This window comes from Streptomyces albicerus (assembly GCF_008905045.1).
Classification (GTDB): Bacteria; Actinomycetota; Actinomycetes; order Streptomycetales; family Streptomycetaceae; genus Streptomyces; species Streptomyces albicerus.
Genome location: NZ_VWMY01000034.1, coordinates 1 through 44,755, shown reverse-complemented (window position 1 = coordinate 44,755; position 44,755 = coordinate 1). Strand labels below are relative to the sequence as shown.

Below are 44,755 nucleotides of genomic sequence, written 5' to 3'. Positions count from 1 at the left end.
CCAGCGCGAGCGCGGTTTCCTTCCCGATGCCGGATGACGCACCTGTCACCAGTGCCACCGGCCGATTTGTCGTCATCATGCACTCCCGAACTCAAGAGAAACCGATCGGTTTCTTCGCCTCGCCTCACTGTAAACCGATCGGTTTCCATCCACAAGCTCAAGCAGGGAACTGGTGCCGGGCACACGTCACCGGCTGTCTTCGGGCTGAGCTGACCGATGCCCGCCAACATGGCGGCACGGGCCGGATGAGCAGGCAGGAGAGACGCGAGAGTGTCATCCCCGCGCTGTGATCGCCGAGTTCGCGCTCAAGGGCTACTACGGCACCTCTACCGAGGCGATTGCCAAGCAGGGATGCGTCATCGCGGCAGCCATCGACGCACGGGGCGATGATCAGATCGGTGAGCGTCCGTGCCGGTTGCCCGAGACCGGCATCAGCTCGGAGGGCACATCAGGCACCGAAGGTGCCCGGAACGGCGATGCGTCAGCGCATGCCTGCCGCGTCGAGCAGGGTGGCCACCGTGGGTGCGATGAGCCCCGTCAGGTTGTCGGCTCCGATCCCCGCACGGGCGCTGGCGCCGTCGAAGACCAGGCTGAGCTGCCGGGCCAGCAGATCGGGGTCGCTCGCGCCACCCTGTTCGGCCTCGGAACGGAAGAAAGCTGTCAGCCCTCCCTTGATCCGGTGTGCCACCTGGCTCGCAGGGTGGCTCTGGTCCTTCAGCTCGATCTGCACAGCCAGGTACCGACAGCCTTGGAACTCGGGCGCAGCCGCCTGCAGTTCCACCCGCTCGAAGACGTGCAGGATCCGCTCGCGGGGTGAACGGTCGTCGTCCGCCGGGGGCAGGGCCCTCGCCACGTAGGCGGAGGCGCGTTCCTCCAGGCTCGCCGCGAGAAGTTCGTCCTTGCTCTCGAACAGCTGGTACATGGAGCGCTTGGACACCCCCGCCGCCTTGCAGAGCGCCTCGACGCCGATGCCGACACCGTCTCGGTAGGTGAGCGTGGCCGCCGCGTCCAGCAGCCGCTCCCGGGGACTTTGCTTCGCCTTGGTGGTCACACTGCGAGGTTAACTCGATTCCATCGGAATGAAAACCGATCGGTTTACAAAGGTGTGCCCGGGGTGGTATCCGGCGCCGCCCACAGCCGAGCGGACGCCTGAAGCCCGACCTGAGGCTCGGCGACGTCCCTGAGGGGAACACCTCCGGCCGTCACGCGCTGCTCACGTGGTCAGAGGGTGGCGCGCAGATGGCTGACAGTGACGAAGTGGTAGCCCTGGGCGGTCAGCGTGCGCAGGATCTGCGGGACCGCGGCGACCGAGGTGGAGTGGATGTCGTGCATCAGGACGACGTCGCTCCGCTGCGCCTTGTCGATGACGGTCTGGGCGACCTTGGCCGCGTCGCGGTACTTCCAGTCCTCGGTGTCCACGTCCCACATCACCGGCGAGAGCGTGGTCGCGGCCTTCACCTGGGCGTTGATCGCGCCGTAGGGCGGGCGGAAGAGCGTGGGGGCCTTGCCGGTGGCGGCCTTGATGGCGTCGCTGGTGCGGTTCAGCTGGGAGGCGATCTGCTCGGGGGTGAGGTTGGTGAGGTCGGGGTGGTTCCAGGAGTGGTTTCCGACCTCGTGGCCGGCTTTCGTTTCGGCGCGGACCAGGTCGGGGTGGGCTGCGACGTTCTGGCCGGTGGTGAAGAAGGTGGCGCGTGCCTTGTACTGCGCCAGGTAGGTCAGCAGGGTCCCGGTCTCCGGCGCCGCCGGACCGTCGTCGAAGGTCAGCGCGAGGCACTTGACCTGCTTGCAGTCGGTGTCGTCGTCGCCGGAAGCGGTGTGGGTGGGGACGGCGGGCTCGGAGACGTCTGCCGCGCCCAGGTCGATCGAACGGCTGGGCGTCACGGTCTGCCGCTGGACACGCTTTCCGAACCCGGACAGCCAGGGGGTGATCGTCTCCTTGGACAGGGACACGACGTAGGTCCCGGCGGGCGGGACGCCGACCTCGCCGCGGTCGAAGGTCACCCGCAGTCCGCCGTCGGCGGTGAAGACCATGTCGTCCATGAGGGCGGTGCGGGAGTCCGGGGCGGAGAGCGTGTCGTCGAAGAGGGCGGCGTCGAAGCCTTCGCGCCCCTTGAGCTGATCCTTCAAGGCAGCGACGAAGGCGTCCCGTGAACCTTCCGCGACGAGTCCGAGGGCCGTGCGGTACGCGCCGGCCTTGCCGTCGTACCAGTACGTCCTGGTCGACAGCCCTGACCCGGTGCCGCTGTGGTCCTGCGTGCTGAGCCGTACGCCGAGCACGTCACCGGAGGCGACCAGGAAGTAATGGCTGATGTTGAGCTCGCGGCCCTCCGCGTCCCCCGATCCGTCCTCGCACACCCCCGAGCGGAAGCCGGCCAGGCGCTCCTCCACGTCCTTCTTCATCGCGGCCGTCATCGCCTCCGCACCAGGCACGTCCGGATAACTCGTCGCGAAGGGGCAGGAACTCTGCTCGCTGCTGTCGCTGACGATCTGCAGACCTTTGATCTTCGACGGATCGACGCTGCGGACCGGCGAGGGACCGGGGGTGGATCCGGGGGTGGATCCGGGCCGCCCGTCGGCGGATCCGGTACCCGAGGAGCCGTCCGATCCGGACGAGCAGGCCGCCGTGAAGGAGAGGGCGCCGAGCAGTAGAAGAGAAGGGAGCAGAGTGCGAGTGCGCATGAGACCAGAACCTGACTGAGGAGATGGGCGGACGTCGCCGACGGGACGTCGCGGTCGTTCTGGTCATCGATCGTTCAGGGCAGAGGCGTTTTTCAGCGACACGCAGAGCCACCCTGAACAATCAGTTCAAGGTCGTTTTCTGCTGTTTCCAAACACTTCAGTTGCGTTTGGCGCACACCTGCTCGTACGGCGCGTCAGGGACGTAGGTCCGCCACTGTGCCTCGGTCAGTCCGCCACCGGTGCGCGCACAGATGGTGCGGACGGCCCGGTCCGGGGCGACGGGGAGACGCTGCAGTGGTACTTGGGGACCGCTGGCGTAGACCGTGCCGCCGTCCTCGGCGAAGGCGAGGGAGCGGATGGTGTCGCCGGGCGTGGGCAGGTCCGTCCCGAGGAGTTGCTGGCCCTCGGTGTCCCACAGCCGCAGGGTCCCGCCCGCGCCGCCCACGGCCAGCGTGCCGTCGTCGGAGGAGAAGGCGAGCGCCCCCACCCCTTCCGGCTCGCCCTGGGTGGCCGTGTCGGAGGTACCGGTCAGTGCACCCGTACGGTGCCGGATGTCGCCGTCCCACAGGGTGACGTGCCCGGTGGAGTCGCCGACGGCGAGCCGGGTGCCGTCGGGGCTGAACGTCAGCGCGGTGACCTGGCGGCCGTCGGCGAGCGCGCGCCCGGTCACGTCTCCGGTTCCTGGATCGGCGTACTGGTCGTCGGAGCCCACGAGCAGATCTCCGTCCGGCCGCGCGGCCAGTGCCTCCCCGGAAAAGCCCTGCATGGTCCCCGACCGCCGGTGGTTCTCGGTGTCCCAGATCTCCGTCCCGTAGCTGTCGCTGTGGGTGGCGGAGCGGACGGCCAGCAGTGTCCGGCCGGTGGGCCCCAGGGTGAGGGAGGTGACCGGACGGTCGGCAGCGCCCGAGGTCTCGAAGACCGTACGCACCTTATGTTCCCGTACGTCCCACACGGTGAAGCGCAGCCGCAGCGAGCCGCCCGAGGACGCGGTGTCGGCGACGGCCAGTGCACGGCCGTCCGGGCTGAAGGCCAGCCGGGGGATCTCCTCGTCGGAAAGGCTCGGCAACGCGCCGAGCTTCGCGCGGGCGAGGACCGCGCCCGTCCGCGAGGAACGCAGCTCGAAACGGTAGCCGCCGCCGGACCGGGTGACGGTGGCCAGGGCGGCGCCGTCCGGACTGAGCACGCTCGCGTCGGCCGGAGTGCTCTGCCACCGCGGGCTGAGACGGTCGGTCAGGTCGAAGGTGTGGACCGTGGCGCTGTCGAGGTAGCGCAGGAGCCGAGGCTTGCCCGGGTCCCAGGTCAGCCCGGTGGCCGCATCCTTCGAGAGCGGTCGGTCAAAGACCTGTGTGCCGCCGTTGGCCAGTCGCCATACGGAGAGTTCGTGATCGTCCGCGGTGGCCAGGAACTCGCCGTCGGGGGAGAGAGCGGCCTGGGTGAAGCCGGTGATCCCGCCACTGGCGAACTCGGCGAGCGCGCGTCCACTGCGGACGTCCCAGATCCGGGCGTCCGTGCTGTAGGCGGCGGCCAGCCGTCGGCCGTCCGCGCTGAACCGCAGCAGGCGCGGGCCGTTGTCCGCGCCGGAGCCGGTGCCGCACAGGGTCTTGTCCGCTTTCTCCCAGTCTCCCGGCAGTTGCTTGCCGTCCGCGGTGTCCCACAGCTCGAGCGGCCCTTCGGCGGGACACAGCGCGAGCAGACGCCCGCCGGGGCCGACGGCCGCCGTGGAGAGCGTGCGCGTGAGGCCGGTGGTGAAGAGGGCCTTGCCGTCCTCCGTACGGTGCAGCCGGACCGTACCCGGGCCGTCCGGGGGCCCGGTGAGGTACGTGCTCCCGTCGGACGCGCTGGCCTCCAGCGAAGCGTCGCCCAACTCGGCGGCGGACCTGCCCTGCGGAAGGTTCCACAGCTCTTCGGCCCCGTCCGGCCCGATGACGTCGAGGAACCGGGAGTCGGGCCCGACATCGCCCACCTCCGTACCGCTCGGCAGGCGGTGGGCGGCGGTGACCTTGTGGTCGGCCACGTTCCGGGCGGTCACCGTGGTGCCGTCGACACTGAGCAGGGTCCGGCCACCATCGGCGAGGAAACGCCGGACGCCCTTCCCGGCCAGGGGGTCGGTGAAGGCATCGCGCTCCGGTTGCGCCAGAGCTCCCAGCAGTGCCGAGCGGGACTCGGTGAGCGGGGCGATCTTCCACGCCGCGACGCCGAGCAAGGCGGCGGTACGGGGGTCGGTGGTGCGCAGGCTGTCGGCCACGTTGGCCAGGCGGCGGGCGGCGGCCTTGGCGGCTTCTTCCTCACTCACCCGGTCACGCTGCCAGGCGATCAGGCCGGCGGCCAGCGCCAGGACGAGGAACACGGACAGACCTACGGCCAGGGACCGCGTCCGTCGTGCGGTGCGGGTCTCGGCCTCCCGCTCGGCGTCCCGGGCTGCGAGGGAAGCGGTGAGGAAGGCCCGCTCCAGCGGAGTGAGGTCGTCGTCGGGCTGCCGGGTGAACTCTTGGTTCTGCACCCTGATGAGGCCTTGGTTCGGCTCGCGGGCGAGATCGTCGTTCCGGTGCCCGTGTCGGGTGGCGTCGTCGTTCGGCTGCTCCGGCCGCGTGAGGCCGTCGTCCGGCTGCCACGCGAACAGCTCCTCGGCCCGGGCCAGCCGTGTACCTCGGTAGAGCGCCCCGGGGTCGCGTTCCAGCTCCTCCCAGACGCGAGCCGCCTCGCCGAGCCGACGCTGCGCGCGCAGTCGGTCCCGGCCCTCCTCGATCCAGCCGGCGAGGCGCGGCCAGCCGGTGATCAGCGCCTCGTGCGCAAGCTCCACCGTGTCGCCGTCCAGGGTGACCAGACGGGAGACGACGAGACGTTCCAGCACATCCCGCGCATCGCTGCCGAGTTCGGCCCGGGACGCCGGGCGACGGGTGTCGGCCGTGCCTCCCCCACTCTCGACCTCGCCCGAGCGGGTGTACCCCCATCCGGGAGCGATCAGCCGCAGCAGGATGCGCCGGGCGATACGCCCCTGCTCCGCCGACAGCCCGCCGTACACCTGCTCCGCGGTGCCGGCGATCGCGCCACGTACACCGCCTGTCTCCTTGTACGCAGCCAGAGTCAGCAACCGGCCGCGGCGGCGGCGCCAGGTCTCCAGCAGTGCGTGGGAGAGCATGGGCAGCGCGCCCGGCTGGTCGACGACCTCGCCGATGATCTCGGCGGTGAGAGCACGTTCCACGTTCAGACCGGCGGAGGTGGCCGGGCCGGTGATCACCTCGCGCAGCTCGTCCGGAGTCATCGGCCCGACCAGCAGATTGGCCCGGGAGACGGCCTCGGCCAGCTCACGGTGGCCGGCGCAGTGCCCGTAGAAGTCGCCACGGACCGCGATCACCACGCGCAGTCGGCTCTCCGGCCGCCGGGCGGCGAGCAGCAGGTCCAGGAACCGGTCGCGTTCCTTGCGGTCGTGGCACAGGGTGAACAGTTCCTCGAACTGATCGATGATCACCCAGGTTTCCCCGTCGCCGTCCCGCGGGACGAGCGCCTTCTCGTGCGTACGCGCGGGCCGCTCACCCGGGGTGAGCACACGGATCACCGCCGGCCGCTCCGCCCCGGCCGCCTGCCGCAGCCTCGGAATCAGTCCCGCCCGCAGCAGCGACGACTTGCCGCTGCCGGACGGCCCGAACACCGCCGCGAAGCGGTGCTCACGCACCAACTCCACCAGTTCGGTGACGAGCGTCTCCCGGCCGAAGAACAGATCGCTGTCGTCCGGTTCGAAACGGGCCAGCCCCCGGTACGGCGGCCTCTCGTCCGGCGCGGGCGCCCGGACCTGGGCGTCCGCCTCCCGCCAGCGCCGTTCCCACTCGTCCGGGTCGGCATCCAGCGCCTCGGCGTACGCCCGCACCACCGCAAGGGAAGGCAGCTGATCACCGGCCGCCGCCTGGGACATCGCGGTGATGGAGTAGCCCGCCCGCTCGGCCATCTCCCGGTACGGCGGCTTACCGGCCTTCTCCCTGAGGACGCGCAGATCGTGTGCGAGCCGCTGTATGGGACCGGCGCCGGGGTCGACCGGCTTCTCACGTCGTCCCACCGGGAGCACCTTTCACATGCATCGACCCGAACGGCCAGGCGTTCAAGCTACGTTTTCACCCGATCCCCCCGCAATCGTGGCCAGCGTGAGGCTGCCCACGACACCCCGTTCCTGAGAGTCAGCCGCGGTCCCTGGCGGTGAGGGAGGCGGCGGCGAGGTCGGCGGGGACCCTGGTCCGTGTGCGGCAGGGCGCGTCGGAGCCGGCAGCGGTGGCCGTGTCGGGGTACGTGCGGATGGTCCGCTCGACGCCCGCGGCGGCGTCCCTCTGGCGACGGTGTTCCCGAGCCACCACGGCGGCTTCCTCGGGGGCGAATTCGGCTGTGCCGGGCAGCCTGAGGCCTTCGCGCGCAAGCTGCGCAAGGTCCTCGACGATGCCGACTGACGGTCGCGCGCCACCGTCCTGCACGCCCTACCGGCGCCCGGCTGGGGCCGTACGCACCGAGCCCTGAGCGGGACGTGTGTACCCGGCCGGGATGGTCACGGCCGGGTACTGTCGCGACTTGCCGGGGTTCATCTCTCCCTGCTCAGCCGGCGGCTCGTCATCGGCCTGGTCGCCCATTCATGCGGTGCGCGGCGGTGGAAAGGCGCCCGGCTTGACTTGGCCGTACGCAGGAGCTGGCGGGCACACCTCGCTCCGTCAACGTTCCCGTCCCCCCCACGGCCCACCGGCCCTGGATAACGGGAAAGGCCGGTTCGACACCGTCGGCGCCGAGCCGGCCCTTTCTGTGCTGCATCCACTCAGGGGTGCGCCGAGTCTTCCGCCCGGCGGAGCCGGTCAGTCCGTGCCGAACTCCATCGCGGCGCGGTCCAGCATCTCGTCGTCGTCGGAGACCTCGCCGCGGGAGGCGATGGCCTCGGCGCCGCCCTCCGGCATGGTGCCGATCAGCCCGGTCGCGGCCGCCTGGGCGGCACCGATGGCGGGATGGGCGGTGCCGATCAGGCCGAGCCCGGCGTACTGCTCCAGCTTGGCGCGCGAGTCGGCGATGTCGAGGTTGCGCATGGTGAGCTGGCCGATCCGGTCCACCGGGCCGAACGCGGAGTCCTCGGTGCGCTCCATGGACAGCTTGTCCGGGTGGTAGCTGAACGCCGGGCCCGTGGTGTCGAGGATCGAGTAGTCCTCGCCGCGCCGCAGCCGCAGCGTCACCTCGCCGGTGACGGCCGCGCCGACCCAGCGCTGCAGCGCCTCACGCACCATCAGCGCCTGCGGGTCGAGCCAGCGGCCCTCGTACATCAGCCGGCCCAGGCGCCGTCCCTCGTTGTGGTACTGGGCGAGGGTGTCCTCGTTGTGGATCGCGTTGACGAGGCGCTCGTACGCCGCGTGCAGCAGGGCCATGCCGGGCGCCTCGTAGATGCCGCGGCTCTTGGCCTCGATGATCCGGTTCTCGATCTGGTCCGACATGCCCATGCCGTGGCGGCCGCCGATGGCGTTGGCCTCCATCACCAGGTCGACGGGGGAGGCGAACTCTTTGCCGTTGATCGTCACCGGGCGGCCCTGGTCGAACCCGATCGTCACGTCCTCGGTGAGGATCTCGACCGACGGGTCCCAGAACCGCACGCCCATGATCGGCTCCACGGTCTCCACACCGGTGTCCAGGTGCTCCAGGGTCTTGGCCTCGTGGGTGGCGCCCCAGATATTGGCGTCCGTGGAGTACGCCTTCTCCGCGCTGTCGCGGTAGGGCAGGCCGTGGGCGAGCAGCCACTCCGACATTTCCTTGCGGCCACCGAGCTCGGTCACGAAGTCCGCGTCCAGCCAGGGCTTGTAGATCCGCAGGTGCGGGTTGGCGAGCAGGCCGTAGCGGTAGAACCGCTCGATGTCGTTGCCCTTGAAGGTCGAGCCGTCGCCCCAGATCTGTACGTTGTCCTCGAGCATCGCCCGGACCAGCAGGGTGCCGGTGACGGCGCGGCCGAGCGGCGTGGTGTTGAAGTAGGCGCGCCCGCCCGAGCGGATGTGGAACGCCCCGCAGGTGAGCGCGGCCAGGCCCTCTTCGACCAGCGCCGCGCGGCAGTCGACCAGGCGCGCGATCTCGGCGCCGTAGGTCTTCGCGCGGCCGGGCACCGAGGCGATGTCCGGCTCGTCGTACTGGCCGATGTCGGCGGTGTAGGTGCACGGGACGGCGCCCTTGTCGCGCATCCACGCGACCGCGACCGAGGTGTCGAGGCCGCCCGAGAAGGCGATGCCGACGCGCTCGCCGACGGGAAGGGAGGTGAGGACCTTAGACATAGGAAGAGTATGCATCTTCACGCATGATCATGCAATGGTCGTTCGGGGTCTCTGTCGTCGGGTCCTCCCGGGGGCGGTGCAGTCGTGCCGAGTTGGTCCGCCGACTGTGCGATGAGTTCCGGTGGTGGCTGGGGGAGTGCAATGGCCTGATGGACGGTCAGTCGGCCGCTCCGGCGGGCAAGCCCTCGAATATCGGGACCGTGTACGCCTCCCTGTGCTTCTGCTCACACCGTCATCACCTCCTGCAATTTACTAGGACGTCCTAGTATCTCTGGAGCCAGCATTCCCCTGATCTGCCTGGGAAGGCCCCCATGAGCGATCTGCACCGTCCCGTGCACCCTGTCCGTCTGGTCACCGCGTCGGCCCTGTTCGACGGGCACGACGCATCGATCAACATCATGCGACGGATCTTCCAGTCCCAGGGTGCCGAGGTGATCCACCTCGGACACAACCGGTCGGTGCAGGAGGTCGTGGACGCGGCGCTCGAGGAGGACGCACACGGTGTGGCGGTCTCCTCCTACCAGGGCGGACACGTCGAGTACTTCGAGTACCTGGTCGAGTCGCTGCGACAGCAGGGAGCCGAGCACATTCGTGTGGTGGGCGGCGGAGGCGGCGTCATCGTGCCCGAGGAGATAGCCAGGCTGCGCAACAGCGGAGTGACCATCTTCTCCCCGGAGGACGGCCAGCGGATGGGCCTCGCCGGGATGGTCAACTCCGTGGTGCAGGACTGCGACTTCGACCTCTGGGACGGCAAGCCGACCGACGCGGCCGCCGTCCTCGCCGGCGACCGGTTCGCGATCGCCCGCGCCATCACCGGTGCGGAACTCGGCAAGCTGCCCGCGGACCTCGGGGCACAGCTGCGCGCCGCCGCTACGGCCCGGGCCACGCCGGTGCTCGGCATCACCGGCACCGGCGGCTCGGGGAAGTCGTCACTGACCGACGAGTTGGTGCGCCGGTTCCGCATGGACCAGCAGGACAAGCTGCGCATCGCGGTGATCGCGGTCGACCCGACCCGCCGCCGCGGTGGCGGTGCGCTGCTCGGTGACCGGATCCGCATGAACTCCCTCGACGGGAACCGGGTGTTCTTCCGGAGCCTGGCCACCCGCGGCAGCCGCGAGCTGCCCGAGCACCTGTCCGACGTTATCGACGTGGTGAAGGCCGCCGGATTCGACCTGGTGATCGTGGAGACGCCGGGCATCGGCCAGGGCGACGCGGCGATCGTGCCGTTCGTCGACACCTCGTTGTACGTGATGACGCCGGAGTTCGGCGCCGCCTCGCAGCTGGAGAAGATCGACATGCTCGACTTCGCCGACGTCGTGGCGATCAACAAGTTCGAGCGGCGCGGCGCCAAGGACGCGCTGCGCGACGTGGGCCGCCAACTGGTCCGCAACCGCGAGGCGTTCGGTATGAAACCCGAGGACATGCCCGTATTCGGCACCTCGGCGGCCACGTTCAACGACGACGGTGTCACCGCGCTCTACCAGTACGTGCAGACGGCCCTGGGCGAAAAGGGGCTGACGCTTTCCGAGGGCACGTTGGCGCCCGTCGATGTACGCCACTCCTCCGGTATCCGGCAGGTGGTGCCCGCGGACCGGGTGCGCTACCTCGCAGAGATCACCGAGACGATCCGCACCTACCACACCGAGACCGAGCGGCTGGCCGAGGCGGCCCGGCGGGTGCAGCGGCTGGACGCGGTCCAGGGCGAGCTCGTCGCGGCCGGCTCCGACGCCGGGAACGTGTCGTCGCTGCTGGAGGACGCCCGTACGCAGCTCCCGCACGACGTCAGGCAGCAGATCGAGAACTGGCCCGCCGTCGTGGCCTCGTACTCCGGCGACGAGCAGGTCGTGAAGGTCCGGGACAGGGAGATCCGTACCAAGCTGACTCGCGAGTCGCTGTCGGGCAACAAGGTGCCCCGCGTGGCGCTGCCGGCGTTCAGTGAGCACGGGGAGTTGGTGCGGTTCTGGCGTCGGGAGAACCTGCCCGGCTACTTCCCGTTCACGGCCGGGGTGTTCCCCTTCAAGCGCGACGGCGAGGACCCGGCGCGGATGTTCGCCGGTGAGGGCGATCCGTTCCGCACCAACCGGCGGTTCAAGCTGCTCTCCGAAGGCCAGCCGGCCACCCGTCTGTCCACCGCCTTCGACTCGGTCACCCTCTACGGCCGTGACCCGGACGAGCGTCCCGACATCTACGGGAAGGTCGGCACCTCGGGAGTGTCCGTGGCGACGCTGGGGGACATGAAGGCGCTCTACGACGGCTTCGACCTGGTCGCGCCGACGACGTCGGTCTCCATGACGATCAACGGGCCCGCGCCGGCCATCCTGGCGTTCTTCCTCAACACCGTCGTCGACCAGCAGGTCGAAAGGTTCCGCGCCGCCGACGGCCGCGACCCGTCGCCCGACGAGGTGGCCGAGCTGCGGGCGTACGCGCTGGCGAACGTGCGCGGCACGGTGCAGGCCGACATCCTCAAGGAGGACCAGGGCCAGAACACCTGCCTGTTCTCCACCGAGTTCTCCCTGCGGATGATGGCGGACATCCAGGAGTGGTTCATCGCGCACAAGGTCCGCAACTTCTACTCGGTGTCCATCTCCGGCTACCACATCGCCGAGGCCGGGGCGAACCCCATCAGCCAGCTCGCCTTCACCCTGGCCAACGGCTTCACCTACGTCGAGGCCTACCTGGCCCGCGGCATGGACATCGACGACTTCGCCCCGAACCTGTCGTTCTTCTTCTCCAACGGCATGGACCCCGAGTACTCCGTGCTCGGCCGGGTCGCCCGCCGCATCTGGGCCGTGGCGATGAAGGAGAAGTACGGCGCCAATGAGCGGTCCCAGAAGCTGAAGTACCACGTCCAGACCTCCGGACGCTCCCTGCACGCCCAGGAGATGGACTTCAACGACATCCGTACGTCGCTCCAGGCGCTGATCGCGATCTACGACAACTGCAACAGCCTGCACACCAACGCCTACGACGAAGCGGTGACCACCCCCACCGAGGAGTCGGTGCGCCGGGCCCTGGCCATCCAGCTGATCATCAACCGGGAGTGGGGCCTGGCCATGAACGAGAACCCGCTGCAGGGCTCGTTCATCATCGACCAACTCACCGACCTTGTGGAGGAGGCCGTGCTCAGCGAGTTCGAGCGGATCAGCGAACGCGGCGGCGTGCTCGGCGCCATGGAGACCGGCTACCAACGCGGCCGTATCCAGGACGAGTCGATGCTCTACGAGCAGCGCAAGCACGACGGCACCCTGCCGATCATCGGCGTCAACACCTTCCGCAACCCGCACGCGGACACCGCCGAGCCCGGCGTCATCGAGCTGGCCCGCGCCACCGAGGAGGAGAAGCAGTCGCAGCTGGAGCGCGTGCGGGACTACCAGACCGGCCACCGGGACGAGGCGCACACCGCCCTGGCCGCCCTCAAGGACGCGGCGGTCAACGGCCACAACGTCTTCGCCGTCCTCATGGACGCCGCCCGGGTCTGCTCGCTCGAGCAGATCACCGAGGCCTTCTTCGAGGTCGGTGGCCAGTACCGCCGCAACGTCTGACCCGCCCCCGGAAACCACCCGGCAGCTACTCATCAGATAGGACCTCAGATGGATCCCGTCACCCGTCTCGGTGTCGTCGGCTGCGGCCTCATGGGCTCCGGCATCGCCGAAGTCGCCGTCCGCAGCGGCATCGACGTCCGTGTCGCCGAAGCCACCCACGACGCCGTCGAGGCGGGCCGCCGCCGTCTCACCGCCTCCCTCGACCGGGGCGTACGGCGCGGCAAGCTCAGCGAAGAACAGCGAGACCGGGCCCTGGCCCGGCTCTCCTTCACCCATGACCTCAGCGATATGGCCGACCGCCAGTTCGTCGTCGAGGCCGTCGCCGAGAACCGCGACATCAAGACCGACGTCCTTCGGGCCCTGGACAAGTCCGTCGAAGACCCCGCGGCGATCCTGGCCACCAACACCTCCTCGATCCCCATCGTCGATCTCGCCGTCGTCACCGAGCGGCCCGGGCAGCTCATCGGCATGCACTTCTTCAACCCCGTGCCCGTGCAACAGCTGGTCGAGGTCATCCCCGCGCTCACCACCAGCGCGCAGACGCTGCAGCGCACCCGCGACTTCGCCGGGCAACTGGGCAAACAGGCCATCCAGGCACCCGACCGCTCCGGCTTCGTCGTCAACGCCCTGCTCGTGCCCTACCTGCTCAGCGCCGTACGCATGGTGGAGACCGGCGCCGCCCGGCCCGACGACATCGACCAGGGCATGGAACTCGGCTGCGCCCACCCCATGGGCCCGCTCCGCCTGCTCGACCTCATCGGCCTCGACACCGCCCAAGCGGTCGCCGAGTCCATGTACGAGGAGTTCAAGGAACCGCTGTACGCCCCGCCCGCCCTGCTGCGCCGCATGGTCGCAGCGGGCCACCTCGGCCGCAAGAGCGGCCGCGGCTTCTACACCTATGACGACGCCTGACGTTCCGCTCCGCGGGCCGGCCCGGTCGTCTTGCGGCCCGGAGGACTTCGGCGGGCTGCGCGTGGCGCTGGACAGTACGACACGGTCGTGCCGGGTGAGAGCGCATTTTGCTGTTGGTGCGAGTGTGCCCCCGAGCAGGTCCTCCTTGGAGCCGAAGTGCAGGAAGACCGTGCCGTTGGCGAGGCCTGCTCGCTGGGCGATCTCACCCATCGACGCCTCCAGCTCGCGCCGTGGTGCGTGGTGATCGCCGTGTCAACCGATGCAGAACTGTGCGGACTTGCCGAGGTCGGGAACCCGCCGCGGTCACCGTGCACCGAACCGGCCACGGTGACGTAGCCATGAGGGCTTCCTGCGCTCACAACGTTGTGCCGGACCGGATGCGGCAAGGGGCGGTTGCGTCAGGTCTGGACGTCCCGGTTCCACGGACGGAGTTTGTCCGGGTTGAGGATGACCCAGATCTGTGTCACACGTCGGTCGGAGATGCCAAGCATGATGATGGCGGCGACGTGTGAGTGGTAGCGGGCGACCAGGCCGGTCCGGGCGTTGATGGAGTGGGGGGTCAGCGTGGTGTGCGGGTGCCGGCGCAGGAGATGCACCAGGCTGCGGGCCGCCCGGCGGCTGCCGCGGATCGCAGCGGTGGGAGCCCTCACCTTGCCGCCGCCGTCGAAGTACGCCGTGGCATCCGGTGAGAGCAGGGATTCCAGACCGGCGCCGTCCTCGGATTCCCATGCGCGAAGGACGGAGTGCACCACGGCATCGTGATCCTGGCGTGCGGCGGGCTGCGACCGCCGCTCCCGCATCCTCTGGCGCGCCTGGCCGGTGGCCTCGGAGTGCTCCCGACCAGTCCGTTCCGCACTGTCGGCCACTGTGCCGCGGAGGGCCGCGCGACCGTCGTTGACCGCGAACGCCGTGCGCTCGGCCGGGGACAGGGAATCCAACGCCTCCAGCAGCGTGTGCCTCGTCGACTTCGCGTCCTCGGTCGCTGCCTCAGCCGCGGCGACCGGCTTCCCGTCTGTTCGCGCCTGCTCCTCGTCGGTTTCCGCGTCGGGGCCGGTGTCTCCGGCGACGCGTGCCGGGGGCAGGCGGGTGAGGCAGACGTCGCTGGCAACCCTCGCCAGCCAAGTTCTCGGCGACTGAATACCGCCGCGCTGCGCCTCGGACAGCCCATACCACAGCCGGTACGTCTCATCCACGGCGCTCTCCGCGTCACCACGGTTGCCCAGCAGCCGGAGCGCGACCTCCAGCAGATGCCGACGCTCATCAACCAGCTCCGCGATCGGCACCACCCCATCATCATCCATACGGCAACCTCCCTTTCGTGCGGCTCCACACCGTGCGGCCGCCGTAGTCTTCCAGGAAGCGAGGGCATGCACAGAGTGGGACTCCCATGTCCCTCCACGGCGCCCATAGTGTGGTCACGTGAGCCGTCTGGTGTGAGGGGACGCCGATACGCTTTCCCCTTTCGGCCATCGCATGCCTGCGGCCATCCGGTCACGCCCGCGCCGGGCCAGGTGACGGGCGGGGGAGCCGAGGAAGGAATACGGGCAGCGGAGCCGTCGGCACGAGCCGCCGGACCTCCGTGTGTCCCGCCTGAGCGGGGCGCCACCGGGGAGCCTTCGTCCTCGCCGACGGCGGGCGTCACGCTATCTCACACGTTCATTGCCTCGATGACCGAACAGTGCAACCAGCGTTCCGACACGGCGAACCCCTCAGGCCGTGCTCAACCCGGCGGGCATGAACGGTGCCATCGTCGACCAGGCATCGGCCCGCAAACGGAATCTGCCCCCAGGCCATCAGCTCCTGTGGGGCATACCGACCGCGCTCGCCGACGGCGTGGACGACCATGGCGCGGCCCCCGGCTACTCGGCGATGCTGTTCCTGCTGCCGGAGCGGAACACTGCTCTCGTGCTCGAGCAGAACTTGTACGGTCTCCTCCACGACGAAGCGGTCATGCAGGTCGGCCTCGGCGCCGTCCGCATACTCGCGGCCGGCCGGCCCCGCCCGCAGTCACCGCGTCCGGCTACTACCCGACCGTCTGGGGCGTCACGGCCCTGGCCATAGCCCTGATCCTGGCGGCCGGACGCTCGGCACTGCTCCTGCGTCGCCCACCCACGCCCGCCTCAACGCTGTGCCGCACCACCCGGACCGCCCTCTGGTGCCTGGCGGGCGTGTTGCCCTGGATCGCCCTGACGCAGCTCGCGGGCCGCATGGGCCTGGGCCAGGTGATGACCTGGGTCCCTGACGCGTTCATCGCCGTGTGCCTCGGGGCGGCCGCCGGCGCCGCGATCATCGTCCTCCGACTGGTCCTCACGAACCGCTCGGCTCGCGTCGGCGGCACGCAACCGCAGTCCGGTCAGTCCGGAGTCGACGGGCAGTCCGTGCCGCATCCGCTACTCCGGACTCGCCAATGAGTCGAGCGGTACGGCAACAAGACCGCTGTCGACCACCTGTCCTTGACGGTCCGGCCCGGCCGGGTGACCGGCTCTCTCGGCCCCAACGGGGCTGGAAGGCCGACGACCATGCGGCTGATCCTCGGCTTGGCGGTCGGCGCGCTCTTACGCCACTCCGCAGGCGCCGTCACCACCGTCATCGGCCTGCACCCGCGCGGATCTGGTGGCACTTCGGCCGGTGACCGACTCGCGACCACAGCCGTCCCACCGGTGATGAGACCGATCCACCAACTGTTGTCGACCACAGCGGAATAGTGGCAGCCGACCGCGCGTCCGCAGGGAGTCGCTTACGCGCGGCCCGAAGCGGCCGTGCGGTGAGGCGCTTCCTCCTTCCCGCCGTCCGCCGACGAGGAGCCCTCTGCAGACTCTGCCGTTGCCCTCTCTCCGGACTTCTGCTCTCGCAACCGGCTGACGCGCGTGACGAGGCCTGTGCTGGAGCTGCTGCTCCGGTGTCCCTGGACGCGGGGGTCGTCTGTGACGTCGTACCGCTTCACGTACGCCCCCAGGAAGGCCTGCAGCGTGGCGACCGCGGGGATGGCGATCAGGGCGCCGACGGCACCGAGCAGGGCCGTGCCGGCGATGACCGAGCCGAAGGCGACCGCGGGGTGGATGTCCACGGTCTTCGCGGTCAGCTTGGGCTGCAGCACGTAGTTCTCGAACTGCTGGTAGACCACGACGAAGATCAGCACCCACAGCGCGTACCAGGGGTCGACGGTGAAGGCGATCAGCATCGGCAGGGCGCCCGCGAGATACGTACCGATGGTGGGGATGAACTGCGAGACCAGGCCCACCCAGACGGCGAGCACGGGCGCGTAAGACACGCCCAGTGCTTGCAGCAGGATGTAGTGCGCGATGCCGGAGACGAGCGCCATCAGTCCGCGCGAGTAGATGTAGCCGCCGGTCTTGTTGACAGCGATCTCCCACGCGCGCAGTACCTCGGCCTGCTTGGCGGGCGGCAGTACGGAGCACAGCGCGCGGCGCAGCCGGGGGCCGTCGGCGGCGAAGTAGAACGAGAACAGCGTGATCGTCAGCAGCTGGAAGAGACCGCCGAGGACCTGGGTGGAGACGTCCAGGACGCCGGTGGCGCTGTTCTGGACGTAGTCGCGCAGCCAGTCGGAGCGGAGGAGGCCCTCCTGGACGTCCACGCGCTCCAGCTTGGTGTCGAAGTGTGTGTTGATCCAGTTGATGACGGAGTCGAGGTAGGCCGGGAAGTCCTCGACGATCTTGATGATCTGCTCGGCGAGCAGGGAGCCGAGCAGCGTGACGAAGCCGGCGGTCACGATCACGAGGCCGAGGAAGACCAGGAAGGCGGCCAGCCCCCTGCGCATGCCGCGGGAGGCCATCCAGCTCACTGCGGGCTCGATCGCGAGGGCGAGGAAGAACGCGATGAGGACGTTGATCAGCAGGCCGAGGAGCTGGTGGAAGGCCCAACCGGCCAGCTGGAACACGGCGACGAGCGCGAGCGCCAGAACCAGGGCACGCGGCAGCCAGCGCGGCATGCGCGCACCGGGCCCGGGGGCTGGCTCGGGCGGGGGCTGAGGGCTCGGCGGCGTGTCGATTTCAGACGCGTGCGGGGCGGCCTGGCTGGTCTCGTCTGTGCTTGCCACCGGGCAAGTCTCGCCCACGCCGCTTTGGGGCTGGACGCCGCCCCTGCTTCTTCGTGGATCGGCCCTGCGTGACGCGTCGGGGCGCGTGCGGGTACTCCCGCTGTCGTACGCGCTCGGGCATCCCCGCTCATACGGTGGGGAGGTGATGTCCTTCGATCGCCTGAGTGCCTGGCTGCGGGACCTTTCGCCGAGGTCCGTGGATCTCCTCGTGGTGGCCGTGGTCGCGTGGTTCACCGGGCTGGACGCGGCGTCGAACCAACCGGAGTACCGGCAGGCGGACTGGTTCACCTGGCTGCTGCTGGCGGTGTCGCTGCTTGCGCTGTTCTGGCGGCGGAGGTGGCCGGTGGCGGTCGCGGTGGTGACGGGGGCGGCGTGTGCGGGTTGGGCGTTGTACGGGCACATCGGGGAGCTGTTGAACCTGCCGGTGATCGTGGCGCTGTACACGGTCGCGGTGCAGGGCGACCGTCGCCGCACCCTGCGGACCGGGCTGATCGCCTCCCTGACGTCGGGTGCAGTTGCGCTGTGGGTGGGCAACGACGTGGTGAACCCGCAGGGGCTGGCTGTGCTGGAGATGCTGTGGCCGCTGGTGCCGCTGCTGCTGGGTGAAGTGGTGCGTACGCGGCGGCAGTTGCAGGCCGAGTACGCCGCCCGGGCCGTCCGTGCGGAGGAGGACCGGGAGCGGGAGGCGGCGCGCCGGGTGCATGAGGAGCGGGTGCGGATCGCCCGCGAGCTGCACGACGTCGTCGCGCACACTGTCGCGGCGATGACTGTGCAGGCGGGCGTGGCGCTGGACGCGTTCGACGTGAAGCCCGAGGTGGCCCGGGCGGCGATGCGGCAGGTGCGGGAGGCGGGTAAGGAAGCGGTACGGGAGCTGCGCGCCACCGTCACCGTGCTGCGCGAGCCGGAGGGCGATCCGGTGGAACCGGCGCCGGGGATCGCGCGACTCGCAGAGCTGGTCGACCGGTTCGCGGGCGGCGATGTGGAGATCACGCTCCGGCGGGAGGGAGAGCCGGACGGTGTGTCGCCGGTGGTGGGGCTGGCCGCGTACCGGGTCGTGCAGGAAGCACTGACCAACGTCGTAAAGCACTCCGGGGCCCGGCACGCGGCGGTGTCCGTCGTCCGGGGCGACGGCCGGCTGACGGTGGAGGTCGTCGACGACGGCCCGCCGTCACCGTCACCGGCAACAGGCGGCTTCGGGCTGGTCGGGATGCGGGAGCGGGCAGCGGCGGCCGGGGGCACGATCGACTACGGGCCGGTACCCGGCGGCGGTTTCCGGGTGCGGGCCGAACTCCCGGCCCGCGGCGACAACGGAGGGCAGCGATCATGACGGTGCGCGTGGTCCTCGCGGACGACCAGACCGTCGTACGGGCGGGCTTCCGCGCCCTGCTGGACCTGACGGACGACCTGGTCGTGGTCGCGGAGGCGGCCGACGGGACCCAGGCCGTGGAGGCGGTGCGGCTGACCCGGCCCGACGTCGTCCTCATGGACATCCGCATGCCCGCCGTCGACGGCATCGAGGCCACCCGCCGCATCGCAGCCGACCCTGCCCTGGACGCCGTACGCGTGGTCATGCTCACCACGTACCAGGTCGACGCGTACGTCTTCGAGGCGCTGCGGCACGGCGCGGCGGGGTTCCTGCTGAAGGACATCGAGCCGGACGAGCTGCGGGCGGCGATCCGCACGGTCGCGGCCGGGCAGGGTCTCCTCGCTCCCGCCGTCACGCGCTCGGTGGTGGAGGAGTTCGCCCGGCTGAGGCGCCCGGAAGCTGCGGGTGCCGAGCGGCTGGCGGTGCTTACAGAACGGGAGCGCGAGGTGATGGCGCTGGTCGCAGCCGGGCTGAGCAACGAGCAGATCGGTCGGGAACTGCTCATGAGCCCGCTCACCGCGAAGACCCACGTGAGCCGGGCGATGACCAAGCTCGGGGCACGGGACCGGGCACAGCTGGTAGTGCTTGCGTACGAGACGGGACTGGTAAGGGCAGGGGAAGGCTGAGGGAGTGATACCGGTGTGGTTCCGCCGGCGAACGGAATGTGCTGCGGCGTCGCCCGGGCCGTGCCCGGCAGGGGCGCGGCAGCGGTCCGGCTCCTGCCGTGTCAGGCCCCTGGCTCCGGTATGAGCGCTGGTCGGCTGTGCTCGACGAGCAGGCTGTGTACCCGCGGTCGCCGAGTCCTCCGGGCTGTCCTGCCCGGCGACGCACAGTCGGCTCCTGGAATCGCCTTGGTCCGGGAATGAGAATCCCATGAGACAAACGCGATGACGGAAATGGCCTGGCACCGGAAATTCCCGGGGAAATTTGAATTGTTGCCTGATATGCCTCGACGGGAGCTACTCCCGAGGGAGTAGCCGCCGACTCCCCGTGGCGGATGTCCGGATCGTCCGGGCTTCCTACCGTCGTCGGCATGATTGAAGCACGCGACCTCACGAAACGTTACGGGGACAGGACCGCCGTCGACGGGCTGACGTTCACCGTTCGCCCCGGACGGGTGACCGGCTTCCTCGGCCCGAACGGCGCCGGCAAGTCCACCACCCTGCGCCTCGTCCTCGGCCTGGACGCCCCCACCTCGGGCACGGCCACGGTCGGCGGCCGACGGTACGCCGAACTGGCCGCGCCCCTGGGCACGGTCGGCTCGCTGCTGGACGCCAAGGGCGTGCACGGCGGCCGCACCGCCCGCCAGCACCTGACCGGACTGGCAGCCGGCAACCGCATCCCGCGCCACCGGGTCGAGGACGTCCTCGACCTGACCGGCCTGACCGAGGTCGCCGGGCGACGGGTGAAGGGCTTCTCGCTCGGCATGAGCCAGCGGCTCGGCATGGCCGCCGCGTTGCTCGGCGACCCGGAGGTGCTGATCCTCGACGAGCCGGTCAACGGTCTGGACACCGAGGGCATCCGCTGGATCCGCACGCTGCTGAAGTCCCTTGCCGCGCAAGGCCGTACGGTCTTCCTCTCCAGCCATCTGATGAGCGAGATGGAGCTGACCGCCGACCACCTGATCGTGATCGGCTGCGGCAGGCTGCTGGCCGATACGACCATGCGGGACTTCATCGAGACCAACTCCCGCGCCCATACGCTCGTCCGCTCGCCGGAGCCGGAGAAGCTGCGCGACCTGCTGGAGGCCAAGGGGGCGAGCGTACGACTGGACGCCCGGGGCGGCTGGCGGGTGGACGGACTCGACGCGAACGCCATCGGCGACCTGGCCCGCGACCAGGGCCTGACCCTGCACGAACTCACCCCGGCCCACTCCTCGTTGGAGGAGGTCTACACGGCTCTCTCCCGTGACTCGGCCGAGTACCGGACCCGGCAGGAGGCCCTGCGATGACGGCCCTCGCCGACGCACGGGCTGGCTTCCCGCAGGCGCTCGCCCATGAGTGGATCAAGTTCCGCAGCGTGCGCTCCCTGGTCTTGACGACCGTCGCAACCGCCGCCGTGCCCGTGCTGGGTGCGGTGTTCGTCGCGGCGACGGGTAGCCTGCAGCCGGACGACACGGTGCTCGGCGGCAGCCTGAGCCTGTCCGTCGTGGCCCAGATACTCGCCGCGGTCGTCGGCGCCCTGGTGATCACCGGCGAGTACGGCAGTGGCACCATCCGTTCCACGTTCGCCGCCACCCCGCGCCGTGCCACCGTGCTGGCCGCGAAGGCGGCGCTGCTCGCCGGCCTGACGTACGCCCTGGCCCTGGTCTCCTGCGCGCTCGCCTACCTCGTCGGCGACGCACTGCTCGAAGAAGGCAGGTACGCCCAAGGCAAGCTGCTGCCCGCCCTGTTCGGCATCGCCGCCTCCTTCGCCGTGGCCGCGCTGCTCGGCCTGGCGGTCGGCACCCTCGTACGCCACTCCGCGGGCGCCGTCACCGCCGTCATCGGCGTCCTGCTCCTGCCGTCCCTCCTCGGCCCGCTCTTCGGAGACGCCCAGCGCTGGGTCGCGGGCATCTCGCCGACGGCCGCCCTGCAGAAGCTCACCCAGACCTCGGACGCGACTGCGGAAACGGTCGGCAGCCTCGGCCCCTGGCCGTCCCTGCTGCTGGTCGCGGGCTACACGGCGGCGCTGCTCCTGCTCGCAGCCGGAGCGCTGCGCGGCCGAGATGCGTGACAACTGCCCTGACGCGAAAGGAAATCAGCCATGCCATGGAGCCACGGACGCTTACGCCTGCTCCTCACCCTGGCCATCGCCGACCTCCTGCTGCTGGTAGGGGTCTCCTGTACGGACGCCGAGGCGACCGCTCCCGCGGCGCGCGGTGCCCGAGTCATCGCCGAGGAAGGGCGGGGAGCGCGTCTGGTCGACCTCACCGTCGACTCACCGGCCCTGGGCCGCACCGCGAAGGTCCGTCTGCTGACTCCGGACGGCTGGCAGGACCGGCGGCCGGGTGAGAGCTGGCCGACGCTGTATCTGCTGGTCGGCGGCGACGGCAACTACAAAGCCTGGACCGAGGACTACGACGCCCGCCTCCGGGACCTGCCCCAGCTGCGCGACGTACTGGTGGTGATGCCGGAGATGCCGCTGTTCGGCTTCTACAGCGACTGGTTCAACGCGGGCCGGGGCGGCCCTCCCGCTGTGGAGACCTTCCACCTGAAGGAGATGCGCCCGCTGTTGGAACGCCACTACGGAGCGGGTATCCGTCGTGCGGCCGCGGGGGAGTCGCAGGGCGGGTTCGGCGCCCTCTCCTACGCCGCACGCCATCCGGGGCTGTTCCGGGCCGCGGCGAGCTACAGCGGCTTCGTGCACCCGAGCCGGCACCCGCACGCCATCCGGGCCGCGATGACCTACCTGGGCCTGGACTGGACGGCGCTGTGGGGCGACCCGATGGCCCAGCGCGCCAACTGGCAGGCCCACGACCCTTATTACCTGGCTGACCGGCTGCGCACCACGCCCGTCCACCTCTCCGGCGGCGACGGCACAGCAGGCGTCCTGGACCCGCCGGGCACGGAACCGGACCCGGAGATCCCCGGACTGGAGGACCCGTCCGACCCGTTCCCGAAGGACGTGATCTCCCCGACCGAGACGCTCATGGAGCGCGAGTCCCGGGCACTGGCCACCCGCCTGACCTCGGTCGGGACGCCGGTGACGACGCACTTCTACGCGGGCACGCACTCCCCGCCGTACTGGGCACGCGAGTTCCACCGCTCACTGCCCATGCTCCTGAACGCTTTGCATCCAGCTGACGGCGACCGTCCTGATGTTGTCGCGGAAGAGCGCGTCGGCCCGCGCCAGGTCGACCTCACCGTCCGCTCGCCCGCGCTGGGCGGCACGGCCAAGGTCCGGCTGCTGACCCCGGACGGCTGGGAACGGCGGCGGCCCGGACAGACCTGGCCCGTCCTGTACCTCCTGCACGGCGGCTTCGAACCGGAGACGTACAAGACCTGGACCCGCGAGTCCGACGTCGAGGACCTGCCCGAGCTGCGCGATGTCCTGGTAGTGATGCCGGAGGGCGGCCAGGTCGGCTTCTACAGCAACTGGTGGAACCACGGCGCCGGCGGCCCGCCCGCCTGGGAGACCTTCCATCTGGACGAGGCGCGCCCGTTGCTCGAACGCCACTACGGCGCCGGAACGCGCCGTGCGATGGCCGGCCTGTCGATGGGCGGTTTCGGCGCGGTGTCCTACGCCGCCCGCCGCCCGGACCTGTTCCGTGCGGCCGCGAGCTACAGCGGGCCCGTGCACCTGCTCCACCCGCGGATGCGCGAGGTCTGGCCGCAGATGGAGGAGGCGTACGGCCGCGATCTGGGCGCCCTGTGGGGGGACCAGGACGCCCAGCGCGCCATCTGGCAGGCGCACGACCCGCACCACCTGGCCGAGCGCCTGCGCCGCACCCCCGTCTACCTCTCGACCGGAGACGGCACCCCGGGCCCGCTGGACCCGCCAGGCAGCGCGTACGACCCGGCGGAATCCGTCATCCACGACCTGACCCGATCCCTGGATGCCCGGCTGCGGCGGCTCCGTGCCCCCGTGACCAGCCACTTTCACACCGGCACTCACCATCCAGCGTACGGGGAACGGGAGTTGCACCACTCCCTGCCTCTGCTGCTGCGTGCCCTGGGCGCGTGATCCGGCGCGCGTCAGCTCTGGTCGCGGGAGTCTCCGGCGCCCGGCGGCGTGGCCGGCCGGGGCGCATCGGCGGGCGCGGTGGTGGGGCTGGGCGTCACGGTCTCTCCCTCGATCACGCGGGGCGTCGTCGGCTCCCGGGTTGACGCCTGCTCCTCCTTCGCTGCCCTGGCCTCGGCCTTGAGGATGCGGGCCGACTTGCCTGCGGAGCGGGCGAGGTCGGGAAGCTTCTTGGCGGCGAGGACGGCTATGACGACGATGAGGATGACGGCGAGTTCGCTCAGTCCGAACATGCGGGTCCTGTCTTCTGTTTGGCTCGGGCCGAGACGGCCGAGACGGCCGAGCGTATCGGGGACGTGGGGGCGGCGGTGTTCGCCGTCTGAGTCTCTGATCGGTTGCCGTGCCCGGCACGTGGCCGCTGGAGCTGCGGTCTGTCCTCGGTCTACAGGTGGGGTGTGATGGACGGCAGCAGGTCCTGGAAGGTGCGGCCGGCGGCGGGTTCACCGATGGCTTTCATCTGCCAGTTGCCGCCGGTGCGGTGGACCTTGGCCATGATCTGGGCGGTGTGGTTGCCGCCTCCGGTGAGGGTGTAGCGGGCCAGTTCGGCTCCGGTGGTCTCGTCGACCAGGCGGCAGAAGGCGTTCTGTACTTGGGCGAAGGTCTGGCCGGTGAAGGAGTTGACGGTGAAGACGATCTGGTCGATCTGCGCGGGGACGCGGGCCAGGTCGACGAGGATGGCTTCGTCGTCGCCTCCGCTGCCGGCTCCGCCGGTGAGGTTGTCGCCGGTGTGCCGGACGGAGCCGTCGTCGCTGACCAGGTGCTGGAAGAAGACGACGTCCGTGGGTTGGCCGGCGGCGAAGAGGACGGCTGAGGCGTCCAGGTCGATGTCGCCGCCTCCGGTGAGCTTGGCGAGGAAGCCCTTGCGGGGTGCGGCTTGCCAGCCCAGGCCCATCCGGACGGAGGTCAGGGCGCTGCCGTCGGCCTTGCTCAGGCTGATCTGCTGGCCCTTGGTCATGTTGACCGACATGGGGATTGGTTCTCCTTCGGGTTTTGGCACTGTTGAGGGAACTATCCGGGACCGTCTGCTCGGTCGCACGGACCGGCACGGCGGCAAGCCGGTGAGCATGGGCCGCTCTTGGAGTCGGTGGTGGGGGTGGCGGGGAATGGAGGCGTGGGCGGCGCGGGTCGGAGGGCCGGATCGCCTCCGACGCGCCGGCCCAGGTGCGGCGGCACGCTGCGCTCCAGCAGGGCCTGCTGCCAGTCCAGCCGTGCCTGCTCCAGCCGGGCGGGGTACGCGGGGGTGCCGCGCCCGCGTATCGCCGCGCCCAGCAGTGCGGCGACGGCGATGAGAGTGCTCAAGGCCGCGACGAGAGTGAGGATCCAGCCGGCGGTGATGAGCGAGCCAGGCAGTGAGCCCTGCAACGCCGAAGCCCTCTACCCGTCAGGAGACCATGTGGCCCCCGGGCCTGATCCCCGGGGGCGGGCCCGGCACACCCTCGTCGGGCTGCCTGTGTCAGACGTTCACGCCGAAGTCGGCGGCGATCCCGGCCAGGCCGGACGCGTAACCCTGGCCCACCGCGCGGAACTTCCACTCGGCGCCGTGGCGGTAGAGCTCGTCGAAGACCATCGCGGTCTCGGTGGCGGCGTCCTCGGACAGGTCGTAGCGGGCGATCTCGGCGCCGCCGGCCTGGTTGACGACGCGAATGAAGGCGCCCCGGACCTGGCCGAAGCTCTGTCCACGGTTCTCGGCGTCGTGGATGGAGACGGGGAAGACGATCCGGTCGACCTCGGCGGGCACAGCCGCGAGATTCACCTTGACGGACTCGTCGTCGCCCTCGCCCTCGCCAGTGAGGTTGTCGCCGGTGGCGGACGCGGATGCAGCCGCTGCTCCGGGCGGCGAGATGGGCTGTTGGCCGTTCTGTCGTCGCCCGAGCGTGTGGGTCCCTGCTAATCAGCGAGCAAGGGTGAGTCTTGGGCGAGATGCAGGCGGGATCAACTGCCACGATCGACAAGCCATCTCAGCGACCAGGGAGACGAGCCGGCCTTGAGCTTCGCTGTGGGGATACCGGAGATGAAAGGCTGTAACGCACACTAAAGTTCGCTCAGCCTAGAGCGGTTCGTCACCCCACTGGCTGTCGGGGAGGGGACCGCCCCGCCGCCCCGGCAGCCGTACGGCACATGGCCCCTCGGGGGGCGTACCGGAATTCCGGCGCGAGAGGACGGCATGCCACATCAGGACGCCGGACGCCGCGGGGTCGCGCCCCGCAACGGCCCGGGAGACACTTCCCTCACCATGGGCATTGTCGCCCTTGTGGGTTCCTTCATCCCCGTCATCGGTGACTTCGTCGCCGGGCCCCTCGGGCTCCTCGCTCTCCTCCTAGGAGGGCTGGGGGTCTGGAACAACGAGCGGGGCCTCGCCACGAACTTCGGCCCATCCCTCATCGGCGCCACCCTCGGCGCCCTGGCGCTCCTCATCGTCCTGCTCATGTTCGCCGTCACCCGCTGAACGGTGCTCTGAGTACGCGAGCACCAAGTGCGTGCGGACAGTTGCGGCGACCTGGGGGAGACACTCGTTGAGGATGCTCCTGGCCGGGCCGAGGCAGGACCACCATTACGTGTCGGGGGCAGCCATGGCAGGCCCGCAGACGGTCCCTGTATATGTCGCCGGGGATGAAGCCGCCGCAGAAGGCGCTGATCTCACAGCCGGGAACGAACTCATCGGGTGACTCCTTCGGGGAAGTACACACCTGATTCATGACACTCCCGCCTCATCGCCAGCTGGACCTCGGCATCTGGAGACGATCCCCTGGACAGCTCGGCTCCCTGACTGTGTTTCAGCTGGTGAAACGGGGCTTCTTGGTTGATGTGTCGGCGCCTTAAGATCCAATCTCATGCACAGGTGGACGGTTTCCGCACATAGTGCGCGGTTTGTTCTTGGGTTGATACGAATATCCGGCTTGGGGGTGGAACGGTTTCAGCGGATGCCGGGTCTGGCGCCAGGCGATCTCGCCGACGACCTCGCGCGGATTCCGACGACAGCGGTGTTGGCGATGTGGGAACGACTCGCGACCACCGAGCAAGGGCCGGCGATCGCACTGGATGCCATGGGGACCGCCCGGGTCGGTACCTTCGGGCTGTGGGACTACCTGTGCACCAGTGGTCCGGACTTCCGGACCTCGCTTGAGACCGCGCTGGAGTACATGCCTCTCGTGGGCGACGCCGACAACTCCATCCAGACGTCTGAGAACGGCCGCCTGTTCACCCTCCAAGAGGCCGTCGCGCCTGGCCTTCCCGAGGTCGCCGGGACCGTCAACCTGTCGGCGCTCGCGCTGTTCCTGCGGCGCGCGCAGGAGGCCACTGGGAGGCCGATCGTTCCCTTGTCGGTCCGTCTCGCGCACAGCCCGCCCAGGTGCTACCGCCGCTACGGTGACTTCTTCGGCACCTCCAATATCGACTTCGATGCCGGGCGCAATGCGATGACTTTCCTCATCGATGACATGGTCGCTCCCCTGCCCGGCGTCCAGCCGGGACTTGCCGCGCCGCTCCGCGAGTACGCCGACCTGCGGCTGGCGGCTTCCCGCCCCCTCCTCACCCGGCACGACCGATTCAGACAGGCGCTGGCGGCGGCACTCCAGTGCGACAGCCTGTCCCTTGCCGGTGTCGCACGGCGCCTCTCGATGAGCCCGCGCAGCCTGCAACGGCATCTCACCGAACACGGTACGACCTGGAGAGAAGAGGTCGACAGGCTCCGCCACGAGCAAGCGCTCGCCTTGCTGCACGACACCGATCTCCCACTCCAAACGATCGCCGTCCGACTCGGCTACAGCGACGCACGCACACTTCGCCGGGCCGCTCATCGCTGGCAGGGCAAAGCACCTCGAGACCTGAGTGCCGCCCCCGCCGCACACTGCCCGAACACACCAGCGCCGGGCTCCGGGGCGCCCACCTCCCGGTCGAAGGCGTCGTAGCCCTGGATTCGGACTCCGACCAGCAGGGACGGGGCGGCCGGCATGTCCCGCAGGTGGTCGGCAGCGTGGACCAGGTCCTGGATGTTCGAAGGAAATCGGTGCTGCCGAAGTCGCCTCCGGACTGGCCGAGCCCGGTGAAGCCGAATCTGAACACCGCGATCCCGAGCGCGGCCGGCCGACGGGCGATGTGCGCGGCGGCGTGGACGTCCTTGCCGCAGGTGAAGCAGTGGATGAACAGGGCACCCGCACGCGGCCGTCCCTCGGGCAGCTCCAGCAGTCCAGCCAGCACAACCCCGTCCGGCCTGGGACAGGCCATCCGCTCGGTACGTATCCCGACTTCCGCTCCTCATACGCAGCCGCCGGGACAGCGGCGCAACGTCCCCGACGCTACGGCCTGGCGACGGCCCGGTCGCGGGACGCGAACCACCGCCTTGCGGACCGAACGCGCCGCTGCTGCCCGTTGGCGTGAACAGTCCGGTTGCTGGCGCGGGCAGCCCCGCCGAGTGAGGTGATCCGCTCCCTAGCCTTGGAGACGTGCCCCACCGAACGGGCCGAAAGAAAACTTCCCCGAGCGGGAATCGTCGCTCGAATCTAATGGTTGTGACCGCTCGTAAGCGTTAGGAATCCTTGGTGGGAGACCCGGCGCCCCTGTCAGCACGCTCTGAAAGGCTTCTTCATGTCTCGTCTTCCCCTGGTCCAGCCCGAGACCGCGACCGGTGCGGCCGCCGACCTGCTTGCCGGCGTGCAGAAGGCGTTGGGTGTGACGCCGAACATGACCAAGGTGATGGCCAACAGCCCGTCGGTTCTGAAGGCCTACCTCGACTTCTCCGGTGCGCTGGGCGGCGGCGCCCTGTCCGCCCCGGTCCGGGAGCGGATCGCGATCCTGGTCGCTGAGGAGAACGGCTGCGACTACTGCCTGTCCGCGCACACCTACATCGCCACCAACATCGCCAAGCTCGATGCCGACGAGGTCGCCCGCGCCCGCACCGGCCATGCCTCCGACGCCAAGACCGAAGCGATCCTGGCCTTCGCCACCGCGGTCGTCCGCAGCAAGGGGGGAGTCGAGGACTCCGACCTGAAGGCCGCCCGCGAGGCCGGCCTGACCGACGGTGAGATCACCGAGGTCGTCGCGGGCGTCGCCCTCAACGTCTTCACCAACTACCTGAACAAGGCCGCCGACACCGATATCGACTGGCCCGTCGTCCGCACCAACGCCTGATCCATTCCACGTCCGGTGCGGTCCTCGGCCGCACCGGGCACCCCGGAAGGGGACACCATGAGCAACCGCTTCGCGCAGCTCACGTTCACTCCCGACGTCCAACGACACCAGCGCGAGCACGGCAGCGACCGCGCCTACCGCAGGATGACCGAAGGGCCCGCGGAGGCCGATCGGCTCGGCCCCGACGAGACGCTGTTCCTCGGCGAACGCGACAGCTTCTACCTCGCGACGGTCGGCGCGACCGGCTGGCCGTACATCCAGCACCGCGGCGGCCCACGAGGCTTCCTGAAGGTGCTCGACGAACACACGATCGGGTTCGGCGACCTGCGGGGCAACCGCCAGTACATCACCCGCGGCAACCTCGACCACGACGATCGGGTGTCGCTGTTCCTCATGGACTACGCCCACCGGGCCCGACTGAAGATCCTCGGCAGGGCCCGGGCCGTCGAGGACGACCCGGACCTGATCGAAAGGCTGTCCGTCGAGGGCTACCCTGCCAAGGTGGAACGAGCGATCGTCATCGACGTCGAAGGCCTCGACTGGAACTGCCGGCAGCACATCCCGCAACTGTTCCCGGCCGACGCGGTCCATGAGGCGCTGGATTCACTGCGCGAGCGGATCGCCGAGCTCGAACGCGAGAACGCAGAACTGCGCGGGACCCGGCCGTGACCGTGACGACCGGTCCCGTGATGGGCGAACCACTGCCGATCGAGCTGGCCAACGCCACCTACGCGATCCGAGGCCACCCCCAGGACGGGCTGCGAACGGTCGAGCAACTCGCCTTCTGGCTGGAGCAGGTACGCCCCCGGCTGCCGCTCCCGCCGTCCGACGCCGACCTGCGCGACATCGGCCCGCAGGACCTGGTCATGGCCCGGGAACTCCGCGACGCCATCAGAACGCTGGCAGCGGCGGCCGTGGAGCGGACTCCGCCCCCGGCCGCCGCCCTCGACTCCCTCAACCGATGCGTCCGCACCGCCCTGTCCTGGCGGGAACTGCGCTGGGACGACGGCACGTCGGCCGAACCACGCAACGACGCACGCCCCATCACCGCGACCCTGTCAGGCATCGCCGAGCTCGCGGTCGACCTGTTCGCCGGTCCGGCACTGGCCGACCTGCGCGCCTGCCACGCACCCGGCTGCGTCCTGTTCTTCATCAAGGACCACCCCCGCCGCGCATGGTGTTCCCCGGGCTGCGGCAACAGAGCCCGCGCCGCCCGCCACTACCGCCGCACCAAAGCCTGACCGGCACCCGCCGACCACACCGCCGACCACACGGCGAACGGCATCCCGCCGCGTCCCGGCACGGGTGGACTTCTGGGCCGACCGGTGCGGTCCCTGCCACCTGCTCGCCCCGGTGCCGGAACAGCTTGGCGCCCTCAAGTACCTCACCAAGGAGAACGATCGTGATAGCCGACCTGCGCCGTCAGTTCCTCGGCCTGGATGAGGGAACCATCCGCCTCGACGGACCCGCGGGTGCCCAGATGCACCGATCGGTGATCGAGGCCATGGCTGAGCACCTGGACACGGCCAACGCCAACCTGGGCGGCGCCCACGCGGCCAGCCTCGCCGCAGAAGACCTCGTGACCCGAGCCAGACGGCGTACCGCCGACTTCCTCGGCGCGCATCCCGACGAGGTCGGCTTCGGGCTCAACGCCACGGCCATCAACTTCCACCTGAGCAGGAGCGCGGCCAGGGATTTCAAGCCCGGTGACGAGATCGTGGTCACCCGCCTCGACCACGACGCCGCCATCGCCCCGTGGACCGAAGTGGCGGCCGACCGCGGCCTCATCATCCGCATGGTCGGCACCGGCCCGGACAGCCGCCTCGACATGACCGCCCTGGCGAACGCGCTCAACGAGCGGACCCGCGTGGTCGCCTTTCCCTGGGCGAACAACGCCGTCGGCACCATCGTCGACGCCACCGAAGTGGCACGCCTCGCGCACGACGCCGGAGCCATCGCCTGGGCCGATGCCACCCACTACCTGCCGCACGGCCCCGTGAACGCCCTCGCGACGGGCGTGGACGTCGTGATCGGGTCGGCCTACAAGTTCTTCGGACCCCACGTCGGCGTCTTCTACGCCCGCCGGGAACTTCTCGAACAATGGCGGCCCTACCAGATCGGCCACGCCGCCCACGGACATCCCGCCGCCAGATTCGAGCCCGGCACACCGCCCTTCGAATCCCTGGCAGGTCTGACCGCCGCACTCGACTACATCCACACGCTCGGCTGGCAACCCATCCAGGAACAAGAGCAGGCACTCGCCCGCCGCTTCCTCGACGGCCTGCCCGAACGATGGCAACTCCACGGCCTGCCCCACATTGAAGGCCGCACCGCCACCTTCGCCCTGACACTCCCCGACACCGACCCCCACGACCTCGCCAAGACGCTGGCCGAACAAGGAATCGCCGTCGGCTCCGGCGACTTCCACGCACCCCAGATCATGAACCGGCTGGGCCTGCCCCACGGAGCACTACGAGCAGGCTTCCTGCACTACAACACCACCCAGGAAGTCGACCGACTCCTCCAACTACTCGACGAGATCTGACCGCTTCACCAGCCCGCTGACACCTGACCCGCATGGGAGCCCACGATGTACGTCGTCCACGACCACGCCCTGTCCGCCCCGGCCCAAGACGCCCAAGCAGTCGCCCAGGAGCTGAGGGATCGCGCGGAGATCATCGACGCGCTGTACCGGTTCGGTCTCGGTCAGGACCTGAAGGACAGGGACCTCTTCGCCTCGTCCTTCGCCGCCGACGCCGAACTGGACTTCCGCCCGGCGGCGGCCAAATGGGGTGCCGAGCCGCCGCTGATGTCCGGCAGGGACACGATCGTCACCACCATCCTGAGCATGTTCACCGGCCGTGTCGACACCACCCACCAGGTCACCAACCCGCGCGTCGCCATCGACGGCGACACCGCCCGGCTCACCGCGCTGGTCGAAGCCCAGCATCTGCTCACCGCCGACCGGACCGTTCACGCCCTCCTGAAGAACCCCTACGACGTCGATCTCGTTCGCGACGGCGACCGCTGGGTCATACGCCGCATTCACATCGACAACGCCTGGTACACCGGCGACCCCAACGCCTTCTTCGGCGCGTAACCACCACAACACCTCATCGGGTCAGCCCACCCTCGGCGTGAGCTTGTGGTACGGCCTCCCGTCTACCGATGACGCAATCGGATTCAGACCAAACCACTGGGCGCCCTCCAGCATGACCGCTGGCGGGCACTCAGTCGTGCGCTGTGGCCGGCCGGCCGGTCCCGGCACGGGCGGTCGTTCGGCGAAGCGTCCTTGACGTCCGAAGGCGACGGGAAGGCCCGGCTCGGCCCGGCAACCAGGCCGCCGGCCCGGGGGAGCGGACCGGCGTCCTGGTGGACTGCGAGGTGCCCGGAGGGCTATTGCGGAGGGCTATTTCTCCGTCAGCGGGGTGATGGCGATCCGGTCGATCACCGGTGCGTACGGGGATCGTTGGTCGTACTGGTTGTAGGTGGTGCCGTCGAAGTCGGGCAGTTCCTCGGCCGTGAAGCTGATCCGGTTCGTTCCCTTCTTCAGGGTCACCGGGACCGTCAGTTCCCGGAAGTCGTTGAAGTGGAAGGTGGTCGGGAACAGCACCCTGCGCGCCGCCTCGCCGTTCACCGAGAGGTCGGCGTGGCGGGCGATCGGGTCGGGGTTGTAGTGGGTGGCGGGTGCCTGTTCGGCGTTGGAGTAGCGGATGGTCACCGCGTGCCGCCCGGCCTGCTTGGCGTCGACGTCGACGGTGAGGGCGTTCGCCTTTCCGTTGCCGATGTCGGTGACCGCCTTGCCGCCCGTGGCGAAGGTGTACGCCTCCGTGACCTTGGCGGCGCCGCTCAGCGTGCCGTCCTCGGCCTGGTACGCCTTCGTCACCAGGTTGCCGCTCGACGGGGTGACCCGCAGCCGGTCGACGACCAGTTCCTTCTTGGTGCCGGTGACGGTGATCTTGTTGATGCCGCCGGACAGGAACATCCGCGTGACGTCCGTGCCCTTCTTGCCGGCTCCCACCCTGGGGATGTCGAGCTTCTCGCCGTTGAGGGCCACCTTCGCCCTGCCGCCGCCGAGGTGGTCGAGGGACACCGTCGCCTCGCCGTCGGCGGGGGAGTGGACCCAGAAGGTCGCGGAGGCTCCCTTGGGCAGCGGCACCGCGCCCGGCCCCGAGGCGCCGGGGTGGGCGTAGCCGGGCAGGGTGCCCGTGAGGGTGGCGTACTCGGCTTCGTAGATTGCCGGCCGGGTCACGTTCTCGTCGCGCAGTGACAGGTCGACCTTGTCGATGATCGCGTCGCCCTTGGTGACGCCGAGGTCCGGGTCCTGCGCGGCGAGCGTGATCTTGTGCTTGCCTGCGGTGAGCTTCACCGTGGTGTCGGTGTGGCCCCACACCACCCACTTGTAGCCGAGCGGCAGACGCAGTTCCTGCGGGTCCTTGCCGTCGACGCGCAGGAAGACGTTGGTCGGGCCCTGCTCCTTCACCCGGTCGAACAGGTTGTAGGAGTTGGCGAAGACACTCAGGTCGTACGTGCCGTCCTTCGGCACCTCCACGTCGAAGGCGAGCACCCCGTCGGAACCGGTGCGCAGGCCGCCGACGTTGTAGTTGCCGCTGGTCGCGAACTTGCCGACGTTGGAGGGTGTGCCCTCGGGGCCGTTCTTGGTATAGCCGCTGCCGGTGTACGTGGCGTTCTCCGCCTCGTAGGACTTGCGCCAGCTGACGGAGGGATCGGCAGGCTCCCCGCCGTTCCCGCCTGGGGAGAGGATGACCTGGTAGGCGGACATCTCGTTCATGCCGGTCATCGGGAGCGTGACCGTGCCGTCCTCGCCGACCGTGACCTCCTGGTCCGCGAGCCGCAGCGGCTGGGCCGAGTCACCGACCTGCCCGGTCCACGGGATCTCCTGCACGCTGGCGCGCACCGCCGTGCCGAACAGCTTCGGGTCGATGTTCTTGAAGACGACGTCCGCGTCACCGCTCTTGCCGCCGAAGATCGCCCGGGACTGTTTCTTGTCCTCGTCCAGCGTGGCGACGCCCTGGAGCGTGTACTGCTGGTTGGGGTGCGGGGCGGTCACTCCCACCGTGTGACCCGACATCTGGCCGTACGCGTTGAACAGCCACCACTGGCCGTTGCCCTTGTTGGCCTCCACGGCCGAGTCGTTGAGGTTGCCGTCGATGTTCCAGTACGCGAGGTCGGCGTCGATCTTCGACTCCTCGATCGCCGAGACCCACTGGACGACCTGGCCGGGCACGGAGAGGTGGTAGTTGTGCCCGTACTCGTTGACGTTGATGGGCAGCGGGCCGATCCCGATCTCCTTCTCCCACTGCCGGTACTTCGCGACGTTCGTGCGGACCACGGCGGGGTTGGACAGCTCGTGCCAGGTCATCACTTCCGGGACGACGTCATTGGCCTTGGCGTACTGCAGGAAGCCCTTGACCTCGTTGTAGAGGGTGGAGGTGTTCGGGCCCGCGATCCGCGCGTCCGGGTCCAGGTCCTTGATGAGGTGGTAGGCCTCCTTCCAGGCATCGAAGTAGGGCTTCGGGTTCGTACGCCAGGAGACGCCGTTGTAGCTCCACTTGCCCGTGCCGAACATGTTCCCTTCGGGCTCGTTGAAGGGGACGTAGACGACGTTGTCCTTGTAGTCGCCCATGGTCAGGACCTGTTGGACCTGCTTCTTGAGCTTCTCCTTGAAGTCGGCGAGCCGCGCGGGACCGTCGGCGCCCGGCCACTCGTACGGGAAGCCCCGGTAGATGTCGGTCATGTAGATGTAGACGTCCTTGCCGCCCGAGTCCACGAACGGCGGCAGGATCTCCAGCGCGTCCGCCCCCGGGTGCTGCGGACCGTCCTGCGCCTTGGTGGACACCGTGCGCAGGTTCATGCCCTCGATGAGGTTGCGGCTGGGCGCTCCGTCGCCGTAGATCCCGTACAGGCTGCCGCTGGCGCCGCCGTGGAAGGCACCGGTGTCGGTGGCGAGGTCGACGACCAGTTTCTCCGGCTCCGCCGCGCCGGCCTCTCCTGCGGCGGAAATGCCAAGTGTGGAGGCGAGGACCGCCACAGCTATGGCAACGGCTCCCGCCGTTCTTCTTCTGGGTCGCAAGGGGGTCTCCGTGGCTTCGTAGAGGAGTGGGAGTGGGAGTGGGAAGAGTGGGGCGGGCGGCGATGCCGTACGAGCGGGCGTACGGGAGTCTTTTGGCGCCCGGCGGCTCGGTGTCGGCGTACAGGGCAATCCGTGCAGGGACGGATCCATGCGCCCATCGATGGGTCGAACCGGTTCGGTCGAACCGGTTCGCTTAACCGGATCGGGAAGCTAGCACCCAGGAAAACCAGCCAGCAATACCCGCGACACAGAAACCTGCGGCGCGTCGGCCCGCTGCCAAGTGATACGAGCCGCGAGCCCTCGGGACTCGCAGGTCATAGGTGATGTCTGGCTGTGCGGGCGGGGGCAGGTGCACCGCGACGAGGTTTCCAGGCTGTTACGAGAAGTGCGGCGGAGGCATTGACACCCCCGCGGCTTCCTCCTACCTTCACATCACGCGAACCGGTTCGATACCGGGTCGCCATCGGTATCGTGCCCCCAGTACCTGCGGCCGACGGCGGTCTCCTCCCCGAGACCGTCGCACCGGTTCAAGCAAGGAGTCCCGTGAACATCGGTGAGATCGCCAAGCGGGCCGGTGTCTCGCGCAGCACCGTGTCGTACGTGCTGAGCGGCAAACGGCCGGTGTCGGACGGCACCCGCCAGAAGATCCAGCAGGTCATCGACGAGCTGGGCTACCAGCCCAACGCGAGTGCGCGCGCCCTGGCCAACGGCCGGACCAACACCATCGGTCTGGTCTTCCCGCCGGCCGGTAACCACTACACCGGCATGCAGCTCGATTTCATCGGCAATGTCGTCGAGGCCGCCGCGGCCAAGGACTACGACGTGCTGCTCTCTCCGAGCGGTATGGACAGCGACCGCTCGTTCCAGCGGCTTCTGGGTGAACGCCGGGTCGACGGCGCGATCCTGATGGAACTCCGGCTCCAGGACGACAGGTTCGACCACCTCGACTCGGTGGGCCTCCCCGCCGTCGCCATCGGCCGCACAGCACATCCGGAGAACGGCTGGTGGGTCGGCCTGGACCACACCGCGCTGGCGGAGGCCTGCGTGCATCACCTCGCGGACCTCGGGCACCGCACGATCGCCTTCGTCAACCGGCCCGAACAGCTCCTGCGAGCCGGGTACGAATCCGCTCACCGTGGTCTCGAAGGTTTCACCAAGGCCGCGGCGGAGCGCGGAGTCACCAGCCGGACGTACTGCTGCGGGGATGACGCGTCCTCCGGCCAGGCATGTCTGGAGCGAATCCTGCACGACGAGCCGGCCACCACGGCGCTGGTCACGCTGAACGAGGCCGCGCTGGGCGGTCTCTACCGGGGACTGGCCAACGCCGGCCGCCATGTGCCGCGCGACTTCTCCGTCACCGGGGTCGTCGCCAGCCGGTGGGCGGAGACGGTGACCCCGCAGCTCACGGCCGCGGACGTCCCTGCGGAACAGATGGGCCGCCTCGCCGTCGAGTTGCTGGTCGAGCGGCTCGACCATCCCGAAGCACCGGCCCGGCATCACCTGCTCGCGCCGCCGATCTCACTGCGTGCCAGCACCGGGCCCGCAAGCACCGGGTGACCCGGCGGCGTACGGGCTGAATCCGGCTCCGGCATGAACGCCTGACGCCCGCCCCTGTAACCAGTAGCACCCTCCGCGTCCCACCTACCCTTCCCCTCGCACGCCCTGAACTGCCTTACCGAACTCCCTTATCGGCCGATCGGCCGACTGAAGCCCTCTCATCACCCTCCCTGGCACGCCCATGCCAAATACCAGAGGAACAGCCCCATGAACAGATCCACCGGACGCCGTCTCGCCGCCGCGGCCATGACCGTCGTCGCCCTCACCGCCTCCACCGCCGCATGCTCCTCCGGCGACGGCAACACGTCCGCGGAGTCGGCGGACGGCGGTACGTACACCGTCTGGGACCCGTACCCGCAGTTCGACAAGAGCTCGGCGTGGGCGAAGCTGCTGGACAGCTGCGGCACCGAAGCCGGTGTGAAGATCAAGCGGACGGCGTACGACACGAGCGATCTGACGAACAAGGCGCTGCTGGCGGCGCAGCAGGACAACTCCGCCGACGTGCTCATCGTCGACAACCCCGTGGTGTCGACCCTGGCCGAGGGCGGGGTGCTGACCACGACCGACGACAACAAGCTGGACACCTCCAAGGTGGACCCGAACCTCCTCGCGGCCGGTCAGACGGGCGGGAAGACGTACGGCACGCCGATCGGCGCCAACACCCTGGCCCTGTACTACAACAAGGAGGTCCTCAAGGCCGCGGGCGTGGACATCGCCTCGGTGAAGGACTGGGACTCGCTGACGGCGGCGCTGGCGAAGGTCGACAAGGCGGGCAAGAAGGGCATCACCTTCTCCGCGATCGGCACGGAGGAGGGCAGCTTCCAGTTCCTGCCGTGGTTCTGGGGCTCCGACGCGAAGCTGACCGAACTCGACTCGGCCGAGGGCGTCTCGGCGCTGAAGCTGTGGAGCGACTGGCTGAAGAAGGGCTACGCCCCCAACTCGGTGATCAACAACACCCAGACCACCAGCTGGCAGGAGTTCGCGAGCGGCGACTACGCCTTCGCCGAGAACGGCACCTGGCAGCTCGCGGGCGCCGAGAAGGCCGGCTTCGAGTACGGGGTCATCCCCGTACCGGCCGCCAAGGGAGGCAGCGCCGCCGCCCCGACAGGCGGGGAGTTCGTCACCATCCCGGTGCAGGGCGAGACCGGCCGCTACGCCACCTCGCAGAAGCTCGTTTCCTGCCTGACCAACTCGCAGAACCTGCTCGACACCGACACCACGCTGTCGTACGTCGCGCCCACCGGCGAGGTGCAGGACAAGCAGGTCGCGGCCGACCCGAAGCTGAAGCCCTGGGTGGACGCCGTCAAGGCCGCCAAGGGACGTACCAGTGACGACCTCGGCACCAAGTACCCCAAGATCTCCGAGCAGATGTGGAAGGCGGTCCAGTCCGCCCTCAGCGGGTCACAGTCGCCGAAGGACGCGCTCACCGCGGCGCAGGACGCCGTCAAGTAACCGGAACCCGGGGCCCGTTGATGAACCGCACGACACAACTGCCGGACCGTCGGACCGTGCGTGACCGGAAAGGGGCGGCCACCGCCGCCCCGCCCCCGCCGCGCACGGCGCCACGGCGCCGTCCCACCTCCCAGCAGTGGGCCGCCTGGGGATTCCTCGCCCCGGTGACCCTCTACCTCATCCTCTTCTACGCCTATCCGCTCTACCGCAACGTCGATCTGAGCCTCAGGAACTACACGGTTCGCTCCTTCGTCCAGGGCGACGCGCCCTTCACGGGCCTGGAGAACTACCTGACGGTCTTCGACGACCCGACGTTCGCCCCCGCACTGATGCACACCGTGGTGTTCACGGTGGTGTCGCTGGTCTTCCAGTACGCCATCGGCCTGGCCCTCGCGGTCTTCTTCACCCAGCACTTCCGGCTCTCCGCCACGCTGCGCGCCCTGTTCCTCGTACCGTGGCTGCTGCCGCTCATCGTGTCGGCCTCCACCTGGTCGTGGATGCTCAACAGCGACTCCGGTGTCGTCAACGCCGCCCTGCACGCCGTCGGGATCGACGCGGTGAACTGGCTGACCTCGCCGTCCTGGTCGCTGACCTCCGTGATCCTCGCGAACGTCTGGATCGGCGTCCCGTTCAACCTGGTGGTGCTCTACAGCGGTCTGCAGTCGATCCCCGCCAGCCTGTACGAGGCGGCGGCTCTCGACGGCGCGAACGCCTGGCAACGCTTCTGGCGCATCACCTTCCCGCTGCTGCGCCCGGTGTCCGCCATCACCCTGCTGCTGGGCCTGGTCTACACGCTCAAGGTCTTCGACATCATCTGGATCATGACCAAGGGCGGCCCGGCCGACTCGTCCACCACCTTCGCCACCTGGTCGTACCAGCTCGGCTTCGGCAACCTGCTCCCCGCCTTCGGCCCCGGTGCGGCCGTCGGCAACCTGCTCGTCGTCGCCGCACTGGTCTTCGGCCTGGTGTACCTGAGGGTCCAGCGAAAGCAGTACGCCTCATGACCACCGCGACCACAACACGACCGCGCCCCCGTCCGGGCCGGGGCCGGGGCCGGACCACCTGGTGGCAGACGGCGACGGGCCTCGCGCTCACGGCCGTCATGCTCTTCCCGGTCTACTGGATGCTGAACGTGTCCTTCACCCGCGACCAGGACATGCGCAAGTCGCCACCTGACTGGTTTCCCGTGAACGGAACGCTGGACGGTTACCGTGCCGTCCTCGACCAGCAACTTCCCTATCTCGCCACGAGTTTGGTCATCGGCCTGGGCACGGTCGTGCTGACCGTGGCGCTGGCCGCGCCCGCCGGCTACGCCCTGGCCAAACTGCGGCCACGCGGCGGCGGCGTGCTCAGCTTCCTCTTCCTGGTCGCCCAGATGATCCCCGGAATCATCATGGCGATGGGCTTCTACGCGATCTACCTCAGCCTCGGCCTGCTCCAGTCGGTACCCGGACTCATCGTCGCGGACTCCACCCTGGCCGTCCCCTTCGCCGTACTCATCTTCACCGCGTTCATGTCCGGCATCCCCGGCGAACTGCTCCAGGCCGCGAAGACGGACGGAGCCGGACCCCTGCGCACCTTCTGGTCGATCGTCCTGCCCATGAGCCGCAACTCGATCGTCACGGTGTCCCTGTTCGCGTTCCTGTGGTCCTGGTCCGACTTCATCTTCGCCAGCACCCTCGTCAACGGCGGCGCCCACGAACCGATCACCCTCGGCATCTACCAGTACATCGGCAACAACAACCAGGAGTGGAACGCCATCATGGCCACCGCCGTCGTGGCCTCGCTGCCCGCCGCGGTGATCCTCGTCCTCGCCCAGCGCTACGTCGCCGCGGGCGTGACCGCCGGAGCCGTCAAGGACTGACCTCCTCCCCGGCCACCGCACACCTCTCCACCCCCACCGCTGAAGAAACGAGTAACATCTCATGACCGCGGCCCGATCCGGACCGGCCTTCTCCATTCGTGACATCCCGTTCAGCACGTACGGATCCTGGTTCGACATCTCGCCCGTGGTGGCGGAGAAGACGTACGCCGAGGACCTCCACCTGGTCTCCCACCAGAACGGCATGCACGCGGTCCTGTGTTTCGTCCCCCTGGACACGGCGACAGGTGACCGGGCGGAGAACCTCGTGGAGGCGACACCGAGCCGACTGAGCTGGACCGGTGCGGGCGGGCGAATCGACCTCGCCTACGAGACACCGGACACCGTCCGCCTGCGCGGCGGGGGACTGGACCTGCGCGTCGCCGCGGCGGCGAAGACCCTGACCCCGTTCAGCGGCAGCTACTTCTACCGCGACCCGGTTGCCGACGCGTACGTGTTCACCTCCTACGAGACCGGTCGCCGCTACCGGATCACCGTGCTGTCCGGCACCGTGGCCGACTCGTCCGGCACAGAGCTCCTTGGCAGCGGCGACCGCGGTGTCACCGTCTCCGGCGACGCCGACGGGGCCTGGGAGATCGCCGTCGAGGAGTTCGACTCGGCGCGGCGGCCCTTCACCTCCTCGGCGACGTTCGACCAGGTCGTGGCGGCAGCGCAGCGCTCGTTCGCCGAGTTCGCCGACGTGGTGGCCCCCTGGCGCTCGTCGGGCACGCCGGCCGCCGAACTCGCCGCGTACGTGGTGTGGTCCGCGACCGTGCGCCCGGCGGGCCTGGTCACCCGGCCCGCGGTGCTGATGTCCAAACACTGGATGGACAAGGTCTGGAGCTGGGACCACTGCTTCAACGCCCTTGCGCTGGCCCCCGGTTCATCTGACCTGGCCTGGGACCAGTTCTCGCTGCCCTTCGACCACCAGGACGACAGCGGGGCGCTGCCCGACTCGGTCACCCACTCCGAGGTCCTCTACAACTTCGTCAAACCGCCCATCCACGGCTGGACCCTGGGCCATCTGCGCCGACGCCTCCCCGAACCCCTCGACCAGGCGGAACTGGCCGAGACGTACGGCAGGCTGAGACGCTGGACCGACTTCTGGCTCACCGCCCGGCGCGCACCCGGCGCCGCCCTGCCGCACTACCAGCACGGCAACGACAGCGGCTGGGACAACGCCACGACCTTCGACCCCCAGCGGGTGATCGTCACCGCCGACCTGGCCGCCTTCCTCATCCTTCAGCTGCGTGAACTCGCCGCCCTGGCAATCGAGTTGGGGCGCTCCGACGACGCCCTGCAGTGGACGCGCACGGCTGACGCGACCCAGGCCGCGATGCTCGACCAGCTGTGGACCGGCGACCGGTTCGTCGCCCGCGCAGTCCACAGCGGGGACACCTGGAGCACCTCCAGCCTGCTCGACCTGATGCCGATCGCGCTGGGTGAGCATCTGCCGGAGGGCGTCAGCGCCGTGCTGGCCGAACGTATCGAGGCACACCTGACCGCGTACGGCCTGGCCACCGAACTGCCCACCTCACCGCACTACCTGCCCGACGGCTACTGGCGCGGCCCGATCTGGGCCCCCGCCACCGTTCTCGTCGAGGACGGCCTGCGCCGCGCCGGCCACGTCCGTCTGGCGGACGAGATCAGCGCCCGCTTCCGTGCCCTGTGCGAGACGAACGGCTTCGCGGAGAACTTCGACGCCCTGACCGGGGCGGGCCTGCGCGACCGTGCCTACACCTGGACCGCCAGCAGTTACCTCCTCCTCGCCGAGGCCCACGAGCTCCGCCGCACCGCGAACGCCGCGCCGACCGGCGGATGAGACCACCTGGGCGCCCCGCCCAGGCAGCACTCCCCCCAAGGAGACCCGCACATGTCCACACCCCGCATCGTTCCCCCGCCAAGACGCACCCCCAGAACCGGCACCGCGGGAGGCCGTCGCCTCCGCACCTCCACCGCGCTCGCCGTACTGCTCGCGTCGCTCGCCGCCGTCGCCCTCCCCGGCACAGCGGCGCAAGCTGCCGACACCACGGTCACCGTCGACTTCGCCACGGCCGGGGGCGCCCCCGCCTACGGCGCCTCGGGCACGATCTACGGGATGACCGAGGACGGTTCGCTGCCCCAGGACCACTTCTACGACGACATCAAGTGGCAGTTCATGCGGGCCGGCGGTGCCCAGCTGGACAACCCCGGTGGCTGGGTCGCCGGCAAGTACGACCGCCGCTGGAACTCCACCCGCGTCCAGTACCAGCGCACCAAGGAGCTGGGCGGAACCTTCGTCATCCTGCCGCACGACCTGTGGGGCGCCGACGGGACCACCAGCCCCACCTTCCCCGGTGACAACGGCGACTGGTCCGCCTTCGACTCCTTCTACGACCGCCTCATCGCCGACGTGCGGGCGGCCGGCATGACCGACGTCCAGTGGGACATCTGGAACGAACCCGACTGGACTCCCTTCTGGGATCGGTCCCAGGCCCAGTACCTGGAGATGTGGAAGCGCGCCTACCAGCGGATCCGAGCCGCCATCCCGGGCGCGGTCGTCGTCGGCCCCAGCAGCGCCTTCAAGCCCGCCTCGAACGGCTCCACCTGGTGGAACACGTACCTGGACTACGTGAAGGCGAACAACGTCGAGCCGGACATCTACAGCTGGCACGACCTGCCGGGTGACCCGGTCGCCGATGCCAACGCCGTGAGATCGAAGCTGTCGGCGCGGTCGATGACGACGAGCCGTCCGTTCCAGGTCAACGAGTACGCCAGCACCAGCGAGCAGAACCCCGGTCGTGGCGGCTGGTACATCTCGCGTCTGGAGCGGGCGGGGGCGGACGGCCTGCGCGCGAACTGGGCCTCCGCCGGCAATCTGCACGACTTCCAGGCGAAGCTGCTGACCAAGACCGGCAGTCAGTACCTGCCGCTGGGGGAGTGGTTCCTCTACCGCTACTACGGTTCGCAGACCGGCAACATCGTCAAGGTCACCCAGGGCACCGGCACCGACGCCCTGGCCACCAAGGACAACACCGCCAAGAACGCGAAGATCCTGCTCGGCAGCAACGGCAACACCGGCAACATCACCGTCGGCCTCAACCGCCTGGACACCACGGGCGTCGTCGAGAACGGCCGCGTCCGTGCGGTCGTGCAGCGCGTCCCGAACAACGGCGGCGCCGCCGTGACCGGCCCGGTCACCGTCTCCGATCACACCCTGACCGTCAGCGGCAACTCCGCTTCGGTCACCGTGCCCTGGACGGACTCCAGGGACGGCTACACCGTCACCCTGCTCCCGCCGTCCAACACCGCGATCTCGACGGTCGCGGTCGCCCAGCACAGCAGCCAGTGCCTGGACGACACCAACCGGTCCACGGCCAACGGCACGCAGTACCAGCAGTACCACTGCGAGGGCGGCTACCAGCAGATGCTCGACTTCAAGCCGGTGGCCGGCAAGCCGAACACGTACACCGTGGTCAACCAGCACAGTGGCAAGTGCCTGGACGTCTCCGGAGCCTCCACCGCCGACGGCGCCGCTGTCATCCAGTACACCTGTTCCGGCGGCACCAACCAGCAGTTCACCCTCAACCCCGTCACCGCGCTCGGCAACGGCCAGGACTACCAGCTGGCCGCCGTCCACAGCGGCAAGTGCGTCGACGTCAGTGAGATCTCGACGGCACCCGGCGCGAAGCTCCACCAGTGGACCTGCGACCCGGCAAGCGCACTGAACACCAAGCGGAACCAGATCTGGCGCCTGCTCGGCAAGAGCTGAGGCCGGCCCGGCACATCCGACGGGGTCTCCCGGCTGTCACTGGCAGACCCCGCTCGTGTCAGGCCGCGACTGAGCCGACGACGTCAGCACAGCCCTGGCACCGCACGCTCTGCCCGGCGGCTACCCCATTCGCGGAGTCGGAGTGAGAAATAGCGCCCTGATACGAGGTCAACTGCCTCGGGTCCTCTCTCCGACATTCCGGGCGTGGTCGCGGCGGCGCGCAGCGTGTCGGGGGTGGTCGGGGTCCCCAGAGTGCGTACCCGGCCATGCAGCCGGTTCAGCCGTGGTTCGCTGGTGACGACGCGGTGAAGGACCGCCAGAGGCGGGCCCTGGCCGAAAGGCTCGCCGGCGCCGGCGGATCGGCCCCCGGCGCCCGGTACTCAGGTCAGGTCCAGCACCATGGCGCAATGCTCCGGCGCACCCTCGAACGTCACGGTCTTCGCGCTTGTTCGCCTTGGCGCCCAGCGGCCTGGCCAGCCGCGCCCTGACCGCGCAGATCTGCCTCCGCAGCCAGTCCAGGTGGGCGGCCTGCCCGCGCCGTGCCAGCGCCCACTGAACGTGCGTGGCCTTGGTAATACTGCCCGCCCAGCGCGCCGACGGCTTCACCGTCAGCTCCCGCTTGCGCACCGCCCACCCGGCGGCATCGTGTCCCGGCCCCTGCCGGGAGCGTTCCGCGAGATCCCCGGCGGCCAGCGAACCGAGAACCACGCCGACCTCGGCGAGCACGGCCGCATCCGCCTCGCTCACCCGCAGCCGGTCCCGGATGGACACCCCGGCGGGACCGGCCACCACGAACGATGCCACCAACTCCCTTAACCCGCCCACCCGTTCACCCCCGCCCGGCCGAAAATCCCGTCAGGGCACGCAACGAGCACCAGCCACAAAGGTCACTCATTCGACCCACAAACTCCCGTTCCCCTCCCGAAGAACGAAAACCGAGAACACACCCCATGACAGAGGGGACCAACCCGGCCCAGGTCCCGGGCGCCAGCCAACCGCATCCGCCTCCGGCACTCACTCACACTCACCAAAGGTCACTCCCGCTCAGTAAATCGGCACCAGTTCCCAACCCCTCGTACAGGGCACGCACCTTGCCGTGAGCCTTGTGCACCAGCAGCGTGACCCGCTGTTCCGGGCGGCCGGCCGGCAGCGCGTCGTGGGGGCTCTATTGGTAGCGCTCACGGCACCGGGTGGAGTCAGGGTTGGCGTGCCGCCCCTTCGGGTCCCATTAGGACACCGGGGTCGAAACAGGCGGGAATCCCGCAGGCATCCCCTTTAGACCGTGTCCTACGTGGTGAGGCGGACGTTGGTCTGTTCATGGGGCGGGGTACGTGGAGTTGGATTGTTCCGGACGGGCTGTGGG

At 69.5% G+C, this 44,755-nt stretch carries 34 protein-coding genes and 3 pseudogenes; 24 read left to right on the top strand and 13 right to left on the bottom strand.

Annotation, left to right across the window (positions count from 1 at the left end; translation table 11 throughout):
* Positions 1 to 290 (top strand): hypothetical protein (locus GAS53_RS56625; RefSeq protein ID WP_225859170.1); only part of this gene is annotated, 290 nt, incomplete at its 5' end.
* A 191-nt stretch (positions 291 to 481) separates the two neighbouring features.
* On the opposite strand, the gene GAS53_RS29390 is transcribed toward GAS53_RS56625, so the two are convergent.
* From GAS53_RS29390 to GAS53_RS55385, 4 genes are all read right to left on the bottom strand, one after another.
* Positions 482 to 1,051 carry a TetR/AcrR family transcriptional regulator gene (locus GAS53_RS29390; RefSeq protein ID WP_151480748.1) on the bottom strand — a complete coding sequence of 190 codons (570 nt, stop codon included), beginning with the start codon at positions 1,049 to 1,051 and terminating at the stop codon, positions 482 to 484.
* A 170-nt stretch (positions 1,052 to 1,221) separates the two neighbouring features.
* Positions 1,222 to 2,679: a polysaccharide deacetylase family protein gene (locus GAS53_RS29385; RefSeq protein ID WP_151480747.1), complete on the bottom strand. Its 1,458-nt coding sequence runs from the start codon at positions 2,677 to 2,679 to the stop codon at positions 1,222 to 1,224.
* A 157-nt stretch (positions 2,680 to 2,836) separates the two neighbouring features.
* Positions 2,837 to 6,730 carry an nSTAND1 domain-containing NTPase gene (locus GAS53_RS29380; RefSeq protein WP_151480746.1) on the bottom strand — a complete coding sequence of 1,298 codons (3,894 nt, stop codon included), beginning with the start codon at positions 6,728 to 6,730 and terminating at the stop codon, positions 2,837 to 2,839.
* A 118-nt stretch (positions 6,731 to 6,848) separates the two neighbouring features.
* Positions 6,849 to 7,022, bottom strand: a complete 174-nt coding sequence (locus GAS53_RS55385; RefSeq protein WP_192583336.1) for a hypothetical protein — start codon at positions 7,020 to 7,022, stop codon at positions 6,849 to 6,851.
* Here GAS53_RS55385 and GAS53_RS56620 point away from each other — a divergent pair.
* A pseudogene (locus GAS53_RS56620) lies at positions 7,002 to 7,112 on the top strand (alpha/beta fold hydrolase); the annotation flags it as partial. The gene GAS53_RS55385 and the pseudogene GAS53_RS56620 sit on opposite strands and share 21 nt — an antisense overlap.
* A 393-nt stretch (positions 7,113 to 7,505) precedes the next feature.
* Here GAS53_RS56620 and argG read toward each other — a convergent pair.
* Positions 7,506 to 8,951 (bottom strand): argininosuccinate synthase, encoded by a 1,446-nt coding sequence (gene argG / locus GAS53_RS29370; protein WP_151480745.1) that lies wholly within the window; start codon positions 8,949 to 8,951, stop codon positions 7,506 to 7,508.
* Between the two features lie 311 nt (positions 8,952 to 9,262).
* On the opposite strand from argG, the gene icmF reads away from it, so the two are divergent.
* Together icmF and GAS53_RS29360 are read left to right on the top strand one after the other, a co-directional pair.
* Positions 9,263 to 12,493 (top strand): fused isobutyryl-CoA mutase/GTPase IcmF, encoded by a 3,231-nt coding sequence (gene icmF, locus GAS53_RS29365; protein ID WP_151480744.1) that lies wholly within the window; start codon positions 9,263 to 9,265, stop codon positions 12,491 to 12,493.
* A gap of 48 nt (positions 12,494 to 12,541) precedes the next feature.
* Positions 12,542 to 13,405, top strand: a complete 864-nt coding sequence (locus tag GAS53_RS29360; protein ID WP_151480743.1) for a 3-hydroxybutyryl-CoA dehydrogenase — start codon at positions 12,542 to 12,544, stop codon at positions 13,403 to 13,405.
* A gap of 144 nt (positions 13,406 to 13,549) precedes the next feature.
* Here the strand turns inward: GAS53_RS29360 and GAS53_RS58445 are convergent.
* Positions 13,550 to 13,615, bottom strand: a pseudogene (locus tag GAS53_RS58445) (TetR family transcriptional regulator); the annotation flags it as partial.
* 188 nt (positions 13,616 to 13,803) lie between these two features.
* The gene (locus GAS53_RS29350) at positions 13,804 to 14,706 is read right to left on the bottom strand and encodes a sigma-70 family RNA polymerase sigma factor family protein (RefSeq protein ID WP_151480742.1); all 903 of its coding nucleotides are present in this window, start codon (positions 14,704 to 14,706) and stop codon (positions 13,804 to 13,806) included.
* A gap of 433 nt (positions 14,707 to 15,139) precedes the next feature.
* Here GAS53_RS29350 and GAS53_RS29345 point away from each other — a divergent pair, with 433 nt between their 5' ends.
* A complete protein-coding gene (locus GAS53_RS29345) occupies positions 15,140 to 15,466 on the top strand; it encodes a hypothetical protein (protein ID WP_151480741.1) in 327 nt (108 codons plus the stop codon).
* Between the two features lie 107 nt (positions 15,467 to 15,573).
* Positions 15,574 to 15,816, top strand: a complete 243-nt coding sequence (locus tag GAS53_RS29340; RefSeq protein ID WP_151480740.1) for a hypothetical protein — start codon at positions 15,574 to 15,576, stop codon at positions 15,814 to 15,816.
* Positions 15,817 to 16,142: 326 nt separating this feature from the next.
* On the opposite strand, the gene GAS53_RS29330 is transcribed toward GAS53_RS29340, so the two are convergent.
* On the bottom strand, positions 16,143 to 17,462 hold the full coding sequence (locus tag GAS53_RS29330; protein ID WP_151480739.1) for an AI-2E family transporter: 1,320 nt from the start codon (positions 17,460 to 17,462) through the stop codon (positions 16,143 to 16,145).
* 145 nt (positions 17,463 to 17,607) lie between these two features.
* Between GAS53_RS29330 and GAS53_RS29325 the strand changes: the two genes are divergently transcribed.
* The 5 genes from GAS53_RS29325 (at position 17,608) to GAS53_RS58045 (ending at position 23,493) form a co-directional block, all read left to right on the top strand.
* Positions 17,608 to 18,789 carry a sensor histidine kinase gene (locus tag GAS53_RS29325; protein WP_151480738.1) on the top strand — a complete coding sequence of 394 codons (1,182 nt, stop codon included), beginning with the start codon at positions 17,608 to 17,610 and terminating at the stop codon, positions 18,787 to 18,789.
* Entirely contained in the window at positions 18,786 to 19,454 is a 669-nt protein-coding gene (locus GAS53_RS29320) for a response regulator (protein WP_151480737.1), read from the top strand. Before GAS53_RS29325 ends, GAS53_RS29320 begins: the two co-directional genes overlap by 4 nt.
* A 407-nt stretch (positions 19,455 to 19,861) precedes the next feature.
* A complete protein-coding gene (locus GAS53_RS29315) occupies positions 19,862 to 20,779 on the top strand; it encodes an ABC transporter ATP-binding protein (RefSeq protein ID WP_151480736.1) in 918 nt (305 codons plus the stop codon).
* On the top strand, positions 20,776 to 21,543 hold the full coding sequence (locus GAS53_RS29310; protein WP_151480735.1) for an ABC transporter permease: 768 nt from the start codon (positions 20,776 to 20,778) through the stop codon (positions 21,541 to 21,543). Before GAS53_RS29315 ends, GAS53_RS29310 begins: the two co-directional genes overlap by 4 nt.
* Before the next feature lie 30 nt (positions 21,544 to 21,573).
* Positions 21,574 to 23,493 carry an alpha/beta hydrolase gene (locus tag GAS53_RS58045; RefSeq protein ID WP_318723145.1) on the top strand — a complete coding sequence of 640 codons (1,920 nt, stop codon included), beginning with the start codon at positions 21,574 to 21,576 and terminating at the stop codon, positions 23,491 to 23,493.
* 11 nt (positions 23,494 to 23,504) lie between these two features.
* Here the strand turns inward: GAS53_RS58045 and GAS53_RS29300 are convergent, their stop codons facing one another.
* The 4 genes and pseudogenes from GAS53_RS29300 to GAS53_RS29285 form a co-directional block, all read right to left on the bottom strand.
* Positions 23,505 to 23,783, bottom strand: a complete 279-nt coding sequence (locus GAS53_RS29300) for a twin-arginine translocase TatA/TatE family subunit (protein ID WP_225859156.1) — start codon at positions 23,781 to 23,783, stop codon at positions 23,505 to 23,507.
* Positions 23,784 to 23,932: 149 nt separating this feature from the next.
* The gene (locus GAS53_RS29295; RefSeq protein WP_151480734.1) at positions 23,933 to 24,517 is read right to left on the bottom strand and encodes a TerD family protein; all 585 of its coding nucleotides are present in this window, start codon (positions 24,515 to 24,517) and stop codon (positions 23,933 to 23,935) included.
* A gap of 41 nt (positions 24,518 to 24,558) precedes the next feature.
* Complete coding sequence (locus tag GAS53_RS29290) at positions 24,559 to 24,849, bottom strand: hypothetical protein (RefSeq protein ID WP_151480733.1); 291 nt, start codon at positions 24,847 to 24,849, stop codon at positions 24,559 to 24,561.
* Positions 24,850 to 25,003: 154 nt separating this feature from the next.
* Positions 25,004 to 25,360, bottom strand: a pseudogene (locus GAS53_RS29285) (TerD family protein); the annotation flags it as partial.
* A gap of 354 nt (positions 25,361 to 25,714) precedes the next feature.
* On the opposite strand from GAS53_RS29285, the gene GAS53_RS29280 reads away from it, so the two are divergent.
* The 7 genes from GAS53_RS29280 (at position 25,715) to GAS53_RS29250 (ending at position 31,777) form a co-directional block, all read left to right on the top strand.
* Positions 25,715 to 25,996, top strand: coding sequence for a hypothetical protein (locus GAS53_RS29280; protein ID WP_151480732.1), 282 nt, complete (start codon positions 25,715 to 25,717; stop codon positions 25,994 to 25,996).
* A gap of 385 nt (positions 25,997 to 26,381) precedes the next feature.
* Complete coding sequence (locus tag GAS53_RS29275) at positions 26,382 to 27,458, top strand: AraC family transcriptional regulator (protein WP_151480731.1); 1,077 nt, start codon at positions 26,382 to 26,384, stop codon at positions 27,456 to 27,458.
* Positions 27,459 to 28,134: 676 nt separating this feature from the next.
* Positions 28,135 to 28,677, top strand: a complete 543-nt coding sequence (locus tag GAS53_RS29270; protein ID WP_151480730.1) for a carboxymuconolactone decarboxylase family protein — start codon at positions 28,135 to 28,137, stop codon at positions 28,675 to 28,677.
* Positions 28,678 to 28,734: 57 nt separating this feature from the next.
* Positions 28,735 to 29,346 (top strand): pyridoxamine 5'-phosphate oxidase family protein, encoded by a 612-nt coding sequence (locus GAS53_RS29265; protein WP_151480729.1) that lies wholly within the window; start codon positions 28,735 to 28,737, stop codon positions 29,344 to 29,346.
* A complete protein-coding gene (locus GAS53_RS29260) occupies positions 29,343 to 29,918 on the top strand; it encodes a CGNR zinc finger domain-containing protein (protein WP_225859155.1) in 576 nt (191 codons plus the stop codon). Before GAS53_RS29265 ends, GAS53_RS29260 begins: the two co-directional genes overlap by 4 nt.
* A 161-nt stretch (positions 29,919 to 30,079) precedes the next feature.
* Positions 30,080 to 31,222: an aminotransferase class V-fold PLP-dependent enzyme gene (locus GAS53_RS29255; protein WP_225859154.1), complete on the top strand. Its 1,143-nt coding sequence runs from the start codon at positions 30,080 to 30,082 to the stop codon at positions 31,220 to 31,222.
* A gap of 45 nt (positions 31,223 to 31,267) precedes the next feature.
* Positions 31,268 to 31,777: a nuclear transport factor 2 family protein gene (locus tag GAS53_RS29250; protein ID WP_151480727.1), complete on the top strand. Its 510-nt coding sequence runs from the start codon at positions 31,268 to 31,270 to the stop codon at positions 31,775 to 31,777.
* Positions 31,778 to 32,086: 309 nt separating this feature from the next.
* On the opposite strand, the gene GAS53_RS29245 is transcribed toward GAS53_RS29250, so the two are convergent.
* Complete coding sequence (locus GAS53_RS29245; protein ID WP_151480815.1) at positions 32,087 to 34,729, bottom strand: cellulosome protein; 2,643 nt, start codon at positions 34,727 to 34,729, stop codon at positions 32,087 to 32,089.
* Positions 34,730 to 35,314: 585 nt separating this feature from the next.
* Here GAS53_RS29245 and GAS53_RS29240 point away from each other — a divergent pair.
* The 6 genes from GAS53_RS29240 (at position 35,315) to GAS53_RS29215 (ending at position 43,392) form a co-directional block, all read left to right on the top strand.
* Positions 35,315 to 36,328 (top strand): LacI family DNA-binding transcriptional regulator, encoded by a 1,014-nt coding sequence (locus GAS53_RS29240; RefSeq protein WP_151480726.1) that lies wholly within the window; start codon positions 35,315 to 35,317, stop codon positions 36,326 to 36,328.
* A 207-nt stretch (positions 36,329 to 36,535) separates the two neighbouring features.
* A complete protein-coding gene (locus tag GAS53_RS29235; RefSeq protein ID WP_151480725.1) occupies positions 36,536 to 37,780 on the top strand; it encodes a sugar ABC transporter substrate-binding protein in 1,245 nt (414 codons plus the stop codon).
* A 20-nt stretch (positions 37,781 to 37,800) separates the two neighbouring features.
* On the top strand, positions 37,801 to 38,784 hold the full coding sequence (locus GAS53_RS29230) for a carbohydrate ABC transporter permease (protein WP_151480724.1): 984 nt from the start codon (positions 37,801 to 37,803) through the stop codon (positions 38,782 to 38,784).
* On the top strand, positions 38,781 to 39,644 hold the full coding sequence (locus GAS53_RS29225) for a carbohydrate ABC transporter permease (RefSeq protein WP_151480723.1): 864 nt from the start codon (positions 38,781 to 38,783) through the stop codon (positions 39,642 to 39,644). The genes GAS53_RS29230 and GAS53_RS29225 overlap by 4 nt, the downstream gene beginning before the upstream one ends.
* A 61-nt stretch (positions 39,645 to 39,705) precedes the next feature.
* Positions 39,706 to 41,463 carry an amylo-alpha-1,6-glucosidase gene (locus GAS53_RS29220; RefSeq protein WP_151480722.1) on the top strand — a complete coding sequence of 586 codons (1,758 nt, stop codon included), beginning with the start codon at positions 39,706 to 39,708 and terminating at the stop codon, positions 41,461 to 41,463.
* 51 nt (positions 41,464 to 41,514) lie between these two features.
* Positions 41,515 to 43,392 (top strand): RICIN domain-containing protein, encoded by a 1,878-nt coding sequence (locus GAS53_RS29215; protein WP_151480721.1) that lies wholly within the window; start codon positions 41,515 to 41,517, stop codon positions 43,390 to 43,392.
* Positions 43,393 to 44,755: the final 1,363 nt, after the last annotated feature.

Coding starts and splice junctions, on each gene's coding strand:
- GAS53_RS29345 (WP_151480741.1), top strand. CDS start 15,140: ATGAACGGTGCCATCGTCGACCAGGCATCGGCCCGCAAACGGAATCTG.
- GAS53_RS29265 (WP_151480729.1), top strand. CDS start 28,735: ATGAGCAACCGCTTCGCGCAGCTCACGTTCACTCCCGACGTCCAACGA.
- argG (WP_151480745.1), bottom strand. CDS start 8,951: ATGTCTAAGGTCCTCACCTCCCTTCCCGTCGGCGAGCGCGTCGGCATC.
- icmF (WP_151480744.1), top strand. CDS start 9,263: ATGAGCGATCTGCACCGTCCCGTGCACCCTGTCCGTCTGGTCACCGCG.
- GAS53_RS29385 (WP_151480747.1), bottom strand. CDS start 2,679: ATGCGCACTCGCACTCTGCTCCCTTCTCTTCTACTGCTCGGCGCCCTC.
- GAS53_RS29215 (WP_151480721.1), top strand. CDS start 41,515: ATGTCCACACCCCGCATCGTTCCCCCGCCAAGACGCACCCCCAGAACC.
- GAS53_RS29295 (WP_151480734.1), bottom strand. CDS start 24,517: ATGTCGGTCAACATGACCAAGGGCCAGCAGATCAGCCTGAGCAAGGCC.
- GAS53_RS29230 (WP_151480724.1), top strand. CDS start 37,801: ATGAACCGCACGACACAACTGCCGGACCGTCGGACCGTGCGTGACCGG.
- GAS53_RS29350 (WP_151480742.1), bottom strand. CDS start 14,706: ATGGATGATGATGGGGTGGTGCCGATCGCGGAGCTGGTTGATGAGCGT.
- GAS53_RS29225 (WP_151480723.1), top strand. CDS start 38,781: ATGACCACCGCGACCACAACACGACCGCGCCCCCGTCCGGGCCGGGGC.
- GAS53_RS29325 (WP_151480738.1), top strand. CDS start 17,608: ATGTCCTTCGATCGCCTGAGTGCCTGGCTGCGGGACCTTTCGCCGAGG.
- GAS53_RS29300 (WP_225859156.1), bottom strand. CDS start 23,783: ATGTTCGGACTGAGCGAACTCGCCGTCATCCTCATCGTCGTCATAGCC.
- GAS53_RS29220 (WP_151480722.1), top strand. CDS start 39,706: ATGACCGCGGCCCGATCCGGACCGGCCTTCTCCATTCGTGACATCCCG.
- GAS53_RS58045 (WP_318723145.1), top strand. CDS start 21,574: ATGCCATGGAGCCACGGACGCTTACGCCTGCTCCTCACCCTGGCCATC.
- GAS53_RS29280 (WP_151480732.1), top strand. CDS start 25,715: ATGCCACATCAGGACGCCGGACGCCGCGGGGTCGCGCCCCGCAACGGC.
- GAS53_RS29310 (WP_151480735.1), top strand. CDS start 20,776: ATGACGGCCCTCGCCGACGCACGGGCTGGCTTCCCGCAGGCGCTCGCC.
- GAS53_RS29270 (WP_151480730.1), top strand. CDS start 28,135: ATGTCTCGTCTTCCCCTGGTCCAGCCCGAGACCGCGACCGGTGCGGCC.
- GAS53_RS29360 (WP_151480743.1), top strand. CDS start 12,542: ATGGATCCCGTCACCCGTCTCGGTGTCGTCGGCTGCGGCCTCATGGGC.
- GAS53_RS29235 (WP_151480725.1), top strand. CDS start 36,536: ATGAACAGATCCACCGGACGCCGTCTCGCCGCCGCGGCCATGACCGTC.
- GAS53_RS29315 (WP_151480736.1), top strand. CDS start 19,862: ATGATTGAAGCACGCGACCTCACGAAACGTTACGGGGACAGGACCGCC.
- GAS53_RS29250 (WP_151480727.1), top strand. CDS start 31,268: ATGTACGTCGTCCACGACCACGCCCTGTCCGCCCCGGCCCAAGACGCC.
- GAS53_RS29275 (WP_151480731.1), top strand. CDS start 26,382: ATGCACAGGTGGACGGTTTCCGCACATAGTGCGCGGTTTGTTCTTGGG.
- GAS53_RS29320 (WP_151480737.1), top strand. CDS start 18,786: ATGACGGTGCGCGTGGTCCTCGCGGACGACCAGACCGTCGTACGGGCG.